At 62.7% G+C, this 57,671-nt stretch carries 43 protein-coding genes and 1 pseudogene (1 of these 44 cut by a window edge); 19 read left to right on the forward strand and 25 right to left on the reverse strand.

Translation table 11 applies throughout. From position 1 onward, the window contains the following. Positions 1-124: 124 nt before the first annotated feature. The gene (locus BUS06_RS17240) at positions 125-1,867 is read left to right on the forward strand and encodes an IlvD/Edd family dehydratase (RefSeq protein ID WP_074265364.1); all 1,743 of its coding nucleotides are present in this window, start codon (positions 125-127) and stop codon (positions 1,865-1,867) included. 101 nt (positions 1,868-1,968) lie between these two features. On the opposite strand, the gene BUS06_RS17245 is transcribed toward BUS06_RS17240, so the two are convergent. Both BUS06_RS17245 and BUS06_RS17250 read right to left on the reverse strand, forming a co-directional pair. Further along, the gene (locus BUS06_RS17245; protein ID WP_074265365.1) at positions 1,969-2,697 is read right to left on the reverse strand and encodes a FadR/GntR family transcriptional regulator; all 729 of its coding nucleotides are present in this window, start codon (positions 2,695-2,697) and stop codon (positions 1,969-1,971) included. A 207-nt stretch (positions 2,698-2,904) separates the two neighbouring features. Further along, on the reverse strand, positions 2,905-3,468 hold the full coding sequence (locus BUS06_RS17250) for a GNAT family N-acetyltransferase (RefSeq protein ID WP_074265366.1): 564 nt from the start codon (positions 3,466-3,468) through the stop codon (positions 2,905-2,907). A gap of 84 nt (positions 3,469-3,552) precedes the next feature. Here BUS06_RS17250 and BUS06_RS17255 point away from each other — a divergent pair, with 84 nt between their 5' ends. Continuing rightward, entirely contained in the window at positions 3,553-4,062 is a 510-nt protein-coding gene (locus BUS06_RS17255) for a dihydrofolate reductase (protein ID WP_074265367.1), read from the forward strand. A 98-nt stretch (positions 4,063-4,160) separates the two neighbouring features. Here BUS06_RS17255 and BUS06_RS17260 read toward each other — a convergent pair whose 3' ends face one another. From BUS06_RS17260 to BUS06_RS17270, 3 genes are all read right to left on the reverse strand, one after another. Next, on the reverse strand, positions 4,161-5,516 hold the full coding sequence (locus tag BUS06_RS17260; RefSeq protein ID WP_074265368.1) for an MFS transporter: 1,356 nt from the start codon (positions 5,514-5,516) through the stop codon (positions 4,161-4,163). 258 nt (positions 5,517-5,774) lie between these two features. After that, positions 5,775-7,454, reverse strand: a complete 1,680-nt coding sequence (locus BUS06_RS17265) for an ATP-binding protein (protein WP_074265369.1) — start codon at positions 7,452-7,454, stop codon at positions 5,775-5,777. Between the two features lie 7 nt (positions 7,455-7,461). Continuing rightward, positions 7,462-8,976 (reverse strand): ATPase domain-containing protein, encoded by a 1,515-nt coding sequence (locus BUS06_RS17270; protein ID WP_074265370.1) that lies wholly within the window; start codon positions 8,974-8,976, stop codon positions 7,462-7,464. A gap of 274 nt (positions 8,977-9,250) precedes the next feature. Here BUS06_RS17270 and BUS06_RS17275 point away from each other — a divergent pair, with 274 nt between their 5' ends. From BUS06_RS17275 to BUS06_RS17285, 3 genes are all read left to right on the forward strand, one after another. Further along, complete coding sequence (locus BUS06_RS17275) at positions 9,251-10,357, forward strand: OpgC domain-containing protein (RefSeq protein WP_074265371.1); 1,107 nt, start codon at positions 9,251-9,253, stop codon at positions 10,355-10,357. A gap of 71 nt (positions 10,358-10,428) precedes the next feature. Then, positions 10,429-12,075 (forward strand): tannase/feruloyl esterase family alpha/beta hydrolase, encoded by a 1,647-nt coding sequence (locus BUS06_RS17280; RefSeq protein WP_143787616.1) that lies wholly within the window; start codon positions 10,429-10,431, stop codon positions 12,073-12,075. A 136-nt stretch (positions 12,076-12,211) separates the two neighbouring features. Next, positions 12,212-12,556: a hypothetical protein gene (locus BUS06_RS17285; RefSeq protein ID WP_083611450.1), complete on the forward strand. Its 345-nt coding sequence runs from the start codon at positions 12,212-12,214 to the stop codon at positions 12,554-12,556. A gap of 95 nt (positions 12,557-12,651) precedes the next feature. Here the strand turns inward: BUS06_RS17285 and BUS06_RS17290 are convergent, their stop codons facing one another. The 3 genes from BUS06_RS17290 to BUS06_RS17300 form a co-directional block, all read right to left on the reverse strand. Beyond that, a complete protein-coding gene (locus BUS06_RS17290; protein WP_074265372.1) occupies positions 12,652-14,076 on the reverse strand; it encodes a short-chain fatty acid transporter in 1,425 nt (474 codons plus the stop codon). A 305-nt stretch (positions 14,077-14,381) separates the two neighbouring features. After that, the gene (gene bamA / locus BUS06_RS17295) at positions 14,382-16,697 is read right to left on the reverse strand and encodes an outer membrane protein assembly factor BamA (RefSeq protein WP_083611451.1); all 2,316 of its coding nucleotides are present in this window, start codon (positions 16,695-16,697) and stop codon (positions 14,382-14,384) included. Between the two features lie 618 nt (positions 16,698-17,315). After that, on the reverse strand, positions 17,316-19,118 hold the full coding sequence (locus BUS06_RS17300) for an EAL domain-containing protein (RefSeq protein ID WP_074265373.1): 1,803 nt from the start codon (positions 19,116-19,118) through the stop codon (positions 17,316-17,318). 122 nt (positions 19,119-19,240) lie between these two features. Here BUS06_RS17300 and BUS06_RS37470 point away from each other — a divergent pair, with 122 nt between their 5' ends. Together BUS06_RS37470 and BUS06_RS17305 are read left to right on the forward strand one after the other, a co-directional pair. Beyond that, positions 19,241-19,597: a hypothetical protein gene (locus BUS06_RS37470; RefSeq protein ID WP_143787542.1), complete on the forward strand. Its 357-nt coding sequence runs from the start codon at positions 19,241-19,243 to the stop codon at positions 19,595-19,597. Next, positions 19,579-20,043 carry a VOC family protein gene (locus BUS06_RS17305; protein WP_074265374.1) on the forward strand — a complete coding sequence of 155 codons (465 nt, stop codon included), beginning with the start codon at positions 19,579-19,581 and terminating at the stop codon, positions 20,041-20,043. Before BUS06_RS37470 ends, BUS06_RS17305 begins: the two co-directional genes overlap by 19 nt. Positions 20,044-20,095: 52 nt before the next feature. Here the strand turns inward: BUS06_RS17305 and trpS are convergent, their stop codons facing one another. From trpS to BUS06_RS17335, 6 genes and pseudogenes are all read right to left on the reverse strand, one after another. Continuing rightward, positions 20,096-21,130 (reverse strand): tryptophan--tRNA ligase, encoded by a 1,035-nt coding sequence (trpS, locus tag BUS06_RS17310; protein ID WP_074265375.1) that lies wholly within the window; start codon positions 21,128-21,130, stop codon positions 20,096-20,098. Positions 21,131-21,345: 215 nt separating this feature from the next. Continuing rightward, entirely contained in the window at positions 21,346-22,176 is an 831-nt protein-coding gene (locus tag BUS06_RS17315; RefSeq protein ID WP_074265376.1) for a transglutaminase-like domain-containing protein, read from the reverse strand. A gap of 28 nt (positions 22,177-22,204) precedes the next feature. Further along, positions 22,205-23,152, reverse strand: a complete 948-nt coding sequence (locus BUS06_RS17320) for a transglutaminase family protein (protein ID WP_083611452.1) — start codon at positions 23,150-23,152, stop codon at positions 22,205-22,207. Between the two features lie 392 nt (positions 23,153-23,544). Continuing rightward, positions 23,545-24,957: an HdeD family acid-resistance protein gene (locus BUS06_RS38770; protein WP_074265377.1), complete on the reverse strand. Its 1,413-nt coding sequence runs from the start codon at positions 24,955-24,957 to the stop codon at positions 23,545-23,547. 164 nt (positions 24,958-25,121) lie between these two features. Further along, positions 25,122-26,248: pseudogene (locus tag BUS06_RS38775) on the reverse strand (OpgC domain-containing protein). 537 nt (positions 26,249-26,785) lie between these two features. Then, the gene (locus BUS06_RS17335) at positions 26,786-27,709 is read right to left on the reverse strand and encodes a recombination-associated protein RdgC (RefSeq protein ID WP_074266154.1); all 924 of its coding nucleotides are present in this window, start codon (positions 27,707-27,709) and stop codon (positions 26,786-26,788) included. A gap of 384 nt (positions 27,710-28,093) precedes the next feature. On the opposite strand from BUS06_RS17335, the gene BUS06_RS37865 reads away from it, so the two are divergent. The 4 genes from BUS06_RS37865 to BUS06_RS17350 all read left to right on the forward strand — a co-directional run bounded on the left by BUS06_RS37865 (position 28,094) and on the right by BUS06_RS17350 (position 31,530). Further along, positions 28,094-28,252 carry a hypothetical protein gene (locus BUS06_RS37865; protein WP_167379393.1) on the forward strand — a complete coding sequence of 53 codons (159 nt, stop codon included), beginning with the start codon at positions 28,094-28,096 and terminating at the stop codon, positions 28,250-28,252. Between the two features lie 136 nt (positions 28,253-28,388). Beyond that, entirely contained in the window at positions 28,389-28,682 is a 294-nt protein-coding gene (locus BUS06_RS17340) for a hypothetical protein (protein ID WP_074265378.1), read from the forward strand. A 423-nt stretch (positions 28,683-29,105) separates the two neighbouring features. Beyond that, the gene (locus tag BUS06_RS17345) at positions 29,106-30,362 is read left to right on the forward strand and encodes an O-antigen ligase family protein (protein ID WP_074266155.1); all 1,257 of its coding nucleotides are present in this window, start codon (positions 29,106-29,108) and stop codon (positions 30,360-30,362) included. A gap of 157 nt (positions 30,363-30,519) precedes the next feature. Further along, positions 30,520-31,530 (forward strand): glycosyltransferase, encoded by a 1,011-nt coding sequence (locus tag BUS06_RS17350; RefSeq protein WP_074265379.1) that lies wholly within the window; start codon positions 30,520-30,522, stop codon positions 31,528-31,530. A gap of 37 nt (positions 31,531-31,567) precedes the next feature. Here the strand turns inward: BUS06_RS17350 and BUS06_RS17355 are convergent, their stop codons facing one another. Further along, positions 31,568-32,659, reverse strand: a complete 1,092-nt coding sequence (locus BUS06_RS17355) for a glycosyltransferase family 4 protein (protein ID WP_074266157.1) — start codon at positions 32,657-32,659, stop codon at positions 31,568-31,570. An 11-nt stretch (positions 32,660-32,670) separates the two neighbouring features. Beyond that, positions 32,671-34,467, reverse strand: a complete 1,797-nt coding sequence (msbA, locus tag BUS06_RS17360; protein WP_074266156.1) for a lipid A export permease/ATP-binding protein MsbA — start codon at positions 34,465-34,467, stop codon at positions 32,671-32,673. Positions 34,468-34,710: 243 nt separating this feature from the next. Between msbA and BUS06_RS17365 the strand changes: the two genes are divergently transcribed. Then, the gene (locus BUS06_RS17365; RefSeq protein ID WP_074265380.1) at positions 34,711-35,469 is read left to right on the forward strand and encodes a glycosyltransferase family 2 protein; all 759 of its coding nucleotides are present in this window, start codon (positions 34,711-34,713) and stop codon (positions 35,467-35,469) included. 120 nt (positions 35,470-35,589) lie between these two features. Here the strand turns inward: BUS06_RS17365 and dnaE are convergent, their stop codons facing one another. Further along, positions 35,590-39,177 carry a DNA polymerase III subunit alpha gene (gene dnaE, locus BUS06_RS17370; protein ID WP_074266158.1) on the reverse strand — a complete coding sequence of 1,196 codons (3,588 nt, stop codon included), beginning with the start codon at positions 39,175-39,177 and terminating at the stop codon, positions 35,590-35,592. A gap of 349 nt (positions 39,178-39,526) precedes the next feature. On the opposite strand from dnaE, the gene BUS06_RS17375 reads away from it, so the two are divergent. Beyond that, positions 39,527-40,390, forward strand: coding sequence for a sulfurtransferase (locus BUS06_RS17375; RefSeq protein WP_074265381.1), 864 nt, complete (start codon positions 39,527-39,529; stop codon positions 40,388-40,390). Between the two features lie 36 nt (positions 40,391-40,426). Beyond that, on the forward strand, positions 40,427-41,368 hold the full coding sequence (gluQRS, locus tag BUS06_RS17380) for a tRNA glutamyl-Q(34) synthetase GluQRS (RefSeq protein ID WP_074265382.1): 942 nt from the start codon (positions 40,427-40,429) through the stop codon (positions 41,366-41,368). Here the strand turns inward: gluQRS and BUS06_RS17385 are convergent. The 6 genes from BUS06_RS17385 to purT all read right to left on the reverse strand — a co-directional run bounded on the left by BUS06_RS17385 (position 41,355) and on the right by purT (position 48,590). Then, positions 41,355-42,824: a DEAD/DEAH box helicase gene (locus BUS06_RS17385; protein ID WP_074265383.1), complete on the reverse strand. Its 1,470-nt coding sequence runs from the start codon at positions 42,822-42,824 to the stop codon at positions 41,355-41,357. The genes gluQRS and BUS06_RS17385 overlap by 14 nt on opposite strands. 406 nt (positions 42,825-43,230) lie before the next feature. Continuing rightward, entirely contained in the window at positions 43,231-44,667 is a 1,437-nt protein-coding gene (locus BUS06_RS17390; protein WP_074265384.1) for an aldehyde dehydrogenase family protein, read from the reverse strand. Positions 44,668-44,762: 95 nt separating this feature from the next. Beyond that, positions 44,763-46,415, reverse strand: coding sequence for an acetolactate synthase large subunit (locus tag BUS06_RS17395; RefSeq protein ID WP_074265385.1), 1,653 nt, complete (start codon positions 46,413-46,415; stop codon positions 44,763-44,765). Between the two features lie 215 nt (positions 46,416-46,630). Beyond that, on the reverse strand, positions 46,631-47,011 hold the full coding sequence (locus BUS06_RS17400) for an MliC family protein (protein WP_074265386.1): 381 nt from the start codon (positions 47,009-47,011) through the stop codon (positions 46,631-46,633). Positions 47,012-47,058: 47 nt separating this feature from the next. After that, positions 47,059-47,271 carry a DUF6726 family protein gene (locus BUS06_RS17405; protein ID WP_074265387.1) on the reverse strand — a complete coding sequence of 71 codons (213 nt, stop codon included), beginning with the start codon at positions 47,269-47,271 and terminating at the stop codon, positions 47,059-47,061. Between the two features lie 104 nt (positions 47,272-47,375). Continuing rightward, positions 47,376-48,590 carry a formate-dependent phosphoribosylglycinamide formyltransferase gene (purT, locus tag BUS06_RS17410; protein WP_074265388.1) on the reverse strand — a complete coding sequence of 405 codons (1,215 nt, stop codon included), beginning with the start codon at positions 48,588-48,590 and terminating at the stop codon, positions 47,376-47,378. Between the two features lie 156 nt (positions 48,591-48,746). On the opposite strand from purT, the gene BUS06_RS17415 reads away from it, so the two are divergent. Both BUS06_RS17415 and BUS06_RS17420 read left to right on the forward strand, forming a co-directional pair. Then, positions 48,747-49,292 (forward strand): META domain-containing protein, encoded by a 546-nt coding sequence (locus tag BUS06_RS17415; RefSeq protein WP_074265389.1) that lies wholly within the window; start codon positions 48,747-48,749, stop codon positions 49,290-49,292. 82 nt (positions 49,293-49,374) lie between these two features. Continuing rightward, on the forward strand, positions 49,375-52,974 hold the full coding sequence (locus BUS06_RS17420; protein WP_074265390.1) for an FtsK/SpoIIIE family DNA translocase: 3,600 nt from the start codon (positions 49,375-49,377) through the stop codon (positions 52,972-52,974). A gap of 6 nt (positions 52,975-52,980) precedes the next feature. Here the strand turns inward: BUS06_RS17420 and BUS06_RS17425 are convergent, their stop codons facing one another. Beyond that, on the reverse strand, positions 52,981-54,261 hold the full coding sequence (locus BUS06_RS17425; RefSeq protein ID WP_429286262.1) for a lactonase family protein: 1,281 nt from the start codon (positions 54,259-54,261) through the stop codon (positions 52,981-52,983). A gap of 262 nt (positions 54,262-54,523) precedes the next feature. Between BUS06_RS17425 and BUS06_RS17430 the strand changes: the two genes are divergently transcribed. Further along, the gene (locus tag BUS06_RS17430; protein WP_074265391.1) at positions 54,524-54,676 is read left to right on the forward strand and encodes a DUF3096 domain-containing protein; all 153 of its coding nucleotides are present in this window, start codon (positions 54,524-54,526) and stop codon (positions 54,674-54,676) included. Between the two features lie 132 nt (positions 54,677-54,808). Here the strand turns inward: BUS06_RS17430 and BUS06_RS17435 are convergent, their stop codons facing one another. Continuing rightward, positions 54,809-55,054 carry a hypothetical protein gene (locus tag BUS06_RS17435; protein ID WP_074266160.1) on the reverse strand — a complete coding sequence of 82 codons (246 nt, stop codon included), beginning with the start codon at positions 55,052-55,054 and terminating at the stop codon, positions 54,809-54,811. A 251-nt stretch (positions 55,055-55,305) separates the two neighbouring features. On the opposite strand from BUS06_RS17435, the gene BUS06_RS17440 reads away from it, so the two are divergent. Together BUS06_RS17440 and BUS06_RS17445 are read left to right on the forward strand one after the other, a co-directional pair. Continuing rightward, complete coding sequence (locus BUS06_RS17440; protein WP_074265392.1) at positions 55,306-57,354, forward strand: glycoside hydrolase family 15 protein; 2,049 nt, start codon at positions 55,306-55,308, stop codon at positions 57,352-57,354. Positions 57,355-57,536: 182 nt separating this feature from the next. Continuing rightward, on the forward strand, positions 57,537-57,671 hold the 5' portion of the coding sequence (locus BUS06_RS17445) for a polyhydroxyalkanoate depolymerase (RefSeq protein WP_074265393.1). The gene runs 1,143 nt beyond the window's last position; 135 of the gene's 1,278 nt are visible here — the first part of the coding sequence; it begins with the start codon at positions 57,537-57,539; its stop codon lies beyond the right edge, outside the window.

Consider the following 57,671-nt stretch of genomic DNA (forward strand, 5'->3'; position numbering starts at 1 on the left):
ACAATGGCCGGCACTACGTGCTCGCCTTAAACCCAAAGTTTGCGCATCCTGAACGCCAGGTAGACACCGATACTCCATGCGGCGGGAATAGTATTACTATCATTAAAGACTACGGAGACGCCCCATGACGGAAGCCAAACGCACGCTACGTTCAGCCCAATGGTTCGGCACAGCCGACAAGAACGGCTTCATGTACCGCAGCTGGATGAAAAACCAGGGGATTCCCGATCACGAGTTTCAAGGCAAACCGATCATCGGCATTTGCAATACGTGGTCCGAACTGACGCCGTGCAACGCACACTTCCGCAAGCTTGCAGAACATGTGAAGCTCGGGGTGTTCGAAGCGGGCGGCTTCCCCGTCGAGTTTCCGGTCTTCTCGAACGGCGAGTCGAACCTGCGGCCCACTGCCATGTTTACGCGCAACCTCGCGAGCATGGACGTGGAAGAGTCGATCCGCGGCAATCCGATCGATGCGGTGGTTTTGCTGGTCGGCTGCGACAAGACCACCCCCGCGCTTCTGATGGGCGCCTCGAGTTGCGATGTGCCCGCCATTGCGGTAACCGGTGGGCCGATGCTCAACGGTAAACACCACGGGCGCGATATCGGCTCCGGCACCGTCGTGTGGCAACTGAGCGAGCAGGTCAAGGCGGGCAAGATCTCGCTGCATGAATTCATGTCTGCGGAAGCCGGCATGTCACGCTCGGCGGGCACCTGCAATACGATGGGCACGGCATCGACGATGGCGTGCATGGCCGAAGCGCTTGGTGTAACGTTGCCGCACAACGCTGCGATTCCTGCCGTGGATGCGCGCCGCTACGTGCTCGCCCATATGTCGGGCATGCGTATCGTGGAGATGGCGCTTGAAGACCTGCGTCTGTCGAAACTGCTAACGCGCGAAGCGTTTGAGAACGCGATTCGAGTGAACGCGGCGATCGGCGGCTCGACCAATGCGGCGATCCATCTGAAGGCGATTGCCGGGCGTATCGGTGTGAACCTCGAACTCGACGACTGGACCCGCATGGGCCGCGGCACGCCGACGCTCGTCGATCTGCAGCCATCGGGTCGCTTCCTGATGGAGGAGTTCTATTACGCAGGCGGCCTGCCCGCGGTCATACGGCGCCTCGGCGAGGCGAACCTGCTGCCGCATCCCACCGCGCTAACCGCCAACGGCAAGACCTTGTGGGACAACTGCAAAGACGCGCCGCTCTATAACGACGAAGTGATCCGTCCGCTGGACAAACCTCTCGTCGCCGACGGCGGACTCTGCGTGCTACGCGGCAATCTCGCGCCGAACGGCGCGGTGCTGAAGCCGTCCGCCGCTACGCCGGCCCTGCTCAAGCATCGCGGCCGCGCCGTTGTGTTCGAAAATTTCGAAGACTACAAGGCACGCATCGGCGATCCCGATCTCGATGTGACCGCAGACTCCGTGCTCGTGATGAAGAATTGCGGGCCGAAGGGTTATCCGGGCATGGCCGAAGTGGGCAACATGGGCTTGCCGCCAAAGCTGCTCGCGCAAGGCGTCACGGACATGGTACGTCTGTCCGATGCCCGCATGAGCGGGACGGCCTACGGCACGGTGGTGTTGCACGTGGCGCCCGAGGCGCGCGCTGGCGGTCCACTCGCCGTGGTGCGAGACGGCGACTGGATCGAAATGGACTGTCACGGCGGCCTTCTACACCTGGATGTGAGCGACGCAGAACTGGCGGCGCGCCTCGACGAATGGAAGCAGGCCAAACAACCGGTCTCCGCCGATGCAAGTGGCTACCGGAACCTGTACGTCGAACACGTATTGCAGGCGGACCAGGGATGCGACTTCGACTTCCTGGTGGGATGCCGGGGTGCGGAAGTGCCGCGGCATTCGCATTGAGCATGCACGCGGGTGGGCACGAAGGTGCGCTGATGCGCGCGGCGCCAGGAGCGGCCGCGTCGCAAGCCTAAAGTGTGTTAGCGGGAAAGCCGTCTGCAGATTCAGGCTGCGTGCCCACGTCCCACTTCGAGGATGCTCTCGGCATCTGCACTCGCATTCTCGAGCTGAACGAGGCTCGCCTGCCGCGCGCCGAGCGGATCACGGCTCTGGATCGCCGTGAGAATCGCCTTATGCCGCGGCAATGACAGCGCATGCGTGTCCGGATGACGGCTTGTCAGCTTGATCGACTCCGAGAGCGCGAGCGACAGCATATTGCCGATATGCGCAAGCAGGTCGTTGTGCGTGGCCGCCATGATGGCGCGATGAAACTCGAGGTCCGGTTCGAGCAACGCGTTGGCGGTTGGCGCGTGCTCCATGCTGTCGTAAGCGGAAGCGATACGGGCCAGATCTTCGCTGGTTGCTGCAGTCGCAGCGAGTGCGGCCGCGGCCGGCTCGATGACGCGGCGCACGGTCAGCAGTGAGCGGAAGAACTCGCCTTCGGGCACGCTGCTCAGTGTCCAGTACAGCACGTCGGGGTCGAGCATGTGCCATTCTTCACGCGGCCTCACGACGCTGCCCACGCGCGGCTTCGACACCACCAGTCCCTTGGCCACCAGTACGCGCGTTGCCTCGCGCAGCACCGGGCGGCTCACGCCATAGCGTTCGCACAACTCGGCTTCGGCAGGCAGGCGCTGTCCCGGCTGAACCTTGCCGCTGACGATAAAGATGCCGAGTTCCTGCACGATGCGGCCATGCAGGCTCTTGCGTTGTTGCAGATGACGATAATCCATATGAAGAGAAAGTGGGCCGTGCTTGTTTTGATCGTGGCGCGGCCGATGCAGCGCGTGAGACGACTCCTGCCCCGTAGCCATGGCGCATCGCGCGGGATTGCCGGTAGCATGTGCGGGACGCATCCAAGCATAACACGCAGGCAGACCGCATTTACGCCGCAGATCAGGCTTCAGACGACTTCCGGCTGCCGGCCCGGATGCGTGGTCTTACGCCGGCGCGCCCGCGGGGCGCGAAGTCGTGGAGAAGACAAGGCAATCCCTCGCTTCTTCGCCGAACGCGGGGAGCAGCAGCCATTTCTTCAAAGTGCCTTCGCACTGCAAACCAAGTTTTTCGAGCACGCGCCTCGACCCCGTGTTCTCAGGATCGCAAACCGTCCAGATGCGCTGGGTGGCCGGGTTCCGCCAGAGCGCGGACAACGCAGCACGCCCCGCCTCGGCCACCAGTCCCTGCCCCCAGAAACGCTCGCCGATTCCGTAATGGATCTCGGTCTTGTGTCCATGCGGAATGACGACAAAGAGGCCAACCGCCTCTTCCTCTGCGCGTGTGCTGATGACCCATGCGAACGACGCCTCATCGCCCCGCTTCCAGGCCGCATCGCACCAGTTACTCAGCATGGACTGGGTGCGAGCAGCATCGGGGTCGGCGCGGCGTTGCAGGAAGCGCGAACAAGCCTGACTGCCGGTGTAGTTGCGAAACAGCACGGCCGCATCGCCTTTTCTGGCGCGGCGCAGATGCAGACGCTCGGTCAATAGCTCAACGCGGTATTCCATCGGCACTCCCGTATGAATAGTGCTCACAACTTAGCACGACGCGGCCGCTAGAATGAAGCCCTGTCCAGATGACGGAAAATAACCATGCTCAACGGAAAGCGAATTTCGATGGTGGCGGCAATGGCAATGAATCGGGTAATCGGCGCGGCCAACGATATTCCATGGAAGGCGCCCGGAGAACAGCGGCGCTTTCGCGAACTGACCGAAGGACATCTGGTGGTGATGGGCCGGCGCACCTATGAGTCGATCGGCCGGCCGCTTCCGAAGCGCGATGTGCTTGTGATCGGCTCGCAGGTGATCGAGGCAGAGCGCGTGTCGACGTGCCACTCGCTCGATGAAGCAGCCAGGATCATCGCGGACGATGCACGCACGGAAATTTTCATCGCGGGTGGCGAACAGATCTACAAGCTGTTCTTGCCCTATGCGGACACGCTCTACCTGACGGAAGTTGCAGTGGAGCCGGGCGGCGACGCGGTGTTTCCAGAGTTGCCGGCCGACTTCGAATGCATCGAGCGGGTGGAAGTCAGCGCCGAACCGGCGTATACGTTCCTGACCTATCAGCGCACGCGCCGTAACGCGGACCAAAGCACCTGATCAAGGCGCCGGATCGAAGCATCGACCTGCCAGTTCAGGTGTCTGCGTCAGGCACCTGAGCCGAGCGAGGTGCCTGCGCAGCCGCTTGTCAAACCCTGCTAGACGTGATGCCCAGCCTCATTCCCGGCAGCCGAAGGTGTTGCTAGCGTTCCCGGCTCGTGCTCCAGCGCCGTGTCGTGATGCAGCAGCAGCACTGCTGCTACGCCCACCAGCCCGGCACCGGACAGACACAGCAGGCCCGCGCCAAAGCCACCCGTACTATCCTTGATCCAGCCCATCGCATACGGTCCGAAGAAACCCGCCAGATTGCCCAGCGAGTTCACCGTAGCAATGCCAGCCGCAGCCGCTGCGCCGGACAGAAACGCCGCCGGCAGCGTCCAGATGATCGGCAAGCAACCAAAAATGCCGAAGCCAGCAATCGACAGCGCGGCCATCTTCAACACCGGGTTATCCAGCCCCGCTGCCGCGCCGATCCCGCCCGCGGCCACCAGCAGCGCAATCGCCACATGCCACTTGCGCTCGAGTTTGCGATCCGAACGCCGCCCCCAGAAGATCATGCTGATCACGCCGACCACATAGGGCAGCGAGGTCACAAAGCCCGTCTGCAGGTTCGTGAGGCCAAACGCCTTGACGATCTGCGGCAAGAAAAAGCTCAGACCGTAATTGGTTGCGTTTGCACCAAAATAGATCAGCGCGATTGCCAGCACGCGCGGGTTGAATAACGCTTCGCGCACGCTGAAACTGCGCACGGCCTCGCGCTTGGAGCGCTCCTGAGCAAGCCGCGTGACGAGCCAGTCGCGCTCCTCGTCTTTGAGCCAGGTAGCCTTGGCGGGCTGGTCGGTCAGATAGAAGAACACCACGATCGACAGCACCAAAGCGGGCGCCGCCTCGAGCAGATACACCCACTGCCACCCTGCCATGCCGCCCATGCCATTGAGACCGAGCAAGGCGCCGGAAATCGGCGATCCAATCACCGTGGACAGCGGAATTGCCGCCATGAAATAGCCGACCACGCGGGCGCGATACATGGCGGGAAACCACAGCGTCAGCAAAAAGATGATGCCTGGGAAAAACCCGGCCTCGGCGATGCCAAGCAGGACGCGCAGCGTGTAGAACACGTGAGCGGGAGACATGCCGGTGTATCTGGAAAGGTCCGGTATGAACGCCATCGCGCCGGCAAGGATGCCCCACGTGAACATGATCCGCGCAATCCAGCGCCGCGCACCGAATTTCTCCAGCAACAGGTTCGACGGCACTTCGAAGAAAAAGTAGGCAATGAAAAAGATCCCGGCGCCGAAGCCAAATGCGCTTGAGGACAGGCCCAGATCCTTGTTCATTTGAAGCGCGGCAAAACCGACGTTGACGCGATCCAGATAAGCGACGAAATAACAGACGACCAGAAACGGTACTAGCCGCGCCGTCACGCGCGCCAGAGTACGGGTCTCAATCTCCATGAATGCTCCCCTTCACGAAACTCGATGCGGATCACCGACGCTTGAGCGGCAATCCGCCCAGGTAGCCAAAGGGTAGTCGCCCGATCGGCACCGGCAAAGGGAATTCTGTTTTGCCGAACGCGCGCCCCGATGCAACCGGCGTCGACCGCATCGATCGGCGCCACCCAGCACAATCGCACACCGGCACACAATTAAGCAGGCAGAGGAAACCCTAATGCGCTGACCACAAAGGCCGCAACGGTTGCCGCCGGCGCCGCGCTATCCGATCAGACTGAGCCGCACCGTTCGCGCCAGTTCGTCGAGTTGGAACGGTTTGCGCAAAATACTGCAGCGCCTTACCGCCAACCGCGAAATATCGACGTCGGCGTATCCTGTCGCGAGAATGACAGGAAGGTCATCTCGCACCTTGCGCGCCGCGGAAATCACATCGATGCCATTCATCCCAGGCATCGCAAAGTCGACCATCAGCAGATCGGGCTTGTCGCTCGCGAGCCGCCCGAGACCCGCCCTGCCGTCCGGCGCCTCGGTAACCACATAGCCGAGCATCTTGAGCGAGTCGACGAGCATGCCACGGACCTCGTTGTCGTCCTCGACGACCAGAATCCGCTTGATGCCCTCCACTTTCTGCTCGACCGCAGAGACTGCTTCGGACTCCGACACGACACGCTCGCGCAATGGCAGCCATAGCTGCACCGTCGTGCCCCGTCCTGGTTCGCTCTCGATACGCGCCGTGCCGCCGGCCTGGCGGGCAATCCCATACACCTGGCTCAAACCGAGCCCGGTACCTTTGCCGATCGGCTTGGTGGTGAAGAACGGATCGAACACGCGTGAAATCACGTCTACCGGAATGCCCATGCCGGTATCGCGGAACTCGGCGACGACATAGTGCCCGTCCGCGAGCGTGGGATCCGGCGCCGTGCGCAGACCGACCTGCACATCGAGTTTGCCGCCGCCCGGCATCGCATCGCGCGCATTGATGGCGAGGTTGAGAATGGCCAGTTCGAGCTGATTGGCGTCCGCTTCGGTCCAGAACTCCTCGGCGTCGAAGTGAGTGGTGAACTGGATCGTCGAACCTAGCGAGACTGTGATGATGTCGCGCATGCCATGCAGCAAGGCCACCACATCCACCGCTTTCAGATCGAAGTTACTCGTGCGCGAGAACGTCAGCAACTGGCCCGTCAGTTTCGCGCCGCGCTCGGTGGCACGTTTCGCGGTCGCGGCCATGGTGCGTACGCGCTCATCGGCGCTCACGCGCGCGATCAATTCCGCGTTCACCATGATGACGTTGAGCAGGTTATTGAAGTCGTGCGCGATGCCACCGGTCAGTTGACCTAACGCTTCCATCTTCTGCGACTGGACCAGCACGGCCTGCACCTTGGCACGCTCGTGAATCTCCTTCATCAGACGGTTGTTCGCAGACGCAAGCTCGTGCGTGCGCGCCGCAATCCTGCTTTCCAGCGAGTCATTGAGCTGAACCAGGGCTTCCTGGGCTTCGATGCGTTGTGCAAGATGCTGGCGCGACTCGTCGAGATGCCGGCGGGAATCGTACTGCCGGATACGCGCACGCAACGACGAAGTCACGGCCCGGCGCAGCGTTTCGGAGTTCAGGGGCCGCTCCAGCACGACCACGTTGCCAAGCCGCTCGAGCACCTCGAGGCTTTGCGCCGAACGCCGCGACACACGGTTGCTGGCGAGCAGGATGATCGGGAAATCGGACCATGCGGGCTGGCTTTCCAGCCAGTCGAACAGCGCGGCGGCCTGCTCACCGCCGAGCGCCTCTTCGGTGATCAGCGCCGTGGCCGCCCCATTGCCCAACTCGGCCGTCAGCGCCTGCGCGTCGGCACACTGGACGCAAGAGCGGCCGTCCCGGGTAAGCAACTCGGAAATCACGTCGGCATCGCGGCCGAACGGGGCCAGAATCAGGACGCGACGCTCCATGGATGGATTAGCCGGCACGAGCGATAACATTTTCCGTAGTGGACAACAAGGCAGTGCCGCCCTTGTAGGAAGGCAAGCCGGTCAGTACGCCGTCGAAGTCGCGCAGTGCCTCGCCTATCTCGACGCCGTCGGCGCCGAGGCGGAACTGGCGGATCGAGCGTTCGTGCGCGTTCGCACGGCTCTTGACCGCGGCGATCGCGGTCAACACCTCGCCACCGTGCTCGAAGTAGCGGAACAACACCACGACATCGCTCAGGTAACTGATGTCGATATCGTTCTGCACCTCGCCGATGATGCCGTGCTGACCCAGCACCAGCAGTGTGATGGCGCCCTTCTGGTTCAGATAACCGAGCAGCTCGTGCATCTGCAGCAGCAGATAGCGCTCGCCTGGCATGGCTTGCAGATAGGCATTGAGACTGTCGATCGCGACGTACTTCATGTTGCGGTTCTCGACAGCGTCGCGCACGTCCGCGGCAAATTCTCCTGGCGAGAGTTCCGCCGGATCGATCTGGCGCACGTGCAACAGTCCTGCATCGATATGCGGTTGCAGGTCCATGCCGAGATTCGAGCAGCGTAGCAACAGCGTGCTGAGCGTCTCGTCGAACAGGTAGTAGACACAACGCTCGCCGCGCTTGAGCGCCGCGATCAGGCACGACACCACCGTCGTGGTCTTGCCGACGCCCGACGGCCCGATCATGAGCGCGCTGGTGCCCGGAATCAGGCCACCGCCGAGCAGCGTGTTCAAGCGCTCGCTGCCGGTGCTGAGCGCATGCGAATCGAACTTCGCATGGTGCTCGGCCGCGACCAGACGCGGATAGACCTTGATGCCGCCGGTATCGAGCGAGAAGTCGTGATAGCCCTCGCGAAACTTGATGCCGCGCATCTTGGCGATCCGCAGACGGCGCCGGTTGCCGCCGTAGTCGTGCGCCATGCTGTCCAGACTGATCACGCCATGCGCGATGCTATGCAATTGCAGATCGCCAGGCTCCGCCGTGTTGTCGTCGAGCAGCAGCACCGTGCATTCGCGGGTCGCCAGATAGCGCTTCAACGCCAGAATCTGGCGCCGGTAGCGCAGCGGGTTCTGCGACAGCAGCCGCAATTCCGACAAACTGTCCAGCACGATACGCACGGGCTTGAGTTCATCCACCTGCTGGATGACGTCGCGCACGGTCTCGCCCAGCTCGACTTCAGCGGGTTGCAAGACGGTCTGTTCGTAGCGCGGATCGAGCCCCTCGTCGGAGAGCAGTTCGACGATCTTGAACTGGCTGACATCCCAGCCGTGGCTGGCCGCGACCGAGATCAGTTCCGACTTCGTCTCGGACAGCGTGATGTAGAGACCTCTCTGCCCCTCAGCGGTGCCTTTCAGTAAAAACTGCAACGCCAGGGTTGTTTTACCCGTGCCCGGCGCGCCCTCCACGAGGTACATCCGATGCGGCGTCAAGCCACCGCCGAGGATGTCGTCGATCCCTTCGATCCCTGAAGATAATCGCGCAGCGCGCTCGTTAGCCTTATTCTGCGTCATGGTTGTGACGTCATGATCTGACGTGATTATTGAACATGTGCCGCCCGGGCGAGCCTCAGCAAAGGCGCTCATTCCGCCGGCCGGCGCGACAAACCGAGCAAATTGCGGGCCAACCGCGCCGGCCAGCCCTGTAACCCCCGCTCCGAAAAGGCAAATTCAGTGTTGTGAATCCATTAGGCACGGCGCTGCCTGTGACCGGGAACGATCCTTCCTAAGGTGTTTCTTACAAGCGAGAACCCGGCTGTTCCAGCCGGCCTCTCACCCCAGGGAACTCATGGAATCAGGAAGCGGGCGCTCGATCGAAGTGGACTTCTTCCGCGGGATCGTGCTGATCGTCATCGTGCTGGATCACATTCCCGGCAGCGCGCTGTCGCATCTGATGCTGCACGCCTACGCGTTTTGCGACTCGGCCGAGGTGTTCGTGTTTCTTGGCGGCTATGCGTCGGCCGCGGCCTATACGGCGGTGCTGACACGTCGTGGTCCAGGGGCCGCGCAGATGCGCTTTGTCAAACGCTGCTGGGAGATTTACCGCGCATATCTGCTGACCGCCGTGTTGACGCTGCTGTCCGGCGCGCTGCTGGCGGTGTCTCACCTGAACCCGCCGATGGTCGCGCTGACCGGTTGGCCGCCGTTCGCCAGTCATCCTCTGCGCGAAGCGTTCGATATCCTCGTGTTGCGACGCCAGCCGTACCTATCGAGTGTCTTGCCGATGTACGTGATGTTCGCGTTGTGCGTGCCGCTCATCGTGCCGCTCGCGCGGCGTTCGGCTGTCACGGCATTGCTGCTGAGCGTGGCCGTGTGGGCCGCGGCGCGGCCGCTGGCGGCGTTCTTCAGTATTGACGACGTGATCGATTGGGCTTTCAATCCGTTTGCATGGCAACTGATGTTCGTACTCGGCATCGTGTGCCGCCTGCATCCGTTGAGCGAAGCCTTCCATGCGTCGAACACGGCGCGCTGGCTGGTACGTGCCGGCCTCGCCGCGGTGCTTGCCTTCGCCGTGGTCAAACTCTTCGTGCTGACGCAGCCACTGCCCGGCACGTATAAACAGAATCTCTCGGTGGATCGCGTGATCAACTTTCTCGCCATTCTGTGGCTGACTACCCGCCTGGTGCGCCTCGGCAGCATCGCGTGGATTGCGGAACGCTTGCCGGCCGTAGTACGTGTCGGGCGCACCGGTCTCGTCTGTTTCGTGACCGGCACGCTGGTGTCCCTGATCGTCGATACGGCTACGCCGCATGCCTTTCGCGGCCTCACCGGCGAGCTCGTAGCGCTCAGCGGCGACCTCGTTGCGATCACCGCGATGCTCGTCATCGCACGCGGCTGGAGCGGCTGGAAAGGTGATTCGTCGGGCCCCGCCGTGACCGGCGCAGGGTGCAGATGAGCGCGGTGGTGGCAAGGACCGTATGCGTCGCCAGAACCATCCGCGCCGCAATCGTCAAGGCGCCGTACGCGATGGCCGTGCTGCTCTGCGCGATGCTTCTTCTCTTCAAGCCCCTCGATGCCGCCGCCTTGTCGTCCAGAGGCGCACTCGCCGCACAATGCACAGCGCTCGCCGGCAGCACGCTGCCTGCCCAGGTGATCGCCTTACCCACCCGCGGCGCGCGGATCGACAGCGCCGTCATGATTCCCGCCACCGCCTCGGGCAACCAGAGCGGCGAATTCTGCCGGATCACCGGCAGCATCCTGGCCCTCGACGCAAACACGCCCGATATCCATTTCGACCTGAACTTGCCGGTCAACTGGAACGGCCGCGCACTGCAGATCGGCGGCGGCGGATATGACGGCGTGGTGGTGAGCGGCACCGGCGTGATGCCGTTCTCGCCGGATCATGCGCCGCTCGCGGAAGGCTATGCGACCTTCGGCGACGACTCCGGTCACACCGGCAATTCCGCGCTCGCCAACTTCGGCCTCGTCAACGAAGCTGTGATCAATTTCGGTTACGCGCATCTGAAGAAAACCCACGATGCCGTGCTTGAACTCATCAAGCGTGCGTACGGCCGGCCGCCCGAGAAGATGTACTTTGCGGGCGGCTCGACCGGCGGCCGCGAAGGCTACACGGTCATGCAGCGTTTTGCCGACGACTACGACGGCGTGATCGCCAATTCGCCCGCGCTGAATTTTTCCGGCGTGCGCCTGCTCGGTGTGGTGCTCGGGCACGCCGAGTACGGCACGCCGGGTGGCTACCTGCCGCCTGCGATGCTCGAGCGCATCTATCAACGCTCGCTGGAGATCTGCGACAAACTCGACGGCGCCGCCGACGGCATCGTCAGCGACGTGGAGGGATGCCGCCAGCACGAGCAGGAGATCATCGATTCGTTGCGCTGCCCGCCATCCACGCCGTCGATGCCCGTCGCGTCATCGGGCAACAACGACGCGTGTCTGACGGAAGCGCAGATCGCGACGCTGCGCGTGCTCACCGACGGCCTGTCCCTGCCCTACCCGCTCGCGTGGAACGCGAATCGCTATGCAGGCTACAACGTGTTCGAGGGCACGCGTTTCACCAGCGCACTCGGTCTTGGACATGACCCCGTGCGCCTGCCGCTGCCCACGTTTGTTGCCAACGGCTATATGTTCACCCAAGGCGACAGTTACGTGCGCTACTTCGTCACTCAGGATGCGAAGTTCAATTCGCTGAACTTCGATCCGCTGCATCCGGGGCGCTACCGGCAGCAGTTGTTCGCGCTTTCGGAAACGATCGGCGCGATGGACACCGACCTGTCGCGCTACATCGCGCACGGCGGCAAACTGATCACGCTGCAGGGCCTCGCGGACGAAGTCATCAGCCCGAACCAGACCATTGCGTACTACGAAGCGCTCAACAGGCGTTTTGGCAACGACAAGGTCGATGCGTTCATGCGCCTCTACATGGTGCCGGGTTATCAGCACGGCAATGGTGTGTTCATTCCGTCGGTCGACCTGCTCGGCGCACTCGACAATTGGGTCACGCACGGTGTGGCGCCGGAGACGCTGACGGCGACGGATATCGCCTTGGCCACTAACGGGCGCACACGTCCGATCTGCCGGTATCCGACCTTTCCGCGCTATGTCGGCAACGGCAATATCAATCGCGCAAGCAGCTTTGCCTGCGCCGAACCGTGAGCGGACCGGCGACAGGATTCCGTAGGTATCCTTACTCGCTTATCCTTAGCCGGTGTGCCTTGACTTCATTGAATTTGGGCGTACCGTTAACATTACCACCGCACGTTTGGCGAGCCGGGACTCGCAAGGAAAGACCATGGGCAACCGCTATGAGCGCTCACGCCTGTCGCGCTCGTTTACGTATAAAGGCATCCAGTACCATCCCGGCATGCTCATTGTTCTGGCCGCCCAGGTCGTCTGTCTCGCTGCCTTTTCCTTCGCCGCCAATCTGCTGAGTCAGGACAAGTGGCTAGGCATCACACTGGGCTTTAGCCTGCTGTTCGGACTGATTCTCTCGCTGGGTTTTTTCGGCACCTGGAGTCAGTTCCGCGACGATATCGACCTGTGGACGTTCCTCAACACCAATCCGGTCGAATCGGCTGTAGCGATCGCCACGGCAGGTGAAGTCATCGCCATTCTGATGGTGGCGCCGTCCATTTGAGTTTCGCTGGATCTCACCGGAATTTCACCGCGAGCCACGCGCACCGTTGTCGTGCATGCGCGTGGCGTCGGTGAGTCCGTCCGTCATTGCGACGCTTACGGAATCAGCCAGAGCGCAACACCGTAAATCACGAGCGACACCGCAAAGGTGACAGCCGTGTAGCCCATCACGCGCTGAATGCGAATCCCCGCAATCGCCACGACGGGGACTGCCCAGAACGGCTGCAGCATATTGGAGACGTTCTCGGCCATCGCCACGCCCATCGCGGTACGCGGTACGGATGCATGCAGGCTCAGCGCCGCCGGCAGCACGAACGGCCCCTGCACGGCCCAGTGGCCGCCCGCGCTCGGAATCAGCAGCGTAATGATCAGCGAACTCAGATAGCTCAGCACCGGCAGCGTCACCGGTGTGGCAATCGCGACGAAGGTCTTGGCAATCGTCGATGCGAGGCCCGTCCCCGTCATGATGCCCATGATGCCGCCGTACACCGGATACTGCAGCAGCATCGAACCGGTCTGCCGCGCGGCGCGGCGGATCGCATCGGCGTAGGCGATGGGAGTGCGCTGCAGCGCGAGCCCCACCAGCAGGAAGATCAGGATCGTCGTGTTGATGTCGAGCTCGAAGCCCTTCGCAGACCAGGTCATCGCCAGATAACCGATGCCCAGCACGAGCAGGATCAGCGTGCCCAGCATCGAGCGCTCGGCGCGGGCGGCGAGCGAAGTCGGCGACGCGCCACGCGCATGCGGATCGGCGTCCGCCTGGGCTTGCGCGCTGCCATTCGTCGCGGCGCCCGCTTCCGGCGCGGTTTCGCTAAAAGCGACCACGTGTTCAGGCTTCGGGTGCATCCGGATGAAGATCGCCGTCATGACCACCACCACCAGCACAGTCGGAATGAAGACGAACGGGGCGAACACAGTCTGGCTCAGCGGAATCACCTGTCCGGTGGCTTTCTCCACCAGGTTCAAGGCATTGCCATGCGAAGCCTGCGACAACGCGATCGAACTCGACAGCCCGCTGTTACAGACCGACCAGGCCGAATAGCTGCCCGCAACGAGCCACGCAAAGTCCACTTTCACGCGCTTCGCGATTTCGCGCGACAGCAACGCGCCGACGATCAGACCAAGCCCCCAGTTCAACCATGCGGCCACCGCGACGATCGGAAAGACGAGCAGCGCGGCGCGTGCTGGTGTGCTCACGCCGGCTGCCATCGCCCGCAGACCGCGTTGTACGAGCGGCGCCTCGGCGATGGCGTAACCCGTCGCCAGAATCAGGATCATCTGCAGCGCGAAGCCTAGAATGTTGAAGGTACCGCCATACCAGGACGTCAGGATCACGGGGACAGTGGCGTGCGGCGCAAAGGCGAACGCCAGCAGAATGACGACCACGGTCAGACCGATTGATAGGACGAACGGGTCCGGCATAACCTGCTCGAACACGTAGACGAGCCCGGCTACGATGCCGCGTCGGCGTTCGCTGGGATGGGGGTGTGGGTGGGTTGGTCCAGTTCCGTTGTTATCCATGATGTCTCTTCCTCTCGCCGCGTCTCGCCGGAGCGGCATCTCTCAAGAACCGAGCCTCGAACGAAGAACGCCGAGGGTCGGCAAATGCAGCATACGCGCACGACTGTGCGCTGTAATCGCGGCAAGAACCCTACCTGATTTTCATATTTGCTGCTCTGAGGACGGCAGCACGCGCCGCAGCGCTCGCGGCGGCGGCGTGTCGTACAGGCAGAAGGCCCGCAAGGTGCGCAGAGAGGTGCAGCGAGGGACAGTAAACGACTGAGGGCAGCCGCCGGCTGCCCTCGTTTTGCGACTTGATGCGAGACTTAGAACGCCGTCCCGATCTGGAACTGGAACTTCTGGTACTGGTCGCCGGAGTGCTTGACGAGCGGGAAGCCAAGGCTGAGCTTGAGTGGCCCGATCGGCGAGATCCACGCGAGACCCGCACCATACGCATAGCGCAGGCCATTCGCGCCGATACTGCTGCCTTCGTCGCCCCAGACGTTACCGCCGTCGAAGAACGTGAAGACGCGCAGCGTGCGGTCGTAGCCGGTGCCCGGCAGCGGGAACGTCAACTCGATGTTACCCACCAGCATCTTCGAACCGCCGATCGGATCGCCTGTGGTCGCATCGCGCGGACCCAGCGAGCTCGGCTCGTAGCCGCGCACCGAACCGATACCGCCGGCGTAGTAGTTCTTGAAAATCGGGAACGGCTTGCCATCGAGACCGTTACCGTAACCGCCCTGGAAGTTCAGGCCCAGCACGAAGCCGCGCGCGAACGAGTAGTAATACTGTGCCTGCAGGTCGGCCTTATAGTAAGGCGTACTGCCGATCGGCGAGCCCCATTCGGCGTTCGCCTGCGTGAAGTAACCGCGGCTCGGCACCAGTGCGCTGTCGCGATTGTCGCGCGACCAGCCGATCGTCAGCGGCACGTTGTTCGACACGCGGCCGAAGTCGTTCACGTAGTCGATATAGCTTTGCGGCGTGGTGGCGTCGACGTCGAGACGGTTCTGTTCGAAGCCGAGACCGAAGTACACCATGTCCGATTCGGAGAACGGAATGCCGAACTTCATATCCGCGCCTGCGGTGATGATGCGGAAGCTCGTGTCGGTCGTGTTCGAGTAGTACAGCGGCTCGCTGGTACGGTAGTAGACGTCGGTAATACGCTTGATGCCGTCCACCGTGAAGTACGGGTCGACCTGGGTGACCGTCAGCGTACGGAACGTCGTTGCGGTATTCACGTTCACCGCGAGACTGGTGCCCGAACCGAACACGTTGTCCTGCGACACGCCTGCCGAAATGATCGGGCCTTCGCCGGAACCGTAGCCGAGACCGAGAGTAACGGAGCCAGTCGGCTTTTCCGTGACCTTCACGTCGACGTCCACCTGGTCCGCCGTGCCTTCGACCGGTATCGTCGTCACGTCGACATCGGTGAAGTAGCCGAGACGGTTGATCCGGTCTTTCGACAGCGCCAGACGGCTCGAATCGAACCACGAGCTTTCGAGCTGGCGCATTTCGCGGCGCACGACTTCGTCGCGCGTGCGGGTGTTGCCGATAATGTTGATGCGGCGCACGTAGACGCGGCGGCTCGGATCCACCTGCAGCGTCAGGTCGACGGTATGGTGCAGCTGGTCGATCTGCGGCTGCGCATTCACCGTGGCGAACGCGTAACCGTATTCACCGAGCTTGTCGACCACGGCCTTCGTGGCAGCCTTCAGCTTGGCAGCCGAGAAACGGTCGCCCGCCTTGATCTTGACCAGCTTCGAAAGCTCCGCCTCGCGGTCCAGCAGATTGCCGGCCAGATGGATGCCCGAAATCGTGTACGGCTCGCCCTCATGCAGGGTGAGCGTGAGGTACATGTCCTTCTTGTCCGGCGACAGCGAGACCTGAGTCGAGTCAATGTTGAACTCGAGGTAGCCGCGATCCAGATAGTACGAGCGGATGTTCTCGAGGTCGGTGGTCAGCTTGTCTTTCGAGTACAGGTCGTTCTTCGTGTACCACGAGAACCAGTTAGGCGTGGACTGCTGCATTTCATCGCGCAGCGTGCCGTCGCTGAACACCTTGTTACCGATGAAGTTGACCTGGCGGATCTTCGCGCTCGGACCTTCGATCACCGAGAACAGCAGACCGACGCGGTCGCGGTCGATCGGCGTGACCGTGGTCGTGACTTCGGCTGCGTAGTAGCCGTGCGTCAGGTACTGGCGTTTCAGTTCCTGCTGGGCGCGGTCGACGAGCGACTTGTCGTAATAGCGACCCAGCGACAAACCGACCGAGTTCAGCGCCTTGTTCAGGTTGTCCTTGTCGAATTCGTGCAGGCCCGAGAAATCGATGGTGCCGATTGCCGGACGTTCCTGCACCTGCACGACGACGACGTTACCTTCGGTCGAAATCTTGACGTCGTTGAAGAAGCCCGTCGCGTACAGCGCACGGATGGCCTGCGAGGCCTTGTCGTCAGTGAAAGTGTCGCCCTGCTTGATGGGCAGGTACGCGAAGACGGTATTCGGTTCGACGCGTTGCAAGCCTTCGAGCCGGATGTCGCGAACCACAAAAGAGTCGGTGGCAAAGGCCGAGGCTGCTGTGACGCTCAGGCCGATAAATGTCAGCGCCCTGGCGCTGCGGGCCGATAGTGTTTGAACCTTCATGCAGGATAAGCGACAAGATTTCAATGCAACATGGGAACCGCCGCCGCTTGTTTTTCCAATCTCTGGCCCACGGCGCGGATGGGTGATGTCTCTTGGGTCTACCGCAGTCTGATGCCGGAGGTATCACCTTCGCACGGCATCGCACACTTCACGCTCTGTTTCTCGTGCCGAGCAGGTCAGGAGTATAGAACGGTTTTGTGGCTGCGGGACTTACTTCGATTACATGCGGACTACTTCCAACTTATTACAGATTCATACATTCCCTGCGGTCATACTTACGCTCTGCCGCCAATTTTCGAGAAGTTGCATACCATAACACGAAAAATATGCGACGCAACATCTGCCAGGTGGTAGCCCCCGACCGAACGGTTCTTAACGCAAGGATTCGCCCTGAAGGAGAGGATTACCCAACATGAGCGAATGTTTCGGACCGCAAATTTTGCCAGAAGACGCCGCCGGAGAACACCCCCAGCAGAAGGCAAAACGTAATATTCAGGCAGCCCCGATCGTAAACCAATTTGCGCGCCATTTTGGCACAAGGCTGTCGATTGATTCGAAAAATTTCTCGAACCGGCCGTCCGATGGTTGCGAGAAAAAGACGAAACCGCGTGCCAAAACTCATGCCCCCAGCGGCGCAAGCAGGTTGCGCAGTGCCGACAGACTGAGAGGACGCGCGAACCAGTACCCCTGCACCTCGTCGCAACCCAGTTCGCGCAGGCGCTCGGCCTGCTCCTCGGTCTCCACGCCTTCCGCCGTGACGCGGAGCTTTAACGCGTGGGCCATCGCGATGATGGCGCCGACGAGCGCCGCGCATTGCGGGTCGCTCATCATCCGGATGACGAACGAGCGGTCCACCTTGAGCCGGTTCAGGGGAAAGCGCGTCAGATAGGCCAGACTCGAATAGCCCGTACCGAAATCGTCCACCGCCACTTCGACGCCGAGCTTGCGCAGCGCATGCAGCGTGCGCAACGCTTCCTCGGTGTCGCCGAGCAGGACGCCTTCGGTGATTTCCACTTCGAGGTAGGACGGATCGAGCGCCGCGTCGTGCAGCGCGCTTTCGATGGTCGCCAGCAGATTCTGCCGCTGGAACTGCTGGGGCGACACATTCACTGCCACCCGCGGCAGGCCGCCGGTGAGCCGCAACAGCTTGCCAGCATCGCGGCAGGCGGTCCGAATCACCCATTCGCCGATCCGTTCGATCAGACCCGCCTCCTCCGCGACCGGGATGAACTCGACCGGGCTGATCGGGCCGCGTTGCGGATGATTCCAGCGCAACAGGGTCTCGACCTGGGCGATGCGCCCGGTCGCGAGCGTGATCTGCGGCTGGTAGACCAGATGCAGTTGCTGCCGGTCAAGCGCATCGCGCAGCATGGTTTCGAGTTCGAAGCGGCGCGCGGCCTGTCCGTCGAGCGCCGCTGAAAAGCGCCGCATCACGTTGCCGCCCGCGCCGCTCGCCGCGGACAACGCGACGTTGGCGCGCCGCATCAGCGTCGGCACATCGTCGCCGTGTTCCGCGCTGTGTTCCGGATACGCCGCGCAGCCGATGCTTGCCGTCACCGTGATCGTCGTGCCCGAGCAGTCGATCGGCTCGGCAACGCGTGCCAGCGCTGCAGCGGCCAGGGCGTCGACCGCCGCGCCCGTCTCGTTGACCAGTAGCGCGAATTGCGTGCCGCTGACCGAGGCAATCGTGCCCTCGTTGGCAATCAGGCCGCGCAGGCGCTCGCCGACAATTTGCAGTACGAGCTCAGCCGCGTAGGAGCCAAGCGCATCGCGCAGCTTGCGCAGGGAGTTCAGTTCGACGAGCAGCACGGTAAAGCCCGTGCCGTCGCGGCGGCAACGCGCCAGCGTCAGATCGAGCCGCTCGGTGAAGAGGGTCTGGTTCGGCAGGCGCGTCACGCCGTCATGGTGCGAGACGTACCAGAGGCGGGCTTCGGACTGGGCGTAGCGCGTCATCTCGACGGCCATGCCTACGTAGCTTGCGCAATCGTCCTTCGCGCGGCTATCGAAGGCAAGCGGTTCGTCCGCGGATTGGAGCCGTTGTGGCACCGCTTCGCCGGCCGGCAAGGGCGACACGGCCAGCATGACCGACATCCGCGTGTTGTTGCGGCGGATGTAGGTCCATTCGCTTTCGTAGCGGGTCGGGGCCATCAACGAACCCGGCGACACGGAACCCGGCGTGCCCACGCCCCAGTTCCCAACGCCCGGCAATTCGCCGCGGCGCCGCGCGAGTTCCGCCGGGTCGTGCAACGAATCGAAACTGCGGCGCCCGATCAGCTCCTCCGCCCGATACCCGGTCAGTTGCTCGAAGGCGGCGTTGACGTAGCGGAAGGTGCCGTCCGCCGTGTAGATGAACGCGCCGTAGGGTGCGGCGTCGAGTGCGCTGCTCTGCACAGGCGCAGCGGCTTTGCGATCGTGGTGCATAGCCGCCCCTTCAGCACGTAGGCCTGTCCGAGCCAGGCCAGGCGTGCACACCTGGGACAAAACTCGGATGTAAGCGCCCGTTCATAGCTCTTCCGCCCTCTCTCTCAATATTTATTTGAATCATGACACCTGCGACCGGAAGGCAGGCTCAGTTCAGCCTCCAGGCGGCCGGCGGCCGCGAGTATTCATTTGTCACGGCTTGCGGCACGTGGCGTCACTCGAAATTCACCTTCGATGATTCGCAACATGATGCTCTGCACAAATCTCATCATAACGGCTTCTGTTTAGCCATCCGCATTTACGCCGTTACAACACAACACAACACAACGCACACCGGTGCGCAAAATTTCCCGGCGACCGTGTCGATTGTCCGTCTGTTCGCTCGTCGTGTTGATGAAGCCCTGCTGAAAACGGCTGGGCCTTCTGACTCGTCAACCCGCCCATTCGAGGAGCGACCACCATGTCTGCAGCCGCTGTGAAACCGATTCCGGAAGGAATGCATTCGCTCACCCCGCATCTGATTTGCGCCGGCGCCGCCGACGCGATCAGGTTTTACACGGAGGCCTTCGGCGCTGTCGAGCAGTTCCGCTTGCCTGGTCCGGAAGGCAAATTGATGCACGCATGCGTGAAGATCGGCGACTCGATGCTCATGCTGGTCGATGAAATGGCCGGCTGCTCGATGCTCGGACCGAAGTCGCTGAAAGGCTCGCCGGTCGCGATTCACCTGTACGTCACGAACGTCGACGCCACCGTCGAGCAAGCGGCCGCGGCCGGCGCCCGTGTCACGATGCCGCCCACCGATATGTTCTGGGGCGACCGCTTCGCCCAGCTCGAAGATCCGTTCGGGCACCGCTGGTCGGTGGCGACGCACACGCGCGATGTGTCGATGGAAGAAATGCAGGAAGCCGTCCGCGCGATGCAGTAGTTTTCAACGCGCTATTTAAAGCGCGATTTAAAGTGCTGTTTGACGCGCTTTTTTAACGCACCACCGCATCGAACGAAAACGTGCCGAGCGCCGCGCGCACTTCATCCAGCGTGGCCTGGGTCACGTCTTTCGCTCGCTGCGTGCCTTCGCGCAGCATATCGAACACGTGGCCCGGATCGCGCGCGAGCTGTTCGCGCCGCTCCCGAATCGGTGCGATCAAAGCCTGCAGCTGCTCCTCGAGACGGCGCTTGACCACCATGTCGCCGAGGCCGCCCGCGCGATACTCGGCCTTCAGGCGCTCGACGGTAGCGCGATCCTCGTCGAAGGCGTCGAGATACGTGAAGACCACGTTGCCCTCCACGGTGCCGGGATCGGAGGCGCGCAGGTGATTCGGATCGGTGTACATGCTTTTGACCGAATCGCGGATCGCGTCGGCTGAGGATGAAAGCGGAATCGAGTTGCCCTGCGACTTGCTCATCTTCGCCTTGCCGTCGACGCCGGGCAGGCGGCCCATGGCCGGAATCAACGCTTCTGCTTCGGGCAGCACGTCCCTGCCGACCTGACGGTTGATACGGCGCACGATCTCGTTGGTCTGTTCGATCAGCGGCGCCTGGTCTTCGCCGACTGGCACGACATGCGCCTTGAAACCGGTGATGTCGGCAGCCTGAGCGACCGGATAGCAAAGAAAGCCCGCCGGAATATCGCGGCCGAAACCGCGCGCCTGAATCTCCTCCTTGATGGTCGGGTTGCGCTCGAGGCGCGCGACGGTCACGAAGTTCAGATACAGCAGGGTCAACTCGGCGAGCGCGGGGAGAGCCGACTGCACGGCGATCGTGGTCTTGCGAGGATCGATGCCGACCGCCAGATAGTCGAGCGCGACTTCCAGCACGTTGCGGCGCACCTTGTCGGGATCGTGCGCGTTATCGGTCATGGCTTGCGTGTCCGCGAGCAGCACGAATTGCTGATGCGTCTCCTGCAACGCAAGACGGGTTTTCAGCGAGCCGACATAGTGGCCAAGATGGAGCGCACCGGTGGGACGGTCGCCAGTGAGGACGGTACGGCGCGGGGAGGCGGTGCTGTCTTGCATAAACGGGCTCTCTTGAAACGCCGCCGCAGGACAGGCTAACCGGGGATACAGCACCATGTCAGCCAGACTGCGGCGGCCATGGTCGTAGTAAAGACGTGACGATGCCGCTCCTTCAGGAGCGCCACCAGGCGTGAAGCAGGGAAAGGTTCATTGGCTGCATGGCGTAAGGATGCCATAGGTACGCGCGCCTTGACAACGGACGTACCCGGGCGCCCTCAAGCCGAAGGCGCAACCGCCGTCTCCGATTCCGGCGCGCAATGCACATTGAAGCTGACCAGCTTGGTCGGCCCAAACGTATTGCTCAATGCCACGTCCGCTGCATCGCGCCCGTGCGCCATCAACACCCTGCCCGTGCGTTGCACGTTATTGCGCGGATCGAAGGTCTGCCAGGTACCGCCCAGATAAGCCTCGAACCATGCAGCAAAGTCCATTGCGGAATACGGCGGCGGCACCCCGATGTCGCTGATATAGCCCGTGCAATAACGCGCCGGAATATTCATCGCGCGACACAGCGCGACACCCAGATGCGCGAAGTCGCGGCACACGCCGGTCCGCTCATTCCATGCCTGCCAGGCGGTTTTCGTCGGCCGCGCGTGATGGTAGCCAAACACGATATGACGATGCACGTAATCGCAGATCGCCTGCACACGCGGACGGCCGAGTGGCGTCTTGCCGAACAGACGCCACGCGAGATCGCTCAGCAGATCGGTTTCGCAATAGCGGCTGCCAAGCAGATACACCAGCGTCTCACTGGGCAGCTCTTCGACCGGATGCTGATAGCCGTTCGGCTCGATCGTTTCCGGCTCGGCGGAAATCTCGAGCACGGCCGTGGTCGACAGTGCAATCTGTCCCGCCGGCGCGACGATGCGGCTGCACAGATTGCCGAAGCCGTCGCGATACTGCGTGATCGGAACCGGTGGATCGACCTTCAGCACATCGGCGCTCAAGACATCCTGCACACGCGAGTAGTGGGTGTTCAACATCAGCAGCATCGGAGTGGCTTGCTCACACTCGTAGACCAGTTCGTAACCAACGCGCAATTTCATCGCCCCATCCTCGCCTCAAATAAAACCGTCAGACATCTTCAGTCACGCACACGTCGACCTGCAGGCCACGGAATGAATGCGCTGCGCCGTGCCAGGTGCCCCACAACGGGAGCGCCTGATAGTAGTTCCAGGCTACCGCCACGCGAATCAGATGGCGATTGCCGATGATGCTGTTGGTCGGATCGAAATCGACCCAGCCCGCGCCCGGCAGGTAAATCTGCAACCACGCATGCGTTGCGCCGCCGCCCAATGTCGTATCGAATTCCGGTACGAAGATGTAGCCGCTCACAAAGCGCGCGGCGAGCCCCAGCGAGCGCACCGCGTCCATCATCAGCACCGCAAAGTCGCGGCAACTGCCGCTGCGGTGGCGCAACGTATCGGCGGGACGGTACACGCCCTTTTCCGCACGCCGTACGTAGCGAAAACCGCTCTTGATCTCCTGCGTCATGGCCCGCAGCATCGTCATCGTGGAGGTGGGTCCACGTTTGGCCAGAAAGCGGCGGGCCCAGACATTCACTTCGTCGTCCGGATATTGCCGGCTGCGCGCATTCACGAGATCCGACGCTTCCTCATTCGTGTACGCAAAGGGCCACGTAGCAGCGTACGGTTCAAGCGCGTAATCGGGAAGCGGCGACTCGTAGTGTTCGAGCGTGACCTGGCTATCGAATTGCAGCTCGGACGCCTCGCCGGAAAAATTGGCGATCGCCACAGAATTGTCGAATACATCGTGAAGCCAGTGCAGTCGCGAGGGCGTCGGGGTGATGACAAGCTCGGTGGCGACGACGCGCACATCGTGACCCGAGCGTGGCCGGAACATCATCCGGTGTTCGCCGAAGCGCACCGGTTCGGCGTAACGGTAGACGCTCACGTGCCGCACGCTAAGACGTTGCGGCTCGGTCGTCTTGCCGACCTCCTTTATCAACTCGGTAGTCACATGACCGCCCTTGAAAACCTGCTGCTGCAGGATCGGCAGCATTTGCCACCGGCGTTATGTAGCCGCGTCTAACGTTCAGGGTGGTGCACTGATTGCGCAGAAAACATCCTCCGGCCCAGCATACACCTGCCAGATTAGTTGAAAGCATTCATTTGGATGCGATTGGCCGAATCAGCTTGTGCACAGGCGCGGAGCGTCTACCTGGCAGACTTGACAGCGTCGGTGAATGGCGCCGCCAATGCGGCTCGCATCGTTATGGGTCGGCGTGTCCCGTGTGGAAGACCCAGGAGTTATCAACAGAAAACGTTTATAAATCTGTTGATAACTCGCCAGGGAAATCGGTAAGTCTTTGATGTGTTTCGACTTTACCGGGTAACACTGAATCCGGTCAGAATGCCTGCGCTGTCAGGGCGTGTTTGCGCCCCGCTGGACGGCTACACACCCCGTCCTGCGGTGTCTGTACGCTCGCCCTCGTGCACGCTCGACGCCGCTCTCTGCTCCTGCGCCCATTGCCGCCGCGAGCGGTACATCTTGCCCAACGCGAGACGCGCCATCTTGACCCAGCCAGACGGCCGCGGGTCAGCCAGCATACTGAGGGCACGCGCGTAGTCGAGCGTGAGACCGGGGGTCCATGCCATCGTCGCGGCCCGTTTGCGCACCTGCGCAGCGACCCACAATTCGGGCGTGCTGATCACCCTCAGAAACGGCTTCCACCCGTCATGCCGTCCCCAGACACGCGCGGACGCTCCTTCGATCGCCGCTTCCAGAGCGCGCGAAACCGTGCTGGAGCAATTGCGATAAGTGAGGTTGTAGGTCGTATCCTGCCGGTAGGTTTCCCAGAAGCGCCGCAGCCGCTCAGGATCGTAGTTGCGGATGCGCACCTGGGTGGTCGATTCGCACCATGCCTTCGATTCAGTCCCGTAGTCCGGCTGGAACAGACCCGGTACGTCGTTCTCGCGGGTGGCGCGCAAGAGCCGCGAGAACTCGTCCGGCGAGCGGTCGATCTCCACGCCAGGATAGAGGCTGATATAGATCCCTTCGGGCGACTCGAGCGCCGCGTGGCCGGTCGAGATGACGCCGTTGCGGTCCACCGCGGCGATGTAGCGGTCGATGATCGGTTGGCGACGCGCCTCGCCCTTCGATGACCCCACCGGCGTCCACACATGCACGGTCAGCGCGGGTTCATCTGCGGCCGGGGGCCCGTCCCATTCCACCACCGCCGGGGCCGCCTGCTGCGACGCGGCGGTCGCGCTGGCGGCTTGCGCAGCGTCATCGGCTGCGACGGCAGGATTCGTCGACAGCCGCCGCACGCGCGAGGCCAGCAAGATCATGTTCCAGCCGCCGAACATCAGCCCAAGGCCGAGGCAGTACGGCACGGTGCCCACGTAGTGCGTCGGGAACGGCTGATAGAAGAAAACGGCGAGCGCGATTTCGATCGCCCCACCTGTCAATGCCAGCCGCCAGGTTCGATAACGCACGACGCGTGCGGAGATGATCTGCAACAGGCCATCGGTCAGAAACAGCGTGCCGAAGATCATCGACAGGATGAAATTACCGTGGTGATGGCCGGCGAGAATCAGAAGCGCGGCGACGCAAAACGTAATGCCCTTCACGTAACGCAGCGTGCGCTGGCCGCCCATGCCGGTCCATGCGACCGCGAGCGTGGCGAGACCCTCGAGCAGGAACAGGCAGGCGAACGGCGTGATCGGGAAGTAGAGCGCACTGTCGAGCGCATCGATGAAGACCGCGATGCCGACTGCGACGCTGATCCAGCCTGCCGTCGTCAGAGCGCGCCAACGGGTGCGCAGATAATCGACCCCTAGCAGGATCATCACCAGCCGAACCATCGTCAGTCTCCGCGTGCCAGCGTCGTGATCGAGCGTTGTCACGCGGGAAGCTGCGCGGCAACGTGCCTTTCAGCGTTATATATCACGCTTGCGGCATGCCGCAATGGGATTGCGCCGGAGTACGAAGAAGTTGCGGGTGGCCTGCCCGCTTGTGAGAGGCCAGGTTAGCCGTCGCGCCGGCCCGCCTGGACCGGCACTGCCCTGCCGCGGATCGGCGTGGGACGCGCGCGCAACGCCTTCCATTTTTTCGCCGCGGCCGCAAGCAGTAGCAGCACACCGATCGCGACCACATCGCCCGCGAGTCCGTTCAGCCAGGCGGGGCCACGCGCCATCCGCACGGCCGTATCCACGACGATCGAGACCACCGTGCCGCCGACAAAACACACGAGCCCCTGCTTGCCCACCGTGACGACCGCCGGCAGCCGCTCGGCGATCCGGCGTATCACCTGCATGCGGACCGCCTGCGCCATCAGCCATGCAATGACGACAAAGCTCACCACGCGCACTGCGGCGAGATTCTGCTTCATGTAACCGGGCGTGGCCTGGGTCTCGAGGCACAGCTTGACGAACGCAAAGGTCAGCGCGACGGCAAGTGCCGCATAGGTCAGCCAGCGCCCCGCCTTCGAAACCTGAAATTCATTCGACACCGGATGCAGACGGCACAGTATTCCGAGCATGAACATCAGTTGCCATGCAAACGGATTGAACGCCCATCCCCCGGATCACTGCTTGGCAAAGCGCGCGCCAGCCATGTGGACGCGAGCCACACCGCGAGACTCATGCCCAGCGCCACAGCGGGCCGGCGATTCGCCAACGGCACCGAGAGTGGCACACACAGTGCAAACAGCGTGTACATCGGCAAGACCGAAGACAGGAACGGCTGGTGACGTAAGGTGACGACACCGAGCAACGTGCCGACCGGGTGATGCAGCACATCGCTCCATCCCGTCTCCTGCACCACTGGCGAATCGATGCGCCACAACATGAGCGCGGCGCCCGCCAGCAGCATCAGCGCCGCCGTGAATAGATAAGCGCGATAAATCTCCCACGCCCGCACGACAAAGCGCCGCTGCGCAGCGTGTTCGCTACGGTACGTGGCGACGTTCGTATAAGCGGCCGCTGACGCATAGCCGCCAAGAAACACGAAGACTTCGGCCGCATCGCAGTACGCATAGTTGTGCAGCATGACACGTGAGAGAACGCTGCCCTGAATATGATCGAGAGCGATGACGATCAAAACGACTCCGCGCAGGAAGTCGATTTCGAGCGATCGCCGGACGGGCGAATTCATCAACGACAACTCCGTTTTCGGTTCGGTCGCAATCCGCAAGACTTGCCGGCGCGAACGGGTGAGAGACTGGCCGTTACTGCGGATACCATCGGGTACGACTCAACGCTATGCCACGCACTCCCGTAATTCAATTACGCCTTCCCACGGCGATTTTTCTGTGCGTTACGCTGCGGATGCCGTTAGCGTCAAAAGGCCGTCAAAAGCCGCATCGTCCCAGTGCGACATGAGGGTGTCTGGGCAGTTCCCCTGGAGATTGCGTCGGGATATTTCATGCAGTCTGCATGCGGACGTGGCGATGCATCGCGCGACACGGGCGCGATGCATCGTCAGATTTCGGGAGGGCCTGGAGACAGGCTAGAACAGCCTGTCTATCGAAGTGTGTGAGGCAGACAGAGCGAATTGGCGGCGCAGAAGAAATTCTGTATTTCCCGCTACGCCGCTGCGCGAGTGACACCTGGTTACAAAATAAAATCGGCGAAATTCACGAGACTTTCGCCCGGCTTGCGCAGTACTTTCATCTTGCAGAACATGCCGGTTTCAAGCCGCTGCGGCCTGCAAGATGGCATCACCCTGCTCGCCGCCCAACACTTCGACGATGTCGGCAAACATGCGCGCGAGTTCGCCTGTCATCAGCGTCATATCCGAGTCGAATTGCTCGTCGTCATTCTGCGCGGTCGGGTCGCTTGCGTCCTTGATCACGTCGAGCGGCGTGATGCGCTTGATGGTCAGCGACGGTGTGAGGACAAATGAAACGCGGTCGTCCCATGTCATGGCAAGACGCATGCATTGCTTGCCCGCTTCGATATGACGACGCATGTCCTCGACATCCAGCGCATGCCCAACGTAGCGCACGGTTGCATTGCCTTGCGCGGCGGACCGCAACTCCGTGTCCTGATCGAGCGTGAAACCGGCCGGCGCATCGCCGGACAACAGCCATTCCGTCATCGCCGCCACCGGCGACTGTGCAACACGCACGCTCGAGAGCGGCAGCTGATCGATTGACTTGACCAGCAGGCCGAGCACATCGTCGGCGACAGCTTGCGAAGCGGCGTCGATCACGAGCCAGCCGTGCACCGTGTCGATCCAGACGCGCGTATCGCGTCGGATGCTGAACGCCCGCGGCAGGAGTTCATCCGTGACCTGCTCCTTCAGTTCGCGCATCTGCTTGCGGCCGAGCTTGAAGCCCTGCTGCTCTTCGACTTCAAGCGCGCGAGCCTTGGTCACCTGGTTGACCACCGACGCGGGAAGCAATTTCTTTTCGGTGCGAAACACCAGCAGCATTTGCCGATTGATCGAGTAGACGAGCGAGTCGTTATCGCGCGGCGAGGCCCATCCCTGCGTTTGCATTTCGACGCTACTGCCCGGCTGGAACGCATGCGGCGCGAGCCACTTTTCCATCTGCTCGGGATTGACGGACCACGGAACGGGAAGGCGATGAAGCTGAAGGTTTTTGAACCACATGGGCGTACAGGCAAAGCGCACCATTCTATACGACACTGCTCCAGTGAGGGACCACAATGCGTGTGCAAACGATGCATGGGATGCCGGGGTAAAGATTTCAGATTCACATTGATTCGGATAACTATGTACTTTCCAGTTGCAGAACATCGAGGCTCTGGTCAGGCGATAGATTTGCTGGAATTCCATCTCCACCTCGTCAAGGACGGCTGCGTCGTCGAAAACTAATGTCTGAAGCGCTACCTCCTGGCGCAGTTCAGACGACAGATCAGACACCTGGGCGCTGTCGAACAGTAAAAAGTCCTGCAACGCCGGGCCACGGTCCCTTCGGTTTTCGCCCAAATAACCTAGACTTTTAAGATGCAGTGGAACTGGATGGAGGCTGCCATGGCGGAATCGATGGTCAGCATCGTAGTGGGACTGGTTGTCATCATCACGGGGATCGTGATCCTGAGTTCGCATCACCGGCGCGAGTTGCACAAAACGCGTCCGCCGACGCGGCTCGACGGCCAGCGGCTCTGGGACCGGATGCGGCACCGGCACTGACCCCGGTCGCCGCCATCCCAAACGACGCGGCAGCGGCCGCGCCCCAGCAGCGGCCGGCGTGGCGGCTTTCAAGCCGCCAATCGCAACCGCACGCGCCGACATGCTCCCTGCGCGCGCGGCCAGAACGGAGGCAACCATGTCTGAAGAAATCCACGGCTGGCAAATGCTCGAATACGAGGGCTTCGAAATCCACCTGTCACCGCGCCCCAAACAGTCCGGCGAGAGCCGCTTTACCTACATGGGCTACGTTTGCCATCCTGGCGCGGATCCGGCCATCCCCGGTCATGTAGTGCCGTTCCATGCGGACGGCGAAGAGTGGTTCGCCAGCATGGAGGAAGCGCGCTACGAGGCCGTGCATACGGGACGCAGCATCGTCGACGGGACGCATCCGGACCTGTCGGTACTGTCGTTGGTGACGGGCGGCGTCTAGCGCGCCGGGCCACAAGCACGGCAAAGATTCCCCGCGCCGTAAGAAATCGAAATGAATAGCGATCAGGCCCTCGGGAACCCACCAACCACCGCATCATGCGCGACCACGCCGCCATGCTCAGAAAGCCCCGGCATGCGCAGCCGATCTGCTGTGATGGCCGGGAACTCGCGCCAGCCTTGGCTCTGCGCCGGTTGGGGCCGGCCATTCGAAGTGTTTCCGGCCCGATCGGGACCATTTCGCACCCTGCGAACGCCTCCATGCATATTCCGCCGCGAGGCCGTACGCCCCCGGCCACAAGGCGCAGTCGAGTTCCCCGCGCGGTTATAATCGCCATCGCCCTGCCGTCTTGAAAAGGAGTGCTCCGAGCCTCCGGCCATGCATTCGGCGAACTGGAACGGTAGCGTTCATAAGAATTCACAGCCTATGATTTTTGCTCCCAGTCTGATCTGGCTCAGCACAGCCTTGCTATTTTTTGCCCCCGCCGTGAACCTCGTATGGCGCGGCGGCACCGGCTACGGTTTCTTCGGACTCGTCGCGCTGTCGCTGGGAGCCGCCGTCGCCAACAAACGCACTCCGGATTATTTCAAGGGATTACGCACCTATAACTGGTACACCTTGGGCATGCTCGCGTTTCTGGTCGCGATCATGTTCCAGCAACTGGTGATGCACTACTGGTTGCCACGCCAGTTCGACGCACTGTCGCGCTTCACGTTCGCACTACCGCTATTTTTGCTGCTGCGCCAGTTTCCGTCGCGCAACCTGCGGGCCATCGGCTGGGGTTGCGCAGCGGGCGCCATCGCCGTGGGCGCCTGGGCTCTGATCGCGCAGCCGCAGGGCGGCTGGACCGATGCGAGCCGCGCCAGCAATGCCTACACGAACGCGATCCCGTTCGGCGACACCGCCTTGCTGCTCGCTTTCCTGTCCGTCTTTACGCTGGGTTGGGACGGCCCGCGCGACTGGCGGATGCTCGCGGTCAAGCTCCTTGCGCTGGTCGGCGGCGGCTATGCCTCTTACCTGTCCGGCTCGCGCGGCGGCTGGATTACGATTCCCATTTTTGCGATCCTGCTCGGCTGCCAGTTCCACTGGTTCGTGCACAAGAAGCGCCTGTGGGTTGCGGCGCTCGCCATCGTGGTATGCACCGCTGCGCTGCTTTCGACTGAACGCGTCGAGCGGCGGCTCGAAGATGCCACCACCGATTTCTCCGCGCTGCATCATGGCGACGAAAACACCTCCGTCGGCTTGCGCCTGCAGTTGTGGCAGGCCTCGTTCCGACTGTTCACAGAGCATCCTGTGTACGGTGTCGGCAAGGGCAAACTGGAGCGGGCGCTCGGCGACCTCGCCGCGCACGGTCAGGCCAGAACCGAGATCGTCAACGAGCGCGCCCACAGCGATTTCTTCTCGACCATCGCCGAAACAGGCGCTATCGGCGCAGTCTGCCTGCTGATTTTCTATTTCGGCCTGACCGTCCATTTCTGGCGCGAGCGGCGCAACCAGGATCCCACGATTCGGGCTGCTGCCTATTCCGGACTAGCGGTGTCGTTCAGTACGATCGTGTTCGGCCTGACGATCGACGTGCTGGTGCCCGTCATGGTCACGTCGCTGCTCGCGCTGCTAAGTGCTGCGTTTCTGGCCGTCATCGACGCGCGCAAACGCGAGCTGTCGCATCCTGCAGTCCGGTAGGTAGGTGAGTAGTTAAAACGAGATGCTTTTTCAAGATAAAGCATCTCGTTTATAGTGCTGTGCACGCCAGAATGGCGAACTGGGGCAGCGGCAATCAGAATGCCTGGCCAGAGTCCAACAACGATTAGAATCTAGCCGAGCCAACTCAGCCCGCGCCATGAACAACAGCGTCCAGCCCTCCCCGTCTGCCGTAGCGGCCAAACCGCTAGCTTCAGTGCTACTGATCGCTTACAACCAGGAAACACTGGTTGGCGACGCAGTGCGCAGCGTGCTTGCGCAGACTTACGAACCGCTGGAACTCATCATCTCCGACGACGCTTCGAGCGACGGCACCTTCGCCGCGATCGAAGCTGCCGTACGCGGCTATAACGGACCGCACAAGGTCATCACGCGCCGCAACACGAGCAACGAAGGCATCAGTGCGCACCTGTCGCGGCTCGCCGGGATGGCACGCGGCGAGTTGCTGTTCGTTGCGGCAGGCGACGACATGTCCGCCCCGAACCGCTGCGAACGGGTGGTCGAGTACTGGCTTGCACAGGATCGCCGCCCGGACCTGATCGCCACCGATCTCGCCGACATGGACGAAACCGGCGCCGTCCACGAGCGGATGGAGCCGACCGATCTCGGCACGTATCGGAGCTTCGACGACTGGGCTGCCGAACGGCCCTGGCTGGTAGGTGCAGCGCATACATGGACGCGCCGGCTGTTCGAGCGTTTCGGACCAATGATGCCCGGCACGGCTGCCGAAGATCAGGTGATGACCTTTCGTGCCATCGTCTCCGGTGGAGCGCTAAGCCTGCGTGAACCGCTGGTGTGGTACCGGCGCGGCGGCCTGTCGGGCAAGCGCCGGTATCGGACGGTGGCCGAACTGGTGGGACGATTGCGCCAGGGCAACGGCTTCGCATTAGTTGAAGTGAAGCAGCTGCAGCACGACGCTGAAATTGCCGGACTCGGCGACAGAATGCGCGCCGTTCTAGCGCCGAAACTCGCGCGCGAACAGTTCATTCATTCGATGTTCAGCGCTCGCGGGATCGGCGAGCGCCTCACGCTGATCGCCGCCAGCCACAACGTCAAACTGGGGCTGCGGATCCGGATGCTGCTCTACAGTACCTTTCCGGGTGTCTACGCGCCGACGCTCTGGATCAAGCGGCTCAGGCGAGCACGCTAAGGCGGCAGGCGTGCCGCCTGCGTCCGCGTTCTTTCGCTCAGCGACGCTCGACTATCTGTGTGGCTAGCCCCAGCAGCGCGTCGACGTGACTCGCAACGCTTGCGTCGTAGAGCACCGCTTCACGTGCGACATCGGCCGAAGCTGCGGCCGCCGTGGGCGACGTTGCGCCACTGGCGAGCCGAGGCCGAATAGCACGTTCGAGGGTGGCGCGCAGATCGGCGAGATCATCCGGCGCGAAGACGAATTTCGCATGCGACGCAATCGCATCGCAGCAGCCGATACTCGACGGAAAGATCACCGGCGTGCCGCACATCGCCGATTCGACTCCCACCAGTCCGAACGGCTCGTACTTCGACGCGAGGATCGTAAAGTCGGCGGCCCGATAACCGTCCTCGATTTCCTTCACATAGCCGATGTAGCGCACCCGCTCCGAGGTGCGCGCGGGCGGTCGGCCTGCGACGGCAAGAACCACCGGCAGCGTGGTCCCTTCCAGCGCCGCTTCGATAAGCGGCAAGCCCTTGCGCTCGTGACTGCTCGACGGGAATAGCAACACGATCTCGTGATCCGCGAAGCCGAACTTGCGCCGTAGCGCGCCGCGCTGCTCACTATCTACCGGCTTGAAGCGAGCGCCGTCGACCGGCGGGTAAAGCACGCGAACCTTCGCCTCCGCGACGCCATACAGCTCGCGCAGTTCGTCGCGCATCAGATTCGAGTGAGCGACAACGAAGCTCGCCTGTTCGTACTGCTTGCGCTCGAGTGCGATCTGCCAGGTATCGGAGCGTTTTTGCACGCGACCAGTCGCACGCAAAAACCCGAGATGAGTGCCGCCGCAGATCGCAATTTCCGAAGAGTCGACCCGGTTGCAGCCGATCAGCACGTCGACTTTGGCCGCGCGCCGCGCCCGGCGCAAACGCCATGAAAACCAGTAATCGCGCAGCTTGCCGGGGAGCAAGGACACCTTGATGCGATGCGTCTCGACCATGCGGCTTTCCGGCACCGACATATCGAAGCGCCGGGCAAAAAACGCCGGCGTCATGCCTCGCGCGGCAAAGCCGCGCACCAGATCCATCGCGTAACGCTCGAGCCCGCCGCTGTGTTTCAGCGCATTGCTGGAAAGTCCGATTTTCATCATTCAGCGCATCAAGCCGCGTTCTGCTGAAACTGGATGCGATGCAGATGCGCGTACAGCCCGTCTTGCTCGAGCAGTTCGCGATGACTGCCGCGCTCGACGATGCGCCCGGCTTCCAGCACCAGAATCCGGTCGGCACGCTCGATGGTGGACAGACGGTGTGCGATGACGAGCGTGGTGCGCCCCTTCATTAGCGTTTCCAGCGCGGCCTGCACATGGCGTTCCGATTCCGAATCGAGCGCCGAGGTGGCTTCGTCGAGGATCAGGATCGGCGCGTCCTTGTAGATGGCGCGCGCGATCGCCAGACGCTGGCGCTGACCGCCCGAGAGCATCAGGCCGTTGTCGCCGACCAGCGTCTCGGTGCCCTTCGGCATGGATTGGACGGTATCCCACAGGTTCGCCGCCTGCAGCGCCGCTTTCACCTTCTCGGGATCTGCCGTCTGGCCGTAAGCGACGTTGTGCGCGATCGTGTCGTTGAACAGCACGACGTCCTGGCTAACCATGGCAATCTGGCTGCGCAGCGCGTGAATGCCGTACTCCGGCAAAGCGACGCCGTCGACCAGAATCTCGCCGTCCGTCGGATCGAAGAAACGCGGCAGCAGGTTGACGAGCGTGGTTTTGCCGCTGCCCGAGGGGCCCGCCAATGCCACCATCTCGCCCGGCGCGACCTTGAACGACACACGGTCGAGGGTCTGTCGTTCGTGCGTACTGGTGGCGCCATAGTTGAACGAGACGTCGCGGAACTCGACTTCGCCCGATGCGTGATCAAGCGGCTTGCCGCCGCCCTGCGGCTCGGACGGTTCGTCGATCAGACCGAAGATCAGTTCGGCAGCGGTCATGCCGCGTTGCAGCGGCTGATTGACGTCCATCAGATGCTTGAGCGGCGAGACAATCAGGAGCATCGCCGTAATGAAACCAACGAAGCCACCCACCGTGGTTCCGCCATGCGCCGATTGCACGACCGCAATCGTGACTACCACCGCCAGCGCAATCGACACCAGAAACTGGGTAAGCGGCTGGGCGAGTCCACCCGACGCAATCATGCGCAGCGAGTAACCTCGCAGGCGACGGCTCATTTGGGCAAAGCGATCCATCTCATACTGCTCGCCGTTGTGCACCTTGACCACCTTGTAGCCGCCCACCGTCTCCTCGACGATGTACGACAACTCATTGGTGAACATCTGGTTTTCGCGATTGAGCCGGCGCAGCTTCCGGTTGATCTTGCCGATCACCCAGCCGATTACCGGCAGCATCACCGCGACAATCAACGTCAGTTTCCAGTCGAGCCAGAACAGATAGCCGAGCAGGTACAGGACCGTCAGCGAATCGCGCACCAGCGTAATCAGCACGCCCAACAGCACGTTGAGAATCTGGTTGACCTCAAACACGATTGCGTTGATGACGGTACTTGCGGTCTCGCGTTGAAAGAAGCCGACGCTCGTGTGAACCAGCCGCTCGAACATTTCCAGGCGCAAGCGTAGCAGGACCGTATTCGAGATGTACGCGATCAGGTACCCCGACGCGTATTGGGAAACGCCCCGCACCACCGCGAGCACGAGAATACCAAGCGGCACCATCCATACCAGGCCATGCACGGCATTCGGGCCGAAGCCCTTGTCCAGCAGCGGCTTGAGCATCATGGGAATCAGCGCGTCAGTGCCGGCGCTGACAGCCATGGCGACAATCGCACCAATCAGGGTCCAAAGGACCGGCTTGATATACGGCCAAAGCCGGCTCAGTAAGGCGGCAGGCGATGTGACATCTCCTGATCCGCCGATGACTTTGCTTAACGTGGGCTTCGCGCTCAAGGAATCCTCTGAAAAGGCGAACAAGGCATCCGCCCGGTGGGCGAATCCTGAATACCGCATTGTAAACGGTTGGGCGAACTGGATACCTGGGGCCGTTGTGCCCCGGTGACACCAGACCGGTAGTGGTTCTTACGGTTTGTTCCGTGCGGGCTCAAGGTGGGTGCCAAGGGCGTGAGACGGCGGTGCGCTGTGTATACTTCCCCGACGCATTTTGCCCATCCGCCCCCTCTCCGCTAATCAGGCATGAAAGAAACCACCCTCGGCGTCGCCATCATCACAAAAAACGCGGCGTCGCGCCTGGCCGAGTGCCTCGCCGCCGTGGCGTTCGCCGACGCGATCGTCGTGATCGACGGCGGCAGCACCGACGGCACCGTCGAGATTGCCCGCGCACACGGCGCCCGCGTGCTGCAGGAGCCCGACTGGCCGGGCTTCGGGCCGCAGAAGAACCGCGCGCTGGATGCGCTCGACACCGGCTGGATCCTCTCCATCGACGCCGACGAAATCGTCACGCCCGAGCTCGCTGCGGCGATCCGCGCCGCAATCGACGCGCCGTCCGCGGAGGTTTACGCGGTGGACCGCCTCTCGAGCTTCTGCGGACACTGGATCAGGCATAGCGGCTGGTATCCGGACTGGATCCCGCGCCTCTTCAGACGCGGCGCCGCGCGCTTCTCCGATGACCTGGTGCATGAACGGCTAGTGTTCGATACGCCGGCACAACGGCTGACCGGCAAGTTGATGCACTACTCGTACGAAGACTTCGAAACCGTGCTGCGCAAGCTCGATACCTATTCGACAGCGGGCGCGCAACAACGCCACGCCGCAGGCAAAGGCGGCAGCTTTGGCAAGGCGCTTGGGCGCGGTGCGTGGGCATTCGTGCGCACCTACGTGCTGCGGCGCGGCTTTCTGGACGGACGCGCCGGCTTCATGATCGCGATGTTCAACGCGGAAACGGTGTACTACCGGTTTCTGAAGCTCGCACGCCTGGGCGCGCGGGAGCGGTAGGCGTACGTCATGGCTTTCACGCGAGTGCCTGGCGCTACCGGTGTTTCTCGCGGGTTTTGATGCGCCCGGCACGCGCCAGGTGCCGCTAGCGAGCCCGCGCGGAAGCGCGGGCCGCGCCGGTCAGTAGACGATCTCGATCGAACTTCCAGCGAACTCGCCACGCAGCGCCGCGAGCAGTTCATCCGTGGGCTTGACGCGCCATGCGTCGCCGAGGCGCACTTCGCCCTCGGCATTCTCGCTGCGATAGACGATCTGCACCGCTAATCCGTTCGGGATGTGTACCGGCTGACGTTGACGACCGCCATCACCGCCGTAGCCTCCACCGTTGCGGCCACCGCCACCACCACCGAAACCGCCGCCGCGCGATGGCGTCGCAGGTGCCTGCGCGGTCTGCGGCTCATCAGCCCCCGCGCTGTGCGCTTCCAGCACGCGACGCAGCGCGAGCGCATCGGCGTTGCCGTTCATCTGCACCTTGACCGCCTCTGCATAGCGGCAACGCGCACGGCCGAGGTCCATCACGGTTTCAACGGTGAAGCGGATGCCGCCGGTGAATGCGTCGTTGCGCGCCTGGCCTTGCACCACCAGCAATTCGTCTTCCTTGAACAGCTGCTTGTGCGCTTCGAAGGTCTCGTTGAAGACCGTCACTTCGCATTGACCGGTGCCGTCATCGAGCAGTGCAATCAGCATCTTGCCGCGCTGGGTCATCTGCGTGCGCAGCGACGCAATCACGCCGGCGATCAGCTTGTCGCGCCCTTCCTTCAGCTCGCCGATTTTCTGGCGCGCGAAGCGGCGCACTTCGTCCTTGTAGGCGTCGAAAAGGTGGCCCGACAGGTAGAAACCGAGCGCACCCTTCTCTTCCTGCAGTTTCTTCTTTTCCGCCCATTCGGGTTCGTCGACCAGCTCATGACCTTGCGACGGCGCGTCACCCATGTCGAACAGGCCTGCCTGCATCGCATTAGCGCTGGCTTGATCGGCGGCTTCCATGGCTAGCGACACCGACGCGATCAACTGCGCGCGATTCGCATGCAGCGTGTCGAACGCTCCGGCACGGATCAGCGCTTCCACCGTCCGACGGTTGACGATACGCCGGTCGATGCGGTTGCAAAAATCGAACAGGTCGATGAACGGCCCTTCTTCGCGCGCCCGCAGAATTTCTTCAATCGCGTTCTGACCGCTGCCCTTGATAGCGCCCAGACCATAACGGATCGTCTTCGAACGCTTGCCGTCTGCTTCCGCAACCGGCTCGAAGCGATACGCCGACAGATTGATGTCCGGCGGCAAAACGGCCATCTTGTTCGTGATGCAGTCTTCGAACAGGATCTTGACCTTGTCGGTATCGTCCATGGCGAGCGACATATTCGCTGCCATGAATTCGGCCGGATGGTGCGCCTTGAGCCACGCGGTGTGATACGCGAGCAGTGCATAGGCCGCCGCGTGCGACTTGTTGAAGCCGTAGCCGGCGAACTTCTCCATCAAGTCGAAGATTTCGTCGGCTTTCTCGCCCGTCAGGCCGTTCTTCGCTGCACCTTCGCGGAACAACGCGCGGTGCTCGGCCATTTCCTCGGCCTTCTTCTTACCCATCGCGCGACGCAGCAAGTCAGCGCCACCGAGCGAATAGCCGCCGATGATCTGCGCCATCTGCATCACCTGCTCCTGATAGACCATGATGCCGTAGGTCTCTTTCAGAACAGGTTCGACGCGCGGGTCCGGATACTCCACCACTTCACGGCCGTGCTTGCGCGCGCAAAAGCTAGGGATCAGGTCCATCGGGCCCGGACGGTAGAGCGCCACCAGCGCGATGATGTCCTCGAAGCGGTCAGGTTGCGCGTCTTTCAGCATGCCTTGCATGCCGCGGCTTTCCAGCTGGAACACGGCGACCGTGTTGGCCTTCTTGAGGATCGAGAACGACGCCGGATCGTCGAGCGGCACCTGCGCGAGCGACCAGTCCTGCTTCGACGGATCGAGCCTGCGGATATAGCGCTCGGCCCAGTCGAGGATCGTCAGCGTGGTGAGACCCAAAAAGTCGAACTTGACGAGGCCGACCGCTTCCACGTCGTCCTTGTCGTACTGGCTCACGACACCGCTCTCGTCGCCCTGCGTGTAGAGCGGGCAGAAGTCAGTGAGCTTGCCGGGTGCGATCAGCACCCCGCCCGCGTGCATGCCGACGTTACGCGTCAAGCCTTCCACGCGCTGCGCGAGTTCGATCAGCTGATGCACTTCGTCTTCGTTGTCGAAGCGCTCCTGTAGCAGCGGCTCTTCCTTCATCGCGTCGGCAATCGTGACGTGCTTGCCGGGTTTGAACGGAATCAGCTTGGCGATGCCGTCGGTGAACATGTAGCCGAGATCGAGCACCCGACCGATGTCGCGCACGGCTGCCTTCGCCGCCATCGTGCCGAAGGTGGCGATCTGCGACACCGCGTCCGCGCCGTACTTTTCCTTCACGTACTGGATGACGCGATCGCGCCCGTGCTGACAGAAGTCGATGTCGAAGTCAGGCATCGACACCCGTTCCGGATTCAGGAAACGTTCGAACAGCAGGTTGTAGCGCAGCGGATCGAGGTCGGTCACGCCGAGAGCATAGGCGACCAGCGAGCCCGCGCCCGAACCCCGGCCCGGCCCAACCGGCACGCCATTGTTCTTGGCCCAGTTAATGAAGTCCGCCACGATCAGGAAGTAGCCTGGGAAGCCCATCTTGATGATCGTGCCGCACTCGAATTCGAGGCGGTTGTAGTACGTCTCGCGCTGTGCCTCGCGATCCGCCTCGTTCGGGTACAACTGTTCGAGGCGCTTTTCCAGCCCTTCCTTCGAGAGGTGCACAAGGTAGTCGTCGAGCGACATGCCGTCCGGCGTCGGGAACAGCGGCAGCTTCGGCTTGCCGAGTTCGAGCGTCAGGTTGCAGCGGCGCGCAATCTCAACGGTGTTGGCAAGCGCCGACGGAATATCCGCGAACAACGCTGCCATTTCCTCTTGCGTGCGGAAATACTGCTCGGTCGTGAAGCGCTTCTGGCGACGCGGATTCGCAAGCATGTCGCCTTCCGAAATACACACGCGCGCTTCGTGCGCGGTGAAGTCGTCGGGCGTCATGAACTGCAGCGGGTGAGTGGCGACTACCGGCAGCTTGAGCGACGCCGCTAGCGTCACTGCCTGCTGCACGTAGGCGTCGCCGCCAGGCTGACCGCAGCGTTGCAACTCGATATAGAAACCGTTCGGAAAAACCTTGGCCCAGTGTTGCGCGTTGCGCCGCGCCGCATCTTCGTTACCGGCCGCGAGCGCCATACCGATATCGCCCTGCTGCGCGCCGGACAGCGCCAGCAGCCCTTCACCGAGCCCGGTTTCGAGCCAGCCGGCCTCGACCTCGGCGCGACCGCGATACTGATTGGTGAGCCACGCCTTGGTGAGCAACTCGCACAGGTTCAGATAGCCGCGCTTGTCTTTAACCAGAAGCAGCAGGCGCGAGGGCTTGTCGCGATCATCCGGATTGGTTATCCAGACATCACAGCCAGCAATGGGTTTGACCCCTTTGCCGCGGGCTTCCTTGTAGAAACGGACGAGGCCGAAGGCGTTGCCGAGGTCGGTGAGCGCGAGCGCCCCCTGACCGTCTTTGGCCGCGGCCGCGACGATGTCGTCAAGGCGCACGATGCCGTCGGCAATCGAGAATTCGGAGTGAACGCGGAGATGAACGAAGCGAGGATCTGACATGGGCGTTATTGTAACTCCACCCTCCCGAAGATTTGAGAGCAAACAGACGCGCTAGCCATCCGGCCAGGGGAGGCCACTGCGCGACCCGCGATCGCGGTGGCGCCAACCGTTGACCGGCCCCGCGAGCCACCGGCGCGACACCATTTGCAAGGCGTAAAACGCGATCTACCCGGCACAATTCAACCGTGCCTTGCGCTGCCGCAACCGGATAGCCATTCGGCCGACTCGGGCAACCCGGCCGCTTGAGGGATAATACGGGTTTCGCCCAATTTGCCGTGGCCGCGCCACGCACGCGGCCTTCCACGGCCGCACGTGCGTCTGCAGCGCCGCCGGGCCACTTTTTTACCGTTGGACCATCATGAGCATCGTCAATCTCGCCGCCTACCAGTTTGAGACCCTCGAAGCGACTGCCGAGTGGCGCCCGCTCGTCACTGAGCGGTGCAACGCACTGGGCCTGCGCGGCACCATCCTGCTCGCGCCCGAGGGCATCAACCTGTTCGTCGCAGGCACACCGGAAGCCGCGCAGGGGTTCATCGACTACATCCGCCACGATCCGCTATTCGAGGGCAAGTTCGCGAAGCTGCAGTTCAAGGAGAGCCTGTCCGAGAAGCAGCCGTTCCGCCGCATGCTGGTGAAACTGAAGCGCGAGATCATCACCATGAAGAAGCCAGCGATCCGGCCGGAACTGGGCCGCGCGCCGTCCGTGGACGCACCCACGCTGAAGGCCTGGCTCGACCGTGGCCATGACGACGAAGGCCGGCCGGTCGTAATGCTGGACACACGCAACGCGTTCGAAGTGGATGTCGGCACATTCGATGACGCGCTCGACTACCGCATCCACAAATTCAGCGAGTTTCCGGCGGTGATCGAACAGAACCGCGCCGACCTGGAAGGCAAGACGGTGGTGTCCTTCTGCACCGGCGGGATTCGTTGCGAGAAGGCGGCGATCCACATGAAGGAAGTGGGCATCGAAAACGTGTACCAACTCGAGGGCGGCATCCTCAAGTATTTCGAGGAAGTGGGCGGTGCGCATTACCACGGCGAGTGTTTCGTGTTCGACTACCGCACCGCTCTCGATCCCGAGCTGAAGCCGACAGCGACGGCGCAATGCTTTGGCTGCCGCGCAGTGGTGAGTCCAGAGGCTCAACAATCGCCGCTGTACGTCCCGGGCAAGACGTGTCCCGAATGCCATCCGGATCGGAACGCTGTGCGCGCAGCCTGACAGGCACGAAAACGGCACCGGACCGAGAACCCGAACATGAGTTACCGCGGCCGTTTTGCCCCCTCCCCCACGGGGCCGCTGCATTTTGGCTCGCTCGTAAGCGCTCTTGCGAGCTGGCTGGATGCACGCGCGCACAATGGCGTATGGCTGGTGAGAATCGAGGACATCGACGGACCGCGCACGGTACCCGGCGCAGCCGAGGACATCCTGAAGACTCTCGACCAGTTCGGCCTGCATGCGGACGAACGGCCCATCTGGCAAAGCGAGCGCACGGAACGCTACCAGCAGGCGCTGGACCAACTGCGGGCCGCCGGCCTTGTGTATCCATGCGGCTGCACACGCAAGGAGATCAGCGATTCGCTGCTGAACGCCCACGCCCGCAACACCACACTTGCCTACCCTGGCACATGCCGCAACGGCCTGCACGGCAAACCCGCGCGCGCGTGGAGGTTGCGCGTGCCGGATGAGGATGTCGAGACGCATGCGGGAGAGGACGCGGCGGGGAACCCCGCAAGACGTACTGAAAGAGGCTCCGCGACGATCATGTTCGACGACAGCTGGCAGGATTTTCAGACGCAGAATCTGGCGACTGAGGTAGGCGACTTCGTGTTGCGACGCGCGGATGACCAGTGGGCATATCAACTGGCGGTGGTAGTAGATGACGCGGACGCGGGCATTACGCACATTGTGCGAGGCGCCGACTTGTTGGACTCGACGGCACGTCAGATCTACCTGCAACGTTGCCTGGGTGTGCCGACACCGTCCTACCTGCACGTCCCTGTGGTAACGAATCGCGAAGGCGAGAAATTAAGCAAGCAAAATGGGGCGACGGCGTTGGACACAAGCCGTCCGTTGGACGCACTGCGCGCGGCAGCGGCGCATCTAGGGCTGGATATGGGCAACGAGCGCCACGAATCGCTGGAAGCGTTCTATGACGCGGCGATAACGGCCTGGGCGAGACTCCTTAAGAAGAAGTAGTCCGCCTCGGCATCCCAAACCCACCCAACAACGCAGCCAACGGCTGCTTCGAAACCGGCTTCTGCGCGGCAGCAACCTCATCCGCCTCATCAATCTTCCGACTAGCGGAAGGCGAAGGCTCGTACGGCTTGGAAAAGAAGTCGTCAACAGGCTGTTGCCGATGATGATGCGGCCGCTCAAACGACGAAGCCCCCGCACCGGAACCCGCAGCCCCAGCGCGACGACGCCCACCACCGCGCTCATCCCTCTCACGCCGCGGCGCGCGCTCTTCATGATGATGCCGAACAGGCACCTCAACAGTAAGCCGCTGCACATCGAGCGGCCGCTTGATCAGCTTCTCGATATCAGCAAGCTGCTTGCGTTCATTCGGGCTGCACAAGGAAAGCGCATCTCCCGAAGCCCCAGCACGCCCAGTGCGCCCAATCCGATGCACATAATCTTCGGCATTGAACGGCAGATCGAAGTTAATCACAGCCGGAAGCTCGACAATATCAAGCCCACGCGCGGCAACATCAGTAGCAACCAGCGCTTCGATCTCACCGCGCTTGAACGCATCGAGAGCCTGCATCCGCTCGTTCTGCGTGCGATCGCCATGAATCGCCGTAGCCACTACCCCGTCGCGCTCGAGATTGCGCGCCAGGCGGCTAGCCCCAATCTTGCTGTTGCAAAACACGATCACCTGCTTCAAACCGCGCTCGCGAATCAGTTGCACTACGGCGCCGGTCTTATCCCCTTCGGCCACTTCATAAACCGTCTGGGTAACATTGGTTGCCGTCGAATTGCTGCGCGCTACTTCGATAGTCTGCGGATTGCGCAGATACGTCGCCGCCAGCTTCTTGATTTCACCTGAGAACGTCGCGGAAAACAGCAGCGTCTGACGTTCCTTCGGCAGCAGATTCAGAATGCGCTGCAGATCCGGCAAGAAGCCCATATCGAGCATCCGGTCGGCTTCGTCCAGCACCAGCATCTGCACCTGACCCAGGTTGGCCGTCTTCTGCTGCACATGATCGAGCAGACGCCCGGGCGTCGCGATCAGAATCTCGACGCCGCGTCGCAGCTGATCCGACTGCGGATTCATATCCACGCCACCGAACACCACAGCGCTACGCAGCGCCGTATGTTTAGCGTACGCATGCACGTTGGCGGCAACCTGGTCGGCGAGTTCACGAGTCGGTGTCAGAATCAGGGCACGCACCGGGTGGCGAGCCGGCGAAGCGCTGGTGCTCGCATGCGGCAGCAGACGCTGGATGATCGGCAGCGAAAAACTCGCGGTCTTGCCGGTGCCGGTTTGCGCGGCGCCCATCACATCGCGACCCGACAAGACGACGGGGATCGCCTGCTCCTGGATCGGTGTAGGCGTCGTGTAGCCCTGCTCCACAATGGCTTTCAGGATGTCGGGCGCGAGGCCAAACTGATCGAAGTTCGCGGTAGCGGGGGTGACGGCTATGTCGGACATGGTGGCTTTCGCTAAAAATGCCCCTGCGCGGGGGGCGCGGCAGCGGCCGGGGCCGCGTAGGGCATCAGGATGAAGCGGAGCCACGGCGTGCCGCACGGGACCCGATCTAGTCAGGGAAGGATGCAGCCGGCTCCGGCCGACGGAAACACCCGCCGGAAAGGCCGGTATTGTAGCACTTCAGCAAAAACACTCATGGCGCATGCGCCCGCTTTCTGCTCACACCCCGGAAAACGGGGCGCAAGAGCGCCGGGAACGGCTACAAGCCCGCACAGACTAGGGTATGCAGGCGACAGTCCTGTGACAGCGCATCAAGCGGGAGCGGGCTGTGGCCGAAGCACTGCAAACGTATGACAAACGTAAGCCGGAGCGGTCGCCCCGTCGCCCTTCAACCACTCTCACTCCCAGATCACCACGTCTCGCGCATCACCATCAACCGCAGCTCGGTCATATCCTCGATCGCGTAGCGGACACCCTCACGCCCGAGCCCGGAATCCTTGACACCGCCATACGGCATATTGTCCACCCGGAACGACGGCACATCGTTGATGACCACGCCGCCCACATCCAGCCGGTCCCACGCCTGGTGCGCATGGGCGAGCGAATCGGTGAATATCCCGGCCTGCAGACCGAAGTCGCTGTCGTTGACGGTCGTGAGCGCCGCATCGAAATCGTCGAAGCGCTCCAGAATCGCCACCGGACCGAACGCCTCCTTGCGATAGAGGTCCGAATCGCGCTTCACATCCTCGAGTAGCGTCGCCTCGAACATCGCGCCTTCCACCTTGCCGCCGGCCACAATCTTGGCGCCGTCGAGCACCGCGCTCTCCATCCAGCCGGCGAGGCGCTTCGACTCCGATTCGGAAATCATCGGCCCGACGAACGTCTTCTCGTTCTTCGGATCGCCCATGATCAGCGAGCGCGTTTTCGCGATCAGCTTCTCGCGCAGCGCATCGTAGATGCTTGTGTGCACCAGAATCCGCTGCACGCCGATACAGCTTTGTCCCGACTGATAGAACGCACCGAACGCGAGCCGGTCGACCACGTAATCGAGCTTGACGCCCTGGTCGCCGTCGACGATCGCCGCTGCGTTGCCGCCCAGCTCCAGAATCACCTTCTTTTTGCCGGCTTTCCGCTTCAGTTCCCAGCCCACAGCCGGCGAACCGGTAAAGGACAGCAGCTTGAAGCGCTCGTCGGTGGTGAACAGATCCGCGCCATCGCGATGCGCCGGCAGGATCGAAAACGCGCCCTTGGGCAGATCCGTTTCCGCGAGGATCTCGCCCATGATCAGCGCGCCCACCGGCGTGCGGCTGGCCGGTTTCAGCACGAACGGCACGCCCGCGGCCAGCGCTGGCGCCACCTTGTGCGCGGTCAGGTTGAGCGGAAAATTGAACGGCGAAATAAACGAGCACGGCCCGATCGGCACACGCTTCACATAGCCGTGATAGCCCTTCGCGCGCGGCGAAATCTCCAGATTGATGATCTCGCCGTCGATGCGCACGGCCTCTTCCGCGGCGACCTTGAACGTATCGATCAACCGCGTGACTTCGCCGCGCGAATCGTTGATCGGCTTGCCGGCTTCGATGCACAGCGCCATTGCCAGTTCGTCGTAGCGCTCGCGGAAACGGCTCACGCAGTGTTCGAGCACTGTCTGACGCTTGAACGGTGGAAACTCGCGCAGCGCCGGCAGCGCCTCCACCGCGAGACCGATGGCCTTGTCGATCGCCGCCGCGTCGGCCATAGCAACGCGCGTGGCGACTTCACCGCTGAATTTGTCCGTGACTTCAAGATCGGTATTGGCTGCAACCGCAACATTGGCCAGGTAGTACGGGTAAGTCTTTTTCAACATGACACGTTCTCCTCGATGCGACCAGTTCCACGCCTGTTGAAGCGGGGCATGTGGCAAACGCAGCCATTACAGCAAACCGCATGCCCCGCTCGCGCTCAGAGTTGCGCACTCAGCCGCTTGATCTCACGGTTCAGCACCCGCTCGTTGTCGGAGTAGTCGATCGGCAGGTCGATCACATGCACGCCCGGCGTCACGAAGCATTCGCGCAACAAAGGCGCAAACTCGTCCGCCGACGAAATGCGGTGCCCCTTGGCACCGTAGCTCTCGGCATAGGCGACGAAATCGGGGTTGCGCAGCGTCATCCCGTAGTCGGGGAAATTCATGTTCTCCTGCTTCCAGCGGATCATCCCGAACGCGTCGTCGCGCAGGATCAGCACCACCAGATCGAGCTTCAGACGCACCGCCGTCTCGAGCTCCTGCGAGTTCATCATGAAGCCGCCGTCGCCGCACACGGCCATCACCTTGCGATCCGGGTGCACGATCTTGGTTGCAATCGCCGACGGCAGCCCTGCGCCCATCGAGGCGAGCGCGTTGTCTAGCAGCAGCGAATTCGGCTCGTGAGCGCGGTAATAACGTGCGAACCAGATCTTGTACATGCCGTTGTCCAGACAGACGATGCCGTCGACCGGCGTCGTCTCGTAGACATCGTGGACGATCCGCACCGGGTACATCGGGAAACGGCTGTCGTTCTGACCTTTGGCCAGATGCTCCTCGAAGTGCTGCTTGATCTCCTTGAAGCGCGAAAAATCCCAATGCTCCTGACCTTCCTTCAGGCTCTCTTTCAACTGCCACACCGCATTGGCAATATCGCCCACCACTTCGATCTGCGGAAAATACACCGGATCGACCTCAGCACCGAGGAAGTTCACGTGAATCACAGTCTTTTCGTGCGAATCGGTGCCACGCATGAAGAACGGCGGCTTCTCGATCACATCGTGGCCCACGTTGATGATGCAGTCCGCATGGTCGATGGCGCGGTGCACGAAATCGCCGTCCGAGAGCGTGGCGTTGCCGAGCCACATGGGATGCGATTCGTCGATCACGCCCTTGCCCATCTGCGTCGTGAAGAACGGGATACCGGTCTGGTCGACGAACTCGCGCAGCATCTTGGTGGTGGTCTTGCGATTGCCGCCCGCGCCGATCATCAGCAGCGGATGTCTGGCGCTCGTGATCGCCTCGACCGCGCGCGCAACCGCCTTCTCCTCCGCGACCGGACGGCGGCTGAAGCTCTTGGGAATGGGCTTGCCATCGCCCTCTTCGTCGGCGACGTCCTCAGGCAACTCCAGATGCGTCGCGCCGGGGCGTTCTTCCTCGGCCTGACGGAAAGCTTCGCGCACCAGCGCCGGGATATTGCCGATCGAGACGATCTGCCGTGTGTACTTGGTGAGCGGCTCCATCATCCGTACCACGTCGACAATCTGGAAATGCCCCTGCTTGCTGGTCTTGATCGGCTTCTGGCCCGTGACCATCAGCATCGGCATGGCGCCTAGCTGCGCATACGCCGCCGCGGTGACGAAGTTGGTGGCGCCCGGCCCGAGCGTCGACAGACACACCCCAGTGCGCCCCGTCAGACGCCCGTAGGTCGCAGCCATGAAACCGGCGGCCTGCTCGTGACGTGTAAGGATCAGCTTGATTTTGGAGCGGCGCAGCGACTCGAGGAGATCGAGGTTTTCTTCGCCTGGGATGCCGAAGATATATTCGACGCCTTCGGCTTCCAGCGACTTGACGAACAGATCCGATGCTTTCATTGAGAGTCTCGCTTGACGAACGAGCGCGGACGGCACGCCCACGCAGTGGGATCCGGGAACGGGTGATCGAAGACGATGACAGGCGCGGCCACGCGGAAACCGGTGGGCGCGCCGAACAGCTTACTACCTGAGAGAAAAATCTGCGCGCAGATCGGCAATGGCTTGGGGTGATGCGGCCTCGCGGCCAGGGTGGCCGACTATCAAGCGGTCAGGCTCTAGCGCACGATCGTCACGCAGTCCGACAGAATCGGCGGCGCATTCTCGCCCGCGGTCGCGTCGTACAGATCGGCGCGCGGACCTTTGGTCCACCAGGTATAGCTGCCGGCCTGGTATTTCGCCCCGGAGCCCGAGAGCGTGTTGACAAACAGCATCGACTGGCCTTTGACGGGCACGAGCGCGAAGCTCTGCCCGTTCACTGCGTTCCAGTAGGTGACCTGCAGGATTTTGCCGGTAGCGCAGGTGTACTTGTGGGTCTGCGGGTTTTTCGGCTGGATCTGGGCGAGACTCAACGGCGCCGCCGAAACCGGAGCGATCGACCCCGCCATCTCCAGCAGCCCAGCCAGCAAACCCGTTACCGCAACGAGCCGTTTCCTCATTGGATTCCTCGCCTGGCTGTCAGCCGTCTGGAAGGGTTGCCGTTCGTTCAGGGATCGATGACGTCAGCGCACGCGTCGGTCGGCGCCGCCGCGACGTGGCCGACCACCGGCACGATTTTCAATCCGGCAGAAGCGACGCGGCACGGCGCGGCGGCAAGACCGCAACCCGCCAGGCCCACACACAGCGCTACCAGCACGCCCAGCGCTCCGAGGCGGCCCATCCGGCGAAGCCGCTCAATCTTGCGGGTGTCTGACTTCATGGGTACTGCTCCTGCCTTCAATACTGCAACTCCGTGCGCGCCTGCGGGATGCGTGGCGTGCGAGTTACCGCGGCTCACTGTGACAGACGAGCGCGCGTTCCAGCTTATTTCGCCGACACCGGATGTACCGCGGCAGCAGCCTGCTTCGCACGTGCCCGGGCTTCGTCGGTATTCGCGCCGGTGGCGAGCGCCACGCCCATACGCCGCTTGACGAAGCTCTCGGGCTTGCCGAACAGCCGCAGATCCGCATCGGGCACGGCCAGCGCCGCAGCTACACCTTCGAACGCGATACCGGCTTCATCCAGGCCGCCGTAGATCACGGCTGACGCCCCCGGCGCACGCAGGGATGTGTCGACCGGCAATCCGAGGATCGCCCGCGCATGCAACTCGAACTCAGAGAGACGTTGCGAGCACAGCGTCACGAGTCCCGTGTCATGCGGACGCGGACTCACTTCCGAAAACCATACGTCATCGCCGCGCACGAAAAGTTCCACGCCGAACAGGCCGCGGCCGCCAAGCGCCTCCGTGACCTTGTGGGCGATCTCACGCGAACGCTTGAGCGCGACCGGGCTCATCGGCTGCGGCTGCCAGGATTCGACGTAGTCGCCCGCAACCTGCACATGGCCGATCGGATCGCAGAAATATGTGCTTGTGCTGCCCGTTGCCGGATCGATCGCGCGCACCGTCAACTGCGTGATTTCGTACTCGAAGTCGATAAAGCCTTCGACGATCACACGCCCATGGTTGACGCGGCCGCCCGCCATCGCGTATTGCCATGCCGGTTCGACGTCGGCGTCGCTCTTGAGCACGGACTGGCCCTTGCCCGACGACGACATCACCGGTTTCACGACGCACGGATAACCGACCTTCGCGATGCCCGCCTTGAGTTCCTCGAGCGAGTCCGCAAACGCGTACGGCGAAGTCGGCAAGCCGAGTTCTTCGGCCGCCAGACGCCGGATGCCTTCACGGTTCATCGTCAGTTGCGTGGCGCGCGCGGTGGGAATCACTTCGGCGAGACCGTCGGACTCGATGGCGGCGAGCGCGTCGGTGGCGATGGCTTCGATTTCCGGCACGATCAGATGCGGCCGTTCCTGTTCGACCAGCGCGCGCAGTGCGGCGCGGTCGGTCATATCGATCACATGGGCGCGATGCGCGACCTGATGACCCGGTGCGTTCGGATAACGGTCCACCGCGATCACTTCAACGCCAAGGCGCTGTAATGCAATGATCACTTCCTTGCCCAGCTCGCCCGCGCCGAGCAGCATCACGCGCGTCGCCGAGTTAGAAAGCGGGGTGCCGATCCGTTGGCCGATCTGCATGGGGTCTCCAGAAAAATGTCGGATGAGATGGAATGGGTAGATCAGCAATGTTAACATGCGCAACCTCTGCACCGGGCGCGCAGCGACGAGCGCTCGCGCGCGGCATCCTGAGTGCGTTACCCTTACGCCTTTGCCAGTTTGAAGAGGACCGACGCCATGATCAAAACGTCTTCAGCGCGACGTGTTGCGCGTCTCGTTGCCGCGCTGCCCGCACCGCTTTTCACCGCGCTGGGCGTTGCCACCCTGCTGGCCGCCTGCTCGATGCCCACGCATCCGGATTCCAAGGCGCCGCCGCCCGACCCGTTCAACCCGGCGGCAACGCAGTTGCTCGACGACACTTCATGGGATCTCAGCAGCTGGAAGCAGGCCGACGGCACGATGCGCGCCGTCCCGGGCGCCGACAGCGGAGCGCCGATCACCCTCATGCTCTCGACGGCCACCGGCCAGCGGCGCGCCAGCGGTTTCTCCGGTTGCAACCGTTATATGGGTACCTACGGGCTGAAGGACGGCAAGCTGAGCTTCGGGCCGCTCGCCGGAACGCGGATGGCGTGTTCGACGCCCGGCGGCCAGATTGAAGGCGACTACCTCGACGCGCTGGCGCACGTCGCCCGTACCGGCGTGCAGATGCGCGCGCCGCAGGAAATGCAGTTGATCCTCGAAGACGGCGACAAGTTGACGTTCGCGCGGCACGACGGCAAATGAGGCTGTCTTCGAAGCGTTACGCTTCCCCGGTTAAACTCGATGGGTTGCGTCTTCGCGGATCCCTCATTCGTTGATGTCTAGCATGCACACGGTAGTTTTCGGCTGGTTCGGCGTGTCGGCCGTCTGGTTCATCCCTCTTCTGTTGCGTCTCGCAAAGTCTGTGCTGCCAGGCGGCGCCGGGCTGCGCGGGCCCGGCACGATCCGGCTTTGGCTCGGCTTTATCGGCGTGCTGGTGGCGAGCTCGACGCTGGAAGCGTTGCTGCCCGGGACGGTAGGCACGGACGGCTTCGGGCATGCGCTGGCGGCGGGTTTCGGCCGCCTGCTCGGGCATATCGGCACGCCGCTCGTGATGCTTGCGGTGCTGGTAGTGAGCCTGCCGTGGCTGATCGGTTTTCGTTGGAGCCGCGTCGCGCGCTGGGCGGACGGTGCGTTTGGCCTTGGCCTCGGCTTGAACCGCGGGCTCGCCAAACGCGACGAGGACGCGCGCCGGCGTAGTAGCGTCGACGATACGTTGCCTGCTTATGCGTCGACACCGGCCAATCCGATGGCCCCGAAGGCCAAGGGGCGCTACGCGCGGCCGACGGTGTGGCGGCCTTCTGCGGGCGCACGCGGTGCGGCGGCGGGGTCCGGTGCGGCAGCGGGTGGCGCGGGTGCCGTGGGCGCGAAGGATTCGGTGGCCGCGGATGCGCGCGGAAACGCAGCGTCTGGTAGCGCGGCCTGGCAAGCGAAAAGCACGGGCCGGCGTGGACAGGCAGCGCCGGCTGATAGCGCTGGCGCGATGCGCGTAGGCACGCCGGGTCGGCAAGCTGGCGTCCGGAGCGCGGCGGCCGAACCTGTCGCGCCAGCCGGATGGCCGCGCGAGCCAGGCAATGCGTTGCGCGGTACGGCACCGGTTCGGAGTGGGCTGCCGGCGACACCGGCGGCTGGTGCTGGTGCTGGTGCTGGTGCTGGTGCTGGTGCTGGTGCTGGTGCTGGTGCTGGTGCTGCAACGAGCGTCCCACGGGCATTCGACTCCAGCCGGGCTATGCCTGATGCAGCAACCGGGTCAAGGCCGACCCCGAACCGCGCGCCGTCAATACAGCCCTTCACGACACCCGTGCCTACCAGCATGCCGCCAGCGGTGCCGCGCAACGCGACGCCGACCGTTTCCATCCCAACCCTGCGGCCCATGGCCGGTACAGCACCGACCCCGCAACATGCGGCTGCTTCGGGTGCGCGCGTGCCGAGCGCACCCGGTTTTTCCCGACCCGCGGCGGCAGCGGAGCACGTCACGCCGCCCGCCAGCGTGCAGGAGACCCTACGCAGCATCGAAGAGAATGCGGCACGCTGGACGACGATCGCAGGCGTGAGTCTCGCCCGACGCAGCCCGGAAAACGTCAGGATCAGCACCGATGCTGACATGCCCGTCGACGAACCTGCGGTTAGTCCGACGCCGGTGCCGGAGGCAACCCCCATCGGCACATCCTCTGCGCGACCCGATAGGGAAGCTGCTGACAGTCGAGCTGATGTTGGCGCACCGGCCACCCCTTCGCCAGAGCCTGTCGCACCCGTGGAAGTGCCGAAGGCTGCGCCGGTGTCCGCTCCGCTCGAAGTGCAACCGCGCGCGACGACCTCGGCATTGATCGAAGCCGCCCTGCCCGACCAGCAAAGCATCGCGAAGACGCCGGCAGCAAACATCGACCACGCGAGCGCGGCCAGTGCGGCACTCGCGCCGGCCGCCGACCTCATCATCGACAAATCGCTAGCGCCATGGGAAACGGAAGTTGACACCGAACCCGATGCCGGCCATCGCGCCGATACGTCGAGTGCGTCTGAACACGTCGTGGCCGAACCGGCGCCTGCTCCTGTTGCATCGAACGTCGTCCGCTTCCCCGGCTTTGCCGCAGCGAGCGTCGGGAGCAGCGCGAGCGCCGCATCGCATGGTAGCCAGGCACCATTCGACACGACCGCCGACGACTTCGAAGACACGCCCTTCGATCACCACGCCGCCCCACGCATCGCCTCACATCTCAACGAAGATGAAGGCGAAGACGACGACCAACCCGACACCCCAATCGCCCCCGCCGTTGCGGCAGCCGCGGCCACGGCCGCAGCCCCGTTCACGCTCCCACGCAGCGAACCGGCCAACGAACCCGTCGCACCTCGGCCACCGGTAAGCGGCCACGCGCCAACCGTATTCGAGTTCCACGCCCCGGCCGCATCCCGCGTCGAACTGCCGACCCTCGATCTGCTCGCCCGCGCCGACACGGACGTCGAACCCGTCTCCGAAGAAAAGCTCGCAGAAACCGGCTTGCTGATCGAACAGCGCCTGCAGGAATTCAAGGTGCCGGTGACCGTGGTCGGCGCTTCGGCCGGCCCGGTGATCACCCGCTTCGAAGTGGAGCCCGCGCTCGGTGTACGCGGCAGCCAGATCGTCGGACTGATGAAGGACCTGTCGCGCGGCCTCGGCCTCACCTCGATTCGCGTAGTCGAAACGATCCCCGGCAAAACCTGCATGGGTCTCGAGCTGCCGAACGCGAAGCGCCAGACCATCCGGCTGTCCGAAATCCTCGAAGCCAACGTCTACCAGCACTCGCATTCGATGCTCACGCTCGCCATGGGCAAAGACATCACCGGACATCCCGTGGTCGCCGATCTGGCGAAAGCACCGCATATGCTGGTGGCCGGCACGACCGGTTCGGGCAAGTCGGTGGCGATCAACGCGATGATCGTCTCGTTGCTCTACAAGGCCACGCCCGAAGACGTGCGGCTCATCATGATCGACCCGAAGATGCTCGAGCTGTCGGTCTACGAGGGCATTCCGCATCTGCTTGCACCGGTCGTCACGGACATGAAACTCGCCGCCAACGCGCTCAACTGGTGCGTCGGTGAAATGGAGAAGCGCTACCGGCTGATGTCGGCCGTCGGCGTGCGCAACCTCGCGGGCTTCAACCAGAAAATCCGCGATGCTGAAGCCAACGGCAAGAAGCTCGGCAACCCGTTCTCGCTGACGCCCGAAGCGCCCGAACCGCTCGCAGCGCTGCCATTGATCGTGGTTGTGATCGACGAGCTGGCCGACCTGATGATGGTGGCCGGCAAGAAGATCGAAGAACTGATCGCCCGTCTCGCGCAGAAGGCGCGCGCAGCCGGCATCCATCTGATCCTCGCGACGCAGCGTCCCTCGGTCGATGTGATCACCGGCTTGATCAAAGCCAATATCCCGACCCGGGTCGCCTTCCAGGTATCGTCGAAGATCGACTCACGGACGATTCTCGACCAGATGGGCGCCGAGTCGCTGCTCGGCCAGGGCGACATGCTGTTCCTGCCGCCTGGCACCGGCTATCCGCAACGCGTACACGGCGCATTCGTCGCCGATGAGGAAGTGCACCGGATCGTCGAGTACCTGAAGCAGTTCGGCGAGCCGCAATACGAGGAAGGAATTCTCGATGGCCCCACCTCCGACGGCGCCACCCAGGACCTGTTCGGCGATGTGCCCGATGCCGAAGCCGACCCCCTCTACGACGAAGCGGTCGCCTTTGTGGTGCGCACGCGGCGCGCATCGATCTCGTCGGTGCAACGCCAGTTGCGCATCGGCTATAACCGTGCAGCGCGGCTGGTGGAACAGATGGAGGCAGCGGGCCTCGTGTCGTCGATGGGCATCAACGGCAGCCGCGAAGTCCTCGCGCCAGGCCCCGCCGAGTAAGCAGACTTACGAAGGCGACACCAGCTTGAAATCAACCGGCGAGCCGATGTCGATGCGCTTGGGATTCGCCTCGAGCAAACCAGTCTGCTGATCGCGCCTGAACACATACGCGGTATCGCTGTTCTGGTTACCGACGATCAACCAGTTGCCGGTCGGATCAATGGCAAACTCGCGCGGCGATTTACCGAGACTCGACTGGCGTCCGATCAGTTTCAGATGCCCGTTGGCTGGATCTACCGAGAAGATCACGATCTCGTTCGCGTCTCCACGGTTCGTCGCATAGAGGAAGCGTCCATCCGGCGACAGATGGATCGCCGCCGCCCCCACCTGCCCCTTGAAGCCGTGCTCGGTGAGCGGCGACACCTGCAGCTGCGTCAGCCTGCCGTTGTCGTAGCGGAACGTGGTGACGGTCGCTGCCAGTTCGCTCGTCAGATACGCGTATTTGCCGTCCGGCCCAAACACCAGATGACGTGGACCGCTGCCGGCCTTCACATCCGTATAACGCCACTCGGTGGGTCCGAAGAGACCGCGGCTGCCGTCGGGCGTATAGCGGTACGAATACAGCTTGTCCGCGCCGAGGTCCTGGGCGAACAGATACTGGCCATCGGGCGAGAACACCGTGGAATGCACATGCGAGTTGTCCTGGCGCCCTTTCACCGGACCGCCGCCCTCATGATGCACGGTCAACACGGCCTGCCCCACCTGGCCATCGCCCTGCAGCGGGAAAACTGCGAAGCTGCCGCCGGGATCCGCCGCCACCGAGTAGTTCGCCGTCAGCAGATACTTGCCGTCCGGCGAGATCTTCAGATAGCACGGGTCATTGCCCTCTGCCGATACCTTGTTGAGAAACGTCAGCTGCCCGCTCGCCGGATCGAAACCGAACGCGCTGATGCCGCCGCGTTGCGAGGCCGGGCCGTTGTCGCCCGGCAGTTCGTTGACCGAATACACATGACGGCGGTCGCTGCTCACGACCAGATACGATGGATTGACCGTCTTCGCGACGGACACCGGAGTCGCGTCGCCGGTCTTCGTATCGAACCGGTAGACGTAAATGCCTTCGCTCTTGCCGCCCGTGTAGGTGCCGACGATCATGTCGTAGACACCATCGGCCGGTGCGGGTCCGGCATCCTGCGCGAACGCCTGTGAAGCAACAATCGAAACCATAAGCACGAAACCTTTTATTATCGAATGGGCAGACCGCGACGATGGCGCAAATGCGGCCTTCCTGGCGGACTGAAACGACGGCTGATGCGTGACGCTTGCAGCGGCTTGGGCACTACGATGCATGTCGACCTCCTGGACATCGGGTTATCAGTTTTTGATCGTGCCACTGGTCTGCCACGCGGTCTGGAACACCCGGTTTAGAAACGCCCGGTTCGGGAACGCCTCGTTCCAGGTGTTTTTATTGTGGGGGCAAGTATAGAAGATAGAAGCAAAGCGTCGAGCCGGATCGCGCAGCCCGCAGGCTCGCTCCGGTAATGGCGGGTGGCGCATCCTGCCGCCCGATGAGAATTCCCTCTTACAGCTCTCTCAACCACCCGGAGTCTCCATGAACGTGACCTTTAGTCTCGGCCCGCTTGTTTCGCTGATCGCCGGCATTCTGATTCTTGTGATGCCGCGCCTCCTGAACTACATCGTCGCGCTCTATCTGATCATCATCGGCATTATCGGGATCTTCGGCGTAGGGGCGTCACACTTCTGATGCATCCGGGTTTTGATTCCGGCGCTCTGTCTGCGTAAGCGATCTGATCTGCGGGTGACCGGGCAAGGCTGCGCCCTGCCTCGGGTTACCTGTGGGGCTTACCGTGGCAATCAACGGGGTTTATCCCTGGCTTCAACCGTGGGCAAGTTGCTCGAGGCGCAGCCTTCCCTGCAGCGACAGGCCACCAACGGCATAATGGCCCTCACCCTTCTGGTAGTGCCTGAAGCAGGCGCGCTCGATCAGGAAGCAAACGGCAGCCTGCATCCCGTTGCGTGAGAGGCCCAGACGGCTGGCATCGAGGGCAAGCATGGAATCGTCAGCGAGTTCGCTGGCGGCCGAGAGAATGGTGATGCAATCGGATTTCGACGGGTTCAGCATGGCTTTCGTCCTCGAAAACAGCGTTTGCGTATGCAATGGACCGACGTACCCGGACCTGCGGCAAGATCCTTGCTCATCTACCGAAAATCCAATTGTAAGCATCGTTATCCCAGAATGCCAAGACGGATTGTCCGCAGGGCTTGCTGAACCAAAGTACATGACGCAGGTCCGGTAATAACAACGTCCCGGCGCGCGCGAGGCGCACGCTTTACGCCTTGCTTACGCCGCTCAAACCGCTTACCCAGTCATCTATGCCCGCTCTTATTGAAGACTATGCTCTCGTCGGCGACGGTCACACCGCCGCCCTGATCTCCCGTGACGGCTCCGTCGACTGGCTCTGCTGGCCACGTTTCGACTCGGGCGCCTGCTTTGCCGCACTCCTTGGTACCGAAAAGAACGGCCGCTGGCTGATCGCGCCGGCCTCTCCAGAGACTGACGGAGCCGAGGAGTCCGAGGAGGCCAAAGGGACCAAAGGGACCGAAGGTTCTGAAGGCGCCGGCAAATCCTCCAGCTCGTCCAGATCCGGCAAACCGGAGACGCCTGCGAAAATCACCCGTCGCTATCGCGGCGAGACGCTGATCCTCGAAACCGATATCGAAACCGCCGACGGCGCGGTCACGGTGATCGACTTCATGCCACCCGGCAACGGTTCATCGGAACTGGTCCGGATCGTGGTGGGCCGCCGTGGCAAGGTGCGCATGAAGATGGAACTGGTGCTGCGCTTCGATTACGGCTTTTCGATTCCGTGGGTCAGCCGTCTGAAGCACGATAGTGGCATCAAGGCAATCGTCGGGCCGGACACCGCCGTGCTGCGCACGCCCGTCGAACTGCACGGCGAGAATATGCACACCGTCGCCGAGTTCACCGTGTCGCCCGGCGAACGGGTGCCGTTCTCACTCGCGTATTCGCCGTCGCATCTGCGTTTGCCTCCCGCCCACGATCCTCACACCGCGCTCGCACGAACCGAGAACCACTGGCGCGAGTGGTCGGCGCGCAACACGATCGAAGGCAAGTACGCCGAGCCGATCCGCCGCTCGCTGATCACGCTGAAGGCGCTCGCCTACGAACCGACTGGCGGCATCGTGGCCGCTCCTACCACCTCGCTACCAGAACACCTGGGGGGCACGCGTAACTGGGATTACCGCTATTGCTGGCTGCGCGATGCCACCATCACGCTGCTGGCCATGATGCGCGGCGGCTACTTCGACGAAGCGCGCGCATGGCGCAGCTGGCTCGCCCGCGTGATGGCGGGAGCGCCCGAACAGTTGCAGATCATGTACGGGATTGCCGGCGAGCGGCGCCTGCCGGAATTCGAAATCGACTGGCTACCCGGCTACCAGGGCGCGAAGCCGGTGCGCGTCGGCAATAACGCAGCCGGCCAGTTGCAACTCGACGTCTACGGCGAAGTGATGAACGCCCTGCATCTGGCGCGGGTGGGCGGCCTGCAGGCCGACGACACCGCCTGGAACGTGCAGTGCGAGATGCTCGAACATCTGGAAACCATCTGGCAAGAGCCCGACGAAGGCATTTGGGAAACGCGCGGTGGCCGCCAACATTTCACCTTTTCAAAGGTGATGGCGTGGGTGGCGTTCGACCGCGCCATCAAGTCCGCGGAAATGTTCGATCTGGACGGTCCGGTTGACCACTGGCGAGCGATTCGCGACCAGATCCACGCCCAGGTCTGCGAGAAAAGCTGGAACCCGACGCTCAACGCGTTCACCCAGGTCTACGGAGGCGACGAGCTCGACGCGAGCGTCCTGCTGATCGCGCAGGTCGGTTTCCTGCCGCCGTCGGACCCGCGTGTGGCGGGCACGGTCGCCGCGACGGAAAAATATCTGATGCGCGACGGCTTTGTGATGCGCTACCGCACCACGGAATTCGACGACGGCTTGCCGCCCGGCGAAGGCACTTTCCTCGCCTGCAGCTTCTGGATGGTGGATAACCTCGCCATGCAGGGCCGCGTGGCCGAAGCTGAAGAGATGTACGAGCGGCTGCTCGGGCTGGCTAATGATGTCGGCCTGCTGGCCGAGGAATACGACCCGGCCGAGAAGCGCCTCGTTGGCAACTTCCCGCAGGCGTTTTCACACGTGGCCCTGGTGCACACTGGCCTGAACCTCATGAAACACGAACAGGAGATGGCGAAGGCGACCGGACAGCCGTCGCATGATGGGGAGTCGCAGAATGCGCCGTCGCCAAATGCGCCGTCTCAAATTGCGGCGGCGCATAACGGCAGCGAGATCGACAAACTTGACCCTGCGGCAACCCCTGATAGCGGCGCAGCAACATCGCCCGTACCATGAGTTAATGACGTTTTAGCTACCAGGAGGCGTCGCATTGCTGCGTTGCACAAAAGTACTTTGTCCGATATCATCAAGCGAGACTCTTGGCCGATAATCAAGCGCCTACAACCACAACGGCCCGCTGCAACGCGAAACGCGTGTTTGCGAAGCCCCATGCGAATCGCCCCAACGCCGGAGCACCCATGCTCTATCAACTGCATGAATTCCAGCGGGCTTTGCTCAGCCCGCTGACCGCCTGGGCCCAGGCCGCGTCGAAATCCTTCGCGAATCCGGCCAGCCCTCTCGCCTATGTCCCGGGCGCCACCCGTCTTTCCGCT

It is taken from the genome of Paraburkholderia phenazinium, from assembly GCF_900141745.1.
GTDB classification, from domain to species: Bacteria; Pseudomonadota; Gammaproteobacteria; order Burkholderiales; family Burkholderiaceae; genus Paraburkholderia; species Paraburkholderia phenazinium_B.

Excerpts from the sequence above, each read along its gene's own strand:
- BUS06_RS17420 (WP_074265390.1), top strand. The coding sequence starts at position 49,375 with ATGCACACGGTAGTTTTCGGCTGGTTCGGCGTGTCGGCCGTCTGGTTC.
- BUS06_RS17385 (WP_074265383.1), bottom strand. The coding sequence starts at position 42,824 with ATGTCCGACATAGCCGTCACCCCCGCTACCGCGAACTTCGATCAGTTT.
- gluQRS (WP_074265382.1), top strand. The coding sequence starts at position 40,427 with ATGAGTTACCGCGGCCGTTTTGCCCCCTCCCCCACGGGGCCGCTGCAT.
- BUS06_RS17350 (WP_074265379.1), top strand. The coding sequence starts at position 30,520 with ATGAACAACAGCGTCCAGCCCTCCCCGTCTGCCGTAGCGGCCAAACCG.
- purT (WP_074265388.1), bottom strand. The coding sequence starts at position 48,590 with ATGCAGATCGGCCAACGGATCGGCACCCCGCTTTCTAACTCGGCGACG.
- BUS06_RS37865 (WP_167379393.1), top strand. The coding sequence starts at position 28,094 with ATGGCGGAATCGATGGTCAGCATCGTAGTGGGACTGGTTGTCATCATC.
- BUS06_RS17280 (WP_143787616.1), top strand. The coding sequence starts at position 10,429 with ATGGCCGTGCTGCTCTGCGCGATGCTTCTTCTCTTCAAGCCCCTCGAT.
- bamA (WP_083611451.1), bottom strand. The coding sequence starts at position 16,697 with ATGAAGGTTCAAACACTATCGGCCCGCAGCGCCAGGGCGCTGACATTT.
- BUS06_RS17400 (WP_074265386.1), bottom strand. The coding sequence starts at position 47,011 with ATGAGGAAACGGCTCGTTGCGGTAACGGGTTTGCTGGCTGGGCTGCTG.
- BUS06_RS17300 (WP_074265373.1), bottom strand. The coding sequence starts at position 19,118 with ATGCACCACGATCGCAAAGCCGCTGCGCCTGTGCAGAGCAGCGCACTC.
- trpS (WP_074265375.1), bottom strand. The coding sequence starts at position 21,130 with ATGCAAGACAGCACCGCCTCCCCGCGCCGTACCGTCCTCACTGGCGAC.
- BUS06_RS17425 (WP_429286262.1), bottom strand. The coding sequence starts at position 54,261 with ATGCATCGTAGTGCCCAAGCCGCTGCAAGCGTCACGCATCAGCCGTCG.
- BUS06_RS38770 (WP_074265377.1), bottom strand. The coding sequence starts at position 24,957 with ATGGTTCGGCTGGTGATGATCCTGCTAGGGGTCGATTATCTGCGCACC.
- BUS06_RS17440 (WP_074265392.1), top strand. The coding sequence starts at position 55,306 with ATGCCCGCTCTTATTGAAGACTATGCTCTCGTCGGCGACGGTCACACC.
- BUS06_RS17315 (WP_074265376.1), bottom strand. The coding sequence starts at position 22,176 with ATGAAATTGCGCGTTGGTTACGAACTGGTCTACGAGTGTGAGCAAGCC.
- BUS06_RS17250 (WP_074265366.1), bottom strand. The coding sequence starts at position 3,468 with ATGGAATACCGCGTTGAGCTATTGACCGAGCGTCTGCATCTGCGCCGC.
- BUS06_RS17435 (WP_074266160.1), bottom strand. The coding sequence starts at position 55,054 with ATGCTGAACCCGTCGAAATCCGATTGCATCACCATTCTCTCGGCCGCC.
- BUS06_RS17260 (WP_074265368.1), bottom strand. The coding sequence starts at position 5,516 with ATGGAGATTGAGACCCGTACTCTGGCGCGCGTGACGGCGCGGCTAGTA.
- BUS06_RS17390 (WP_074265384.1), bottom strand. The coding sequence starts at position 44,667 with ATGTTGAAAAAGACTTACCCGTACTACCTGGCCAATGTTGCGGTTGCA.
- BUS06_RS17430 (WP_074265391.1), top strand. The coding sequence starts at position 54,524 with ATGAACGTGACCTTTAGTCTCGGCCCGCTTGTTTCGCTGATCGCCGGC.
- BUS06_RS17335 (WP_074266154.1), bottom strand. The coding sequence starts at position 27,709 with ATGTGGTTCAAAAACCTTCAGCTTCATCGCCTTCCCGTTCCGTGGTCC.
- BUS06_RS17265 (WP_074265369.1), bottom strand. The coding sequence starts at position 7,454 with ATGGAGCGTCGCGTCCTGATTCTGGCCCCGTTCGGCCGCGATGCCGAC.
- BUS06_RS17415 (WP_074265389.1), top strand. The coding sequence starts at position 48,747 with ATGATCAAAACGTCTTCAGCGCGACGTGTTGCGCGTCTCGTTGCCGCG.
- BUS06_RS17290 (WP_074265372.1), bottom strand. The coding sequence starts at position 14,076 with ATGGATAACAACGGAACTGGACCAACCCACCCACACCCCCATCCCAGC.
- BUS06_RS17365 (WP_074265380.1), top strand. The coding sequence starts at position 34,711 with ATGAAAGAAACCACCCTCGGCGTCGCCATCATCACAAAAAACGCGGCG.
- BUS06_RS17375 (WP_074265381.1), top strand. The coding sequence starts at position 39,527 with ATGAGCATCGTCAATCTCGCCGCCTACCAGTTTGAGACCCTCGAAGCG.
- BUS06_RS17245 (WP_074265365.1), bottom strand. The coding sequence starts at position 2,697 with ATGGATTATCGTCATCTGCAACAACGCAAGAGCCTGCATGGCCGCATC.
- BUS06_RS17305 (WP_074265374.1), top strand. The coding sequence starts at position 19,579 with ATGTCTGCAGCCGCTGTGAAACCGATTCCGGAAGGAATGCATTCGCTC.
- BUS06_RS17345 (WP_074266155.1), top strand. The coding sequence starts at position 29,106 with ATGATTTTTGCTCCCAGTCTGATCTGGCTCAGCACAGCCTTGCTATTT.
- BUS06_RS17395 (WP_074265385.1), bottom strand. The coding sequence starts at position 46,415 with ATGAAAGCATCGGATCTGTTCGTCAAGTCGCTGGAAGCCGAAGGCGTC.
- BUS06_RS17240 (WP_074265364.1), top strand. The coding sequence starts at position 125 with ATGACGGAAGCCAAACGCACGCTACGTTCAGCCCAATGGTTCGGCACA.
- BUS06_RS37470 (WP_143787542.1), top strand. The coding sequence starts at position 19,241 with ATGACACCTGCGACCGGAAGGCAGGCTCAGTTCAGCCTCCAGGCGGCC.
- BUS06_RS17355 (WP_074266157.1), bottom strand. The coding sequence starts at position 32,659 with ATGAAAATCGGACTTTCCAGCAATGCGCTGAAACACAGCGGCGGGCTC.
- BUS06_RS17340 (WP_074265378.1), top strand. The coding sequence starts at position 28,389 with ATGTCTGAAGAAATCCACGGCTGGCAAATGCTCGAATACGAGGGCTTC.
- BUS06_RS17405 (WP_074265387.1), bottom strand. The coding sequence starts at position 47,271 with ATGAAGTCAGACACCCGCAAGATTGAGCGGCTTCGCCGGATGGGCCGC.
- BUS06_RS17270 (WP_074265370.1), bottom strand. The coding sequence starts at position 8,976 with ATGACGCAGAATAAGGCTAACGAGCGCGCTGCGCGATTATCTTCAGGG.
- BUS06_RS17320 (WP_083611452.1), bottom strand. The coding sequence starts at position 23,152 with ATGCTGCCGATCCTGCAGCAGCAGGTTTTCAAGGGCGGTCATGTGACT.
- BUS06_RS17255 (WP_074265367.1), top strand. The coding sequence starts at position 3,553 with ATGCTCAACGGAAAGCGAATTTCGATGGTGGCGGCAATGGCAATGAAT.
- BUS06_RS17285 (WP_083611450.1), top strand. The coding sequence starts at position 12,212 with ATGGGCAACCGCTATGAGCGCTCACGCCTGTCGCGCTCGTTTACGTAT.
- BUS06_RS17275 (WP_074265371.1), top strand. The coding sequence starts at position 9,251 with ATGGAATCAGGAAGCGGGCGCTCGATCGAAGTGGACTTCTTCCGCGGG.